At 68.9% G+C, this 56,685-nt stretch carries 51 protein-coding genes and 3 tRNA genes (2 of these 54 running past the window's edge); 14 read left to right on the top strand and 40 right to left on the bottom strand.

Features of this window, described 5'->3' with window-relative positions; all coding sequences use genetic code 11:
* Both DDF62_RS15585 and DDF62_RS15580 read left to right on the top strand, forming a co-directional pair.
* Positions 1-376, top strand: the 3' portion of a protein-coding gene (locus DDF62_RS15585; RefSeq protein WP_116489943.1) for a 2-hydroxychromene-2-carboxylate isomerase. It extends 236 nt beyond the left edge of the window; 376 of the gene's 612 nt are visible here — the last part of the coding sequence; its start codon lies off the left edge, out of view; its stop codon occupies positions 374-376.
* 1 nt (position 377) lies between these two features.
* Positions 378-1,511: an acyl-CoA dehydrogenase family protein gene (locus DDF62_RS15580; RefSeq protein WP_116489942.1), complete on the top strand. Its 1,134-nt coding sequence runs from the start codon at positions 378-380 to the stop codon at positions 1,509-1,511.
* 19 nt (positions 1,512-1,530) lie between these two features.
* On the opposite strand, the gene DDF62_RS15575 is transcribed toward DDF62_RS15580, so the two are convergent.
* On the bottom strand, positions 1,531-1,857 hold the full coding sequence (locus tag DDF62_RS15575) for a superinfection immunity protein (protein ID WP_116489941.1): 327 nt from the start codon (positions 1,855-1,857) through the stop codon (positions 1,531-1,533).
* 166 nt (positions 1,858-2,023) lie between these two features.
* Here DDF62_RS15575 and DDF62_RS15570 point away from each other — a divergent pair, with 166 nt between their 5' ends.
* Both DDF62_RS15570 and DDF62_RS15565 read left to right on the top strand, forming a co-directional pair.
* Entirely contained in the window at positions 2,024-2,527 is a 504-nt protein-coding gene (locus DDF62_RS15570) for a pyridoxamine 5'-phosphate oxidase family protein (RefSeq protein ID WP_116489940.1), read from the top strand.
* Between the two features lie 319 nt (positions 2,528-2,846).
* Positions 2,847-3,545: a Crp/Fnr family transcriptional regulator gene (locus DDF62_RS15565; protein WP_244286833.1), complete on the top strand. Its 699-nt coding sequence runs from the start codon at positions 2,847-2,849 to the stop codon at positions 3,543-3,545.
* A gap of 129 nt (positions 3,546-3,674) precedes the next feature.
* Here the strand turns inward: DDF62_RS15565 and pyk are convergent, their stop codons facing one another.
* The 10 genes from pyk to zwf all read right to left on the bottom strand — a co-directional run bounded on the left by pyk (position 3,675) and on the right by zwf (position 19,549).
* Positions 3,675-5,105: a pyruvate kinase gene (pyk, locus tag DDF62_RS15560; RefSeq protein ID WP_116489938.1), complete on the bottom strand. Its 1,431-nt coding sequence runs from the start codon at positions 5,103-5,105 to the stop codon at positions 3,675-3,677.
* A 28-nt stretch (positions 5,106-5,133) separates the two neighbouring features.
* Positions 5,134-7,617 (bottom strand): glycoside hydrolase family 3 protein, encoded by a 2,484-nt coding sequence (locus DDF62_RS15555; RefSeq protein WP_116489937.1) that lies wholly within the window; start codon positions 7,615-7,617, stop codon positions 5,134-5,136.
* Positions 7,618-8,002: 385 nt separating this feature from the next.
* Positions 8,003-9,520 carry a tryptophan halogenase family protein gene (locus tag DDF62_RS15550; RefSeq protein ID WP_116489936.1) on the bottom strand — a complete coding sequence of 506 codons (1,518 nt, stop codon included), beginning with the start codon at positions 9,518-9,520 and terminating at the stop codon, positions 8,003-8,005.
* Between the two features lie 96 nt (positions 9,521-9,616).
* On the bottom strand, positions 9,617-12,580 hold the full coding sequence (locus tag DDF62_RS15545; protein ID WP_116489975.1) for a TonB-dependent receptor: 2,964 nt from the start codon (positions 12,578-12,580) through the stop codon (positions 9,617-9,619).
* Positions 12,581-12,887: 307 nt separating this feature from the next.
* A complete protein-coding gene (locus DDF62_RS15540; protein WP_116489935.1) occupies positions 12,888-13,151 on the bottom strand; it encodes a hypothetical protein in 264 nt (87 codons plus the stop codon).
* Between the two features lie 137 nt (positions 13,152-13,288).
* On the bottom strand, positions 13,289-14,308 hold the full coding sequence (locus DDF62_RS15535) for a LacI family DNA-binding transcriptional regulator (protein ID WP_116489934.1): 1,020 nt from the start codon (positions 14,306-14,308) through the stop codon (positions 13,289-13,291).
* Positions 14,309-14,556: 248 nt separating this feature from the next.
* Positions 14,557-15,546: a glucokinase gene (gene glk, locus DDF62_RS15530; RefSeq protein ID WP_116489933.1), complete on the bottom strand. Its 990-nt coding sequence runs from the start codon at positions 15,544-15,546 to the stop codon at positions 14,557-14,559.
* 16 nt (positions 15,547-15,562) lie between these two features.
* Positions 15,563-17,374, bottom strand: a complete 1,812-nt coding sequence (edd, locus tag DDF62_RS15525; protein ID WP_116489932.1) for a phosphogluconate dehydratase — start codon at positions 17,372-17,374, stop codon at positions 15,563-15,565.
* Positions 17,375-17,380: 6 nt separating this feature from the next.
* On the bottom strand, positions 17,381-18,067 hold the full coding sequence (gene pgl, locus DDF62_RS15520; protein ID WP_116489931.1) for a 6-phosphogluconolactonase: 687 nt from the start codon (positions 18,065-18,067) through the stop codon (positions 17,381-17,383).
* Positions 18,068-18,082: 15 nt separating this feature from the next.
* Positions 18,083-19,549: a glucose-6-phosphate dehydrogenase gene (zwf, locus tag DDF62_RS15515; RefSeq protein ID WP_244286832.1), complete on the bottom strand. Its 1,467-nt coding sequence runs from the start codon at positions 19,547-19,549 to the stop codon at positions 18,083-18,085.
* Between the two features lie 210 nt (positions 19,550-19,759).
* Here zwf and DDF62_RS15510 point away from each other — a divergent pair, with 210 nt between their 5' ends.
* Positions 19,760-20,272, top strand: coding sequence for a GNAT family N-acetyltransferase (locus tag DDF62_RS15510; protein ID WP_116489929.1), 513 nt, complete (start codon positions 19,760-19,762; stop codon positions 20,270-20,272).
* A 186-nt stretch (positions 20,273-20,458) separates the two neighbouring features.
* On the opposite strand, the gene DDF62_RS25685 is transcribed toward DDF62_RS15510, so the two are convergent.
* The 3 genes from DDF62_RS25685 to DDF62_RS15500 form a co-directional block, all read right to left on the bottom strand.
* Positions 20,459-20,608: a hypothetical protein gene (locus DDF62_RS25685; protein ID WP_165832263.1), complete on the bottom strand. Its 150-nt coding sequence runs from the start codon at positions 20,606-20,608 to the stop codon at positions 20,459-20,461.
* Positions 20,609-20,673: 65 nt separating this feature from the next.
* Positions 20,674-21,552 (bottom strand): transglutaminase family protein, encoded by an 879-nt coding sequence (locus DDF62_RS15505; RefSeq protein WP_116489928.1) that lies wholly within the window; start codon positions 21,550-21,552, stop codon positions 20,674-20,676.
* A 427-nt stretch (positions 21,553-21,979) separates the two neighbouring features.
* Positions 21,980-22,648, bottom strand: coding sequence for a TetR/AcrR family transcriptional regulator (locus tag DDF62_RS15500; RefSeq protein WP_101719490.1), 669 nt, complete (start codon positions 22,646-22,648; stop codon positions 21,980-21,982).
* Between the two features lie 192 nt (positions 22,649-22,840).
* On the opposite strand from DDF62_RS15500, the gene DDF62_RS15495 reads away from it, so the two are divergent.
* From DDF62_RS15495 to DDF62_RS15485, 3 genes are read left to right on the top strand one after another with little or no spacing between them, the layout of a single operon-like run.
* Positions 22,841-24,535, top strand: a complete 1,695-nt coding sequence (locus DDF62_RS15495) for an MFS transporter (RefSeq protein ID WP_116489927.1) — start codon at positions 22,841-22,843, stop codon at positions 24,533-24,535.
* On the top strand, positions 24,532-25,686 hold the full coding sequence (locus DDF62_RS15490) for an HlyD family secretion protein (RefSeq protein ID WP_116489926.1): 1,155 nt from the start codon (positions 24,532-24,534) through the stop codon (positions 25,684-25,686). Before DDF62_RS15495 ends, DDF62_RS15490 begins: the two co-directional genes overlap by 4 nt.
* Positions 25,686-27,059 (top strand): efflux transporter outer membrane subunit, encoded by a 1,374-nt coding sequence (locus tag DDF62_RS15485; RefSeq protein ID WP_116489925.1) that lies wholly within the window; start codon positions 25,686-25,688, stop codon positions 27,057-27,059. Before DDF62_RS15490 ends, DDF62_RS15485 begins: the two co-directional genes overlap by 1 nt.
* 119 nt (positions 27,060-27,178) lie before the next feature.
* On the opposite strand, the gene DDF62_RS15480 is transcribed toward DDF62_RS15485, so the two are convergent.
* From DDF62_RS15480 to hisD, 13 genes are all read right to left on the bottom strand, one after another.
* Entirely contained in the window at positions 27,179-27,418 is a 240-nt protein-coding gene (locus tag DDF62_RS15480) for a hypothetical protein (protein ID WP_133244934.1), read from the bottom strand.
* 284 nt (positions 27,419-27,702) lie between these two features.
* Positions 27,703-27,779, bottom strand: a tRNA-His gene (locus tag DDF62_RS15475).
* 190 nt (positions 27,780-27,969) lie between these two features.
* Positions 27,970-28,710 (bottom strand): energy transducer TonB, encoded by a 741-nt coding sequence (locus DDF62_RS15470; RefSeq protein WP_116489923.1) that lies wholly within the window; start codon positions 28,708-28,710, stop codon positions 27,970-27,972.
* Positions 28,711-28,720: 10 nt separating this feature from the next.
* A complete protein-coding gene (locus tag DDF62_RS15465) occupies positions 28,721-29,155 on the bottom strand; it encodes a biopolymer transporter ExbD (RefSeq protein ID WP_058347885.1) in 435 nt (144 codons plus the stop codon).
* A 5-nt stretch (positions 29,156-29,160) separates the two neighbouring features.
* Positions 29,161-30,075, bottom strand: coding sequence for a MotA/TolQ/ExbB proton channel family protein (locus DDF62_RS15460; protein ID WP_116489922.1), 915 nt, complete (start codon positions 30,073-30,075; stop codon positions 29,161-29,163).
* Between the two features lie 645 nt (positions 30,076-30,720).
* Positions 30,721-30,796: transfer RNA gene (locus DDF62_RS15455), tRNA-Phe, on the bottom strand.
* 101 nt (positions 30,797-30,897) lie between these two features.
* Complete coding sequence (yacG, locus tag DDF62_RS15450; RefSeq protein WP_116489921.1) at positions 30,898-31,068, bottom strand: DNA gyrase inhibitor YacG; 171 nt, start codon at positions 31,066-31,068, stop codon at positions 30,898-30,900.
* The gene (locus tag DDF62_RS15445) at positions 31,065-32,105 is read right to left on the bottom strand and encodes a ribonuclease E/G (protein ID WP_116489920.1); all 1,041 of its coding nucleotides are present in this window, start codon (positions 32,103-32,105) and stop codon (positions 31,065-31,067) included. The genes yacG and DDF62_RS15445 overlap by 4 nt, the downstream gene beginning before the upstream one ends.
* On the bottom strand, positions 32,102-32,701 hold the full coding sequence (locus DDF62_RS15440; protein WP_116489919.1) for a Maf family nucleotide pyrophosphatase: 600 nt from the start codon (positions 32,699-32,701) through the stop codon (positions 32,102-32,104). The genes DDF62_RS15445 and DDF62_RS15440 overlap by 4 nt, the downstream gene beginning before the upstream one ends.
* 13 nt (positions 32,702-32,714) lie before the next feature.
* A complete protein-coding gene (infA, locus tag DDF62_RS15435; RefSeq protein ID WP_004617696.1) occupies positions 32,715-32,933 on the bottom strand; it encodes a translation initiation factor IF-1 in 219 nt (72 codons plus the stop codon).
* 98 nt (positions 32,934-33,031) lie between these two features.
* The gene (locus tag DDF62_RS15430) at positions 33,032-33,493 is read right to left on the bottom strand and encodes an arsenate-mycothiol transferase ArsC (protein WP_116489918.1); all 462 of its coding nucleotides are present in this window, start codon (positions 33,491-33,493) and stop codon (positions 33,032-33,034) included.
* Positions 33,493-33,966: a UPF0262 family protein gene (locus DDF62_RS15425; RefSeq protein ID WP_116489917.1), complete on the bottom strand. Its 474-nt coding sequence runs from the start codon at positions 33,964-33,966 to the stop codon at positions 33,493-33,495. Before DDF62_RS15425 ends, DDF62_RS15430 begins: the two co-directional genes overlap by 1 nt.
* A 20-nt stretch (positions 33,967-33,986) precedes the next feature.
* Entirely contained in the window at positions 33,987-35,273 is a 1,287-nt protein-coding gene (gene hisD, locus DDF62_RS15420; RefSeq protein ID WP_116489916.1) for a histidinol dehydrogenase, read from the bottom strand.
* 155 nt (positions 35,274-35,428) lie between these two features.
* On the opposite strand from hisD, the gene DDF62_RS15415 reads away from it, so the two are divergent.
* Both DDF62_RS15415 and DDF62_RS15410 read left to right on the top strand, forming a co-directional pair.
* Complete coding sequence (locus tag DDF62_RS15415) at positions 35,429-37,129, top strand: Hsp70 family protein (RefSeq protein WP_116489915.1); 1,701 nt, start codon at positions 35,429-35,431, stop codon at positions 37,127-37,129.
* Positions 37,126-38,856, top strand: a complete 1,731-nt coding sequence (locus DDF62_RS15410; protein ID WP_116489914.1) for a hypothetical protein — start codon at positions 37,126-37,128, stop codon at positions 38,854-38,856. Before DDF62_RS15415 ends, DDF62_RS15410 begins: the two co-directional genes overlap by 4 nt.
* A gap of 4 nt (positions 38,857-38,860) precedes the next feature.
* On the opposite strand, the gene DDF62_RS15405 is transcribed toward DDF62_RS15410, so the two are convergent.
* Positions 38,861-39,706 carry an enoyl-CoA hydratase-related protein gene (locus DDF62_RS15405; RefSeq protein ID WP_116489913.1) on the bottom strand — a complete coding sequence of 282 codons (846 nt, stop codon included), beginning with the start codon at positions 39,704-39,706 and terminating at the stop codon, positions 38,861-38,863.
* 183 nt (positions 39,707-39,889) lie between these two features.
* Entirely contained in the window at positions 39,890-41,482 is a 1,593-nt protein-coding gene (locus DDF62_RS15400; protein ID WP_116489912.1) for a carboxyl transferase domain-containing protein, read from the bottom strand.
* Between the two features lie 113 nt (positions 41,483-41,595).
* Here DDF62_RS15400 and DDF62_RS15395 point away from each other — a divergent pair, with 113 nt between their 5' ends.
* Positions 41,596-43,329 carry a patatin-like phospholipase family protein gene (locus tag DDF62_RS15395; protein ID WP_165832266.1) on the top strand — a complete coding sequence of 578 codons (1,734 nt, stop codon included), beginning with the start codon at positions 41,596-41,598 and terminating at the stop codon, positions 43,327-43,329.
* A 234-nt stretch (positions 43,330-43,563) separates the two neighbouring features.
* Here the strand turns inward: DDF62_RS15395 and DDF62_RS15390 are convergent, their stop codons facing one another.
* Entirely contained in the window at positions 43,564-44,337 is a 774-nt protein-coding gene (locus DDF62_RS15390) for a methyltransferase domain-containing protein (RefSeq protein ID WP_116489910.1), read from the bottom strand.
* Positions 44,338-44,482: 145 nt separating this feature from the next.
* On the opposite strand from DDF62_RS15390, the gene DDF62_RS25680 reads away from it, so the two are divergent.
* Positions 44,483-44,632, top strand: a complete 150-nt coding sequence (locus DDF62_RS25680) for a hypothetical protein (protein ID WP_165832262.1) — start codon at positions 44,483-44,485, stop codon at positions 44,630-44,632.
* Between the two features lie 1,420 nt (positions 44,633-46,052).
* On the top strand, positions 46,053-49,193 hold the full coding sequence (locus DDF62_RS15385; protein ID WP_116489909.1) for a TonB-dependent receptor: 3,141 nt from the start codon (positions 46,053-46,055) through the stop codon (positions 49,191-49,193).
* A gap of 396 nt (positions 49,194-49,589) precedes the next feature.
* Here the strand turns inward: DDF62_RS15385 and DDF62_RS15380 are convergent, their stop codons facing one another.
* From DDF62_RS15380 to DDF62_RS15335, 10 genes are all read right to left on the bottom strand, one after another.
* A complete protein-coding gene (locus DDF62_RS15380) occupies positions 49,590-50,015 on the bottom strand; it encodes a DUF1801 domain-containing protein (RefSeq protein ID WP_116489908.1) in 426 nt (141 codons plus the stop codon).
* Between the two features lie 13 nt (positions 50,016-50,028).
* Positions 50,029-50,463, bottom strand: coding sequence for a DUF1801 domain-containing protein (locus DDF62_RS15375; protein WP_116489907.1), 435 nt, complete (start codon positions 50,461-50,463; stop codon positions 50,029-50,031).
* Between the two features lie 3 nt (positions 50,464-50,466).
* Complete coding sequence (locus DDF62_RS15370; protein ID WP_116489906.1) at positions 50,467-50,673, bottom strand: hypothetical protein; 207 nt, start codon at positions 50,671-50,673, stop codon at positions 50,467-50,469.
* A 125-nt stretch (positions 50,674-50,798) separates the two neighbouring features.
* Positions 50,799-51,218 (bottom strand): SRPBCC family protein, encoded by a 420-nt coding sequence (locus DDF62_RS15365; protein WP_116489905.1) that lies wholly within the window; start codon positions 51,216-51,218, stop codon positions 50,799-50,801.
* Complete coding sequence (locus DDF62_RS15360; RefSeq protein ID WP_116489904.1) at positions 51,215-51,538, bottom strand: ArsR/SmtB family transcription factor; 324 nt, start codon at positions 51,536-51,538, stop codon at positions 51,215-51,217. The genes DDF62_RS15365 and DDF62_RS15360 overlap by 4 nt, the downstream gene beginning before the upstream one ends.
* 380 nt (positions 51,539-51,918) lie before the next feature.
* Positions 51,919-53,079 (bottom strand): isovaleryl-CoA dehydrogenase, encoded by a 1,161-nt coding sequence (locus tag DDF62_RS15355; protein ID WP_116489903.1) that lies wholly within the window; start codon positions 53,077-53,079, stop codon positions 51,919-51,921.
* A gap of 111 nt (positions 53,080-53,190) precedes the next feature.
* Positions 53,191-54,459 (bottom strand): lysozyme-family localization factor SpmX, encoded by a 1,269-nt coding sequence (spmX, locus tag DDF62_RS15350; RefSeq protein WP_116489902.1) that lies wholly within the window; start codon positions 54,457-54,459, stop codon positions 53,191-53,193.
* 111 nt (positions 54,460-54,570) lie between these two features.
* Entirely contained in the window at positions 54,571-56,013 is a 1,443-nt protein-coding gene (gene mgtE / locus DDF62_RS15345; RefSeq protein WP_116489901.1) for a magnesium transporter, read from the bottom strand.
* Positions 56,014-56,178: 165 nt separating this feature from the next.
* Positions 56,179-56,263, bottom strand: a tRNA-Leu gene (locus tag DDF62_RS15340).
* An 84-nt stretch (positions 56,264-56,347) separates the two neighbouring features.
* Positions 56,348-56,662, bottom strand: coding sequence for a FliM/FliN family flagellar motor switch protein (locus DDF62_RS15335; RefSeq protein ID WP_101719464.1), 315 nt, complete (start codon positions 56,660-56,662; stop codon positions 56,348-56,350).
* A gap of 12 nt (positions 56,663-56,674) precedes the next feature.
* On the opposite strand from DDF62_RS15335, the gene lipB reads away from it, so the two are divergent.
* Positions 56,675-56,685, top strand: partial view of a lipoyl(octanoyl) transferase LipB gene (gene lipB, locus DDF62_RS15330; RefSeq protein WP_116489900.1) — the start only. Its footprint extends 715 nt past the window's final position; 11 of the gene's 726 nt are visible here — the first part of the coding sequence; it begins with the start codon at positions 56,675-56,677; its stop codon lies beyond the right edge, outside the window.

Genomic DNA, 56,685 nt, shown 5'->3' with positions numbered 1-56,685 from the left:
CCATCCCAGCCAGTTCCCGCGCAACAGCCTGCTGGCCGCGCGGGTGGCGATCTGCGGACTGGAAGACGGCTGGACGCCGGCCTTCAGCCGCGCCGTCTATCAGGCCAATTTCGTCGACGACCTCGACATCAGCAGCCCTGAGGTCCTGGCCCCGCTGATCGCCAGTGTCGGCGCGGGCCCCGAGCACGTCCTGGCCGCGGCCGCCTCGGCGCCGATCAAGGACCAGCTGAAAGACCATGTGCGCCAGGCCCGCGAGCGCGGGCTGTTCGGCGCCCCTTCCTTCGTCACCGCCGACGGCGAGCTCTTCTGGGGCAACGACCGTCTCGAACAGGCCCTCGACTGGGCCGTCCGCCATCAAGACATGGAGAGCGCCTGACATGGCCGTCCTGACCGAAGAACAGACGATGCTGCGCGACGCCGCCAAGGCCTGGTCGCAAGAAAGCGCCCCGGTCTCGGCCTTGCGTCGCTTGCGCAACGAGGGCTCCAGGCAGACCTTCGATCCGGCCGCCTGGAGCGAGATGGGCCAGATGGGCTGGGCCGGCGTGGTCGTGCCCGAGGCCTATGAGGGCTCGGGCTTCGGCTATCTGGGCCTGGGCCTGATCCTGGAAGAGACCGGCAAGACCCTGGCCGCCTCTCCCCTCCTCTCCACCGCCCTGATCGCCGCCTCGGCGCTGGAACTGGGCGGCTCGGACGCCCAGAAGGCCGCCTGGCTGCCCAGGATCGCCACCGGCGAAGCGGTCGCCACCCTGGCGATCGACGAGCACGCCCACCACAATCCGACGCGGATCGCGCTTTCGGCCACCACGAGCGGCGACGGCTGGGCCCTGAACGGGACCAAGACCTTCGTCCTCGACGGCGAGGCCGCCGACCTGCTGATCGTCGCCGCCCGCACCGGCGGGGCCAGCGGCGACACCGACGGCGTCACCCTGTTCCTCGTGCCCGGCGACGCGCCCGGCATCGTTCGCACCCACCTGTCGCTGGCCGACAGCCGCGGCGCGGCCCAGATCGCCTTCGACGGCGTCGAGGTCGGCGCCGACGCCGTCCTGGGCGAGGTCGGCAAGGGTTGGACGATCCTCGAACCCGTGCTTGACCGCGCCTATGCGGGCCTGGCGGCCGAGATGCTGGGCACGGCCAGCGCAGCCTTCGAGATCACCCTCGACTACCTGAAGACCCGCACCCAGTTCGGCCAGGTCATCGGCACGTTCCAGGCCCTGCAGCACCGCGCCGCCAAGTGGTTCACGGATCTCGAGACCACCCGCTCCTGCGTCGAGGCCGCCCTGGAGGCCCTGGACGCCGGCGCCGACGCCCGCGCCCTGTCGTCCCTCGCCAAGGCCAAGGCCAGCGAGGTGCTGCACCTAGCCTCCAACGAGATGGTCCAGATGCACGGCGGCATCGGCATGACCGACGAGCACGACTCGGGCCTCTACATGAAGCGGGCCCGCGTGGCCGAGGCCCTGTTCGGCGGGGCCTCGTTCCACCGCGACCGCTACGCGCGGATCATGGGATTCTAGAAGGCCGCGGGAAGCCCGGTCAGGCCGGGCTTCCCAGGATCTGTTGCTTCTTGGCCAGGAACTCGGCCTCGGTGATCAGGCCCTGGTCGCGCAGGCCGGCGAAGCGCAGGATCTGCTCGTCCTCGGGCAACTCGCGCGGCGACGGCCGGGTCAGCGCCCAGATCAGCGCCGCCGCCCAGCCCACCATCGTCCAGCCCAGCAGCAGGTTCAGCGCCAGGATCGACATCTTGCGCGGATGGCCCCGGCTGGAAGCCGCCCAGAACGGGATCAGGTAGACGAGGCCCGCAAGCACGACCTGTACGATCGCCGCGCCATAGATCAGCGCCCAATAGCTGAGATCCTGCAATCGTCCCTCCAACCATCGCCAGCGCTGGAACACGCCGACGCTCGCTTAAGGCGAGTTCGTATTCGTCATTTATGCAAGCGAGAGCGCGGGGTCCAGACCTTCGCCCTAGGAACCGCCCCCTCCCCGGCCGGTTCTCCTGCCTTACCGCAAAGCGCAGGAGACCCCCATGAGCACCGACCCCCACGACAAGGCCGACGTCGAAAAGCGCCTCTGGAAGGAAGTCGAGCATGCCCGCTTCGGCATGTTGGGTCTCGTCCACAGCCACCAGCACTACCAGCCGATGACCGCCTTCGCCGAGCCGGAGACCGGCCAGATCTGGTTCTTCACCCGCGACGACACCGACTTGGCCCAGGCCGTGGCGGGCGACGGCGGCGACGCCATGTTCGTGGTCCAGGCCAAGGACGGCGACTTCCAGGCCTGCATCGGGGGCCGCCTGAGCCGCGATCACGACACCGCCCGCATCCAGCGCTGGTGGTCGCCGATCGTCGCCGCCTGGTATCCCGACGGCCAGGACGACCCGCGCCTGACCTTGCTGCGCCTGGACGCCCGCGACGCCGAGCTCTGGATCTCCAAGGGCGGCGCCGTCCGCTTCGCCTGGGAGATCGCCAAGGCCAACCTCACCGACAGCCAGCCCGACCTTGGAGATCGGGCCCATATCGGCATCGCCTGAGTCCGTTCACGGACTTAACCAACGACGAAGGCCGCGCCGCCGACGGCGCGGCCTTTTCCCTGGGGAAAGTCCTGATGGCTCGTTGATTTCTCTGTAGTTTCAGCCCCCGTCAAAACTCTTTGTCGGGAACCCGACATAGGCGAGATAGTCAGAGCTATTGCAGCCCATACGGCCACAATATAGCCCCATCTCGATTTAGGCCCGACAGCGCCTGCATTGCGTCGGCTACCTGACAGCGCCGCACCTCAGTCCTGCCTATAGCTTGCAACCCTTGCCGCAAGCCGGCGTTCGATTCGCCATGACAGGGCCTCTACATCCCTTGAAGAACCGTCTGCTCGCTTCCCTGCCCCCCGAGGATTTCGGCTACATCGCCGCCCAGCTGTCCCATCAGGACCTGGAGAAGGGGAAGCTGCTGTACGATCCCGGCGATCAGATCGACACGGTCTACTTCCCGCACGACTGCGTCATCTCGCTGATGACGCTGATGGAGAACGGCGCGGCCATCGAGTCGGCCACCATCGGCCGCGAGGGCGGCATGGGACTGATGGCGGCGATCTCGCCGCGCCAGTCGCTGTCGCGCGCCATCGTCCAGGCGCCGGGCGGGGTCTCCCGCATTTCGGCCTCGGCCCTGCGCGAAGGCGTCGAGCGCAGCGCGATCCTGCGTGACCTGATCGAGCGCCACAACGACGCGCTGTTCGGCCACGCCATCCAGTCGGTGGCCTGCAACGCCCTGCACGCGGTGGAGGCTCGCTTCTGCCGCTGGCTGCTGGGGTTCCGCGACCGCATAGACGTCGACACCATAAGCCTGACCCAGGAGTTCCTGGCCGACATGCTGGGCGTGCAGCGGACCACGGTCACCGCCGTGGCCGGCGCCCTGCAGGCCAAGGGCCTGATCCGCTATCGCCGCGGCGTGGTCGACATCCTCGACCGAGCGGGCCTCGAGGCCATCGCCTGCGAATGCTACGGCGCGGTGAGGAAAGGCTATGAGCGGCTGCTGCCCGAGCCGTTCGGGTCGTAAAGATCCTCCCCCTCTGGGGGAGGTGGCCCAGGGGGCCGGAGGGGGGACGTTTTCAGCCGCCGAGGCGCTGATCGTCCCTCCCCCCACCGATCGCAAGGCGATCGCCTCCCCCAGAGGGGGAGGTTCCTTCTACCGCTTCCGCACCGGGAACGGCGCGTGCGCCAGGCGCAGCAGGTTGGCCGCGCCGGGGGCGCCGAAGGGCGTGCCGGCGACGATCAGGATGCGCTCGCCGGGCTTGGCGAGATCCAGCTCCAGGGCCCGGGCGGCGGCGTCGGTGGTGACGACCTCCAGGCTGTCGGGCTGGGCGCTGACGCGCGGCTCGACGCCCCAGACCAGGGCCATGCGACGCACGGCCTCGATCTTCGGCGACAGGGCCAGCACCGGTTGCAGCGGCCGCTCACGGGCCAGGCGGCGAGCCGTGGCGCCCGTGGTGGTGAAGGCCACCAGGCACTTGGTCGAGCCCGACTTGGCCGCGCCGGCGGCGGCGACCACCAGCACGTCGGCGTCTTCGTCGACATGCGGCTGCTCGGCCTGCATCAGCTCGGGCCAGCGCGGGTCGCGTTCGACCCGCTCGATGATGCGGTTCATCATCGCCACCGACTCTTCGGGATAGTCGCCGGCGGCGCTTTCCGCCGACAGCATCACCGCGTCCGCGCCTTCGTAGACGGCGTTGGCCACGTCGGAGGCCTCGGCCCGGGTCGGGGTCGGCGAGCTGGTCATCGACTCCAGCATCTGGGTGGCGACGATCACGGGAATGCCGCGCTCGCGGGCGGCGCGCAGGATTTCCTTTTGCGCGACCGGCACCTCTTCGGGCGCCATTTCGACGCCCAGGTCGCCGCGGGCCACCATCACGCCGTCGCAGAGGTCCAGGATCGGACCCAGGGTCTGGAGCGCCTGCGGCTTTTCGATCTTGGCCAGCACGGCGGCGCGGCCTTCGACGATGCGACGCAGCTCGGCCATGTCTTCCGGCGCCTGCACGAACGACAGGGCGATCCAGTCGACGCCCAGGCGCAGGGCGAACGCCAGATCCTCGCGATCCTTCGGCGTCAGGGGCGACATCGGGATGATGACGTCCGGCACGGCCACGCCCTTGCGCTCCGACAGCTTGCCGCCGTTGACGACCGTCGTGTCGGCGTAGCCGGGGCCGGCTTCGGTCACGGTCATCCGCAGCTTGCCGTCGTCGAGCAGCAGGGTCGCGCCCGGCTTCATCGCGGTCAGGATTTCGGGATGGGGAAGATGAACCCGCGTTTCGTCGCCCGGGGTCGGATCGGAATCGAACCGGAAGGCCTGGCCGGGCTTCAGCTGAACCGGACCGTCGGCGAACTTGCCGACGCGCAGCTTGGGCCCTTGCAGGTCGGCCAGGATGCCCAGCGGACGCCCGACCACCGCTTCGGCCGCGCGGATGGCGGCGTAGACGGCGGCATGGGTCTCGTGGGCGCCGTGGCTGAAGTTCAGGCGGAAGACGTCAGCGCCGGCCTTGGCCAGCTTGACGATCATTTCCGGCGAACCCGAGGCCGGGCCGATGGTGGCGACGATGCGGGAACGACGCGCGCGGATCATGCGGCCGCTCCTTTGTCTGTTTGGGGGATTATTTGGGACAGAAAGCGTCGCCCTCGTTGGACGCCAGCTGGATTTCGGTGAGCGAAATCGCCAGCGGCCCCGAGGTGCTCAGGCCGAACGGAGTCGAAACGTGCGCCATCTGGGCGCCCGCCGCCTGGAAACAGGAAAGTTTGATCTTGGCTGAACGCCATTCGCCGATTTTCGAGCCTGACAACGTTGACGTTACGTCTAGCCTCCCACCGCAGGATTCGCCACAACCGACAGTCAGATAAACCGGCGCAACCGGCGCCTTGTCGACTCGCCACCGGACGAGCACCGCCATGTCGCCGGTCGTCTGGCGCGACAGGTCGACCGGCGGGCCCTGAACGGCCAGCAGGCCTTCGCCCTCGCCGCTCCAGGTCGCCTGGCGGCCGTTTTCCTGGGCCCCGGCGTCGATCGTCTTGACCGCCCCCGCGCCCGAGAAGCTCAGCATCCACGGGGCCGGCACACGGCCAGCCACGAAGTAGCGGTCGACGCTGGCGGCGGTTCCGAGGTCGCCGGCGCTCTCCGACAGCTGCGCCACCTTGGCGGGCTTGGCGTAGGACAGGCCGTAGCCATAGGCGAACTGCGGGTCATAGCCCGGCTGGCCGCGGTTCAGCGGGCCCTGGTCGGCGCGCCTTGGCCAGCTGAACGACAGCTTGCCGGTAAAGTCGCGCCTGGACTTGCCGTCCTTGCCGGCGACCAGCACGTCGGCGACGCCGCCGCCTTCCGAGCCCGGCAGCCAGGCGGCGACAAAGGCGTCCGAGGCGTTGATCTCGGGGTTCACCCACAGCGGGCGCCCCGACAGGAACACCGCCACCACCGGGATACCCTGGGCTTTCAGCGTCTTGAGGAGCTCCAGGTCGGTCTTGCCGTTGGGCTGATAGGCCAGGTTGGCCACGTCGCCCTGGAACTCGGCATAGGGGTCCTCGCCGAACACCACGATGGCGACATCGGGCTTTTCGCCCGCGAACTTGCCGTCCTTGGCCAGGGTCGCCTTGCCGCCGGCCGCTTCCACCGCCTCCTTCAGGCCGCCCCAGATCGACTGGCCGTTGGGGAAGTCGCTGTTCTTGTTGCCCGTGCCCTGCCAGGTCAGGGTCCAGCCGCCCGAGGCCTTGCCGATGTCGTCGGCGTCGCCGGCCACCAGCACCTTGGCGCCGGCCTTGATCGGCAGCACGCCGTCGTTCTTCAGCAGCACCAGCGACTTGGAGACCGCCTCGCGGGCGATGGCGCGGTGATCGGCCGAGCCCAGGCGGTCGAACTTGCCCTGCACCTGCGGCGCGAGGCGGTCGAACAGGCCCGACTTGACCTTCACCCGAAGGATCCGCCGCACGGCGTCGTCCAGCCGCGCCATCGGGATCTCGCCCGACTTCACCTGCTTGACCGTGTTCTCGTAGAGCCCCTTCCAGCTGTCGGGGGCCATGTACATGTCGAGCCCTGCGTTCATCGCCTGCGGGCACGACACGTTCGAGCAGCCCTGGAGCTGGCCGTGGGCGTTCCAGTCGCTGACCACGAAGCCTTCGAAGCCCATGCGGCCCTTCAGGACGTCGGTGATCAGGGTCTTGTTGCCGGTGATCTTCTGGCCGTTCCAGCTGGAGAACGAGGCCATCACCGTCAGGATGCCGGCGTCGATGCTGGGCGGATAGCCCTGGGCGTGGACGGCGACCAGCTCCTGCTCGGAGATCACCGCATTGCCCTGGTCGCGGCCGTCCTGGGTGCCGCCGTCGGCCAGAAAGTGCTTGGCGCTGCCGGCGATGCGGCCCGGCGCGATCGGCTTGCCGGGGACAAGCTTGCCTTGCAGGCCCAGGGTCATCGGGCCCGAATAGCTGGCGACGATCTCGGGATCCTCGCCATAACCCTCGTAGCTGCGGCCCCAGCGGTCGTCGCGGGGAACGGCCACGGTCGGACCAAAGGTCCAGTCGCCGCCGACCACCGCCACCTCTTCGCCGGTGGCCTGGCCGATGCGCTCGATCAGGGCCGGGTCGCGCATCGCGCCCAGGCCCACATTATGCGGAAAGATGGTGGCGCCGACGATGTTGTTGTGCCCGTGCACGGCGTCGATGCCGAACATCAGCGGAATGGGCGTGCGACCCGGGCGCTTGGCCAGGGCCTCCTTGCGATAGGCGTCGACCAGATCGGTCCAGGCCTTGGGCGTGGCGCGGTCGTTGCCGTCGGGCGCCGAGTTGCCGCCGGCCAGGATCGAGCCCAGCGGATAGGTCGCCAGGTCCGCCGGGGTCATCGAGGCGATGTCCCCCTGGATCGTCTGGCCGACCTTCTCCTCGACGCTCATCTTGCTCATCAGCTGGGTGATGAAGGCCTCGGTCTTGGCGTCGGTGATGCTGGCCGGGCTCCTGGCCGCCGGCCACAGCTCGGGATGGGCCGTGGTCTGCGGGGTCGTCGCGACCAGGCTCGGCTCGGCCGCCAGCGCCGGCAGGGCCAGGCCCACGGTCAAGGCCAGCGACGAGGCGCGAAGGAGCGGACGGCGAAGGTTCATGACGGGGCCCTTGAAAGCGAGAAATCGGAAAAGATCGGCGCGGCGAACCCGCCGCGCCGTAGTGGGAGCAACCCCTTGCAGGAGGGGCCTCCAGCCACCGCCGTCGGCCGGAGGGGGGACCGAACAGCCGAAGGCGGCATCCCGTCGACGAAACAGCGTCGACGCTGGAGCGGGATGAGTGGCGATGGGTGACGACAGGGCCCCGGCGCGGTCGCGCGCCGATCGGCCCGAAGCGGTTTCCTTCCCTGGTTTCGTTGCGCGGCCGCCTCGCCCGCCGCCCCTTCGAGGCGCGTCGCGATAGCGGTCACATCGATCAGACACCATTTCTTGACAGCGCTGTCTATCCTCTTTTTGTATCGTTGCGTTTCGCGGGACCGCCCTGCGCTCAGGCCGCCGGTCGCCGCCGGCCGGCCACCACGTCCAGCGCCGCGTCGTGCAGGGGAGAAGCCTGGACGATCTCGGCCACGCGCCGCCGCCAGCCGGCCAGCCCCTCGCGCACCTGCGAAAGGTTGGAGAGGTCCACCAGAGGATCATAGGCGTCCGGACGCACGCCCATGCCTTCCAGCACGTAGAACCACGACGGCTCGGTGAAGAGTTCGGTCGGCCGGTGCGGAATGCGCCCCGTGCCGCGATAGAGCGCCAGGCGTTCGGCCAGATCCGGCGGCAGCGCCGCGGCCGCCCGTTCGCGCCAGAACGGCTCGTCGCGCCGCGTGGGCTGGTAGTGCAGCACGATGAAGTCGCGCGCGGCCTCGTACTCGGCGATCAGCGCCTTGTTGTAGTCGGCGATGTTGGCGCCGTCGAAATCCTTGTCCGGGAAGTGGTCGAGCAGCTTCATCAGGCCGCTGGTCACGAAGTGGATGCTGGTCGACTCAAGCGGCTCGATGAAGCCCGAGGCCAGGCCCAGCGCCACGACGTTGCGGTTCCAGAACGCCTTGCGACGCCCCCCAGTGAACCTCAGCACGCGCGGTTCGGTCAGCAGCTTGCCGGCTTCGCGCTCCAGGTCGGCCAGGGCCTCGTCGTCGCTGACATGGGCGCTGGAATAGACATAGCCGTTGCCGGTGCGATGGCGCAGCGGGATCCGCCAGCGCCAGCCGGCCGGCCGCGCCGCGGCCTGGGTGAAGGGCGGCGGATTGGCGTCGCGCGCGGTCAGGCCCGCCACCGCCCGGTCGCAGGGCAGGAAGGCGCTCCAGTCCTCGTAGCCGGTCTTCAGCGCGCCCTCGATCAGCACGCCCCGAAAGCCCGAACAGTCGATGAAAAGGTCGGCCGCCAGCCGATCGCCGCCGTCCAGCACCAGCGCCTCGACGAAGCCGTCATCCTTCAGGGTCGCGCCCTCGACGCGCCGCTCCAGCCGGCGCACGCCGCGCTGTTCGGAATAGGTCCGCAGGAACCGGGCCACCAGGCCGGCGTCGAAATGCAGGGCGTGGCGCATGCCGCCCAGGGGTCCCTGCCCCCGCCCCTCGCCTTGTCCGTCGGCGAAGGCCATCCGGCCGGCGTCGCCCAGGGCCGTGGCCAGGCTGTAGGCCTCGACGCGGGGATCATCGCCCGCCGCCCGCAGGCGATGCCACATATGATGGAAGGGGCGGCGGTCGACCGACGGCCCGAAGGTTCCGAACGGATGCCAGTAGCGCTCGCCCACGACCCGCCAGTCGTCGAAGCGGATGCCCAGCTTGAAGCTGCCCTCGGTGGCGGCCATGAACTGGCCCTGGTCGATCTCGAGCAGCCGCAGGAAGTCGATGATCGGCGGGATGGTCGCCTCGCCCACCCCGACGGTGGGGATCTCGGCGCTCTCGACCAGGGTGATGGTCGTCTTCGTCCCGCGCAGCACCTGGGACAGCACGGCGGCGGCCATCCAGCCGGCTGTGCCGCCGCCGAGGATGGCGATGGAACCTATGGCGCGATCCATGGCGTTTCCTCCCCGTTCGCGCCCTCTGGCGGAGCGCGTGTCAGGAAAAGAGCCGGCGGCGGGCTCGCAAGACCCCCGCCGCCGACGTGAGAGGCCTTACATGCCCAGCTTGAACCGCGCGCCCAGCACGATCCGGCGATCGGCCGTGGCGTAGCGGAACGGCAGGTTCTCCCACTGGAGATAACGGCCGGTGGGCTCCTCGGTCAGGTTGATGCCCTCCAGCACGATCTTGATCGCCGGGGTCACCTGGTAGCCGACCTGGGCGTCGAGCTGGCCATAGGCCCGCTCCCACGTGCCCAGGCTGTGGCGATCCGCGCCCGAGCCGAACGAGAAGTCGCCCTGGTAGCTCTTGTCGCGCCAGGCGTAGGAGACCCGGGCCTCGAAGCCGTGGCCTTCATAGAAGCCTTGCAGGTTGAAGGCGTGCTTGGCCACCCCCGGGATCGGCAGGTTGTCGTCGTAGTCGTTCGACTTCGAGGTCTCGGAGTCCGAGAAGGTGTAGTTGGCGTTGAAGCCGAACCCGTTCTCGAAGGCGTACTGAGCCGCCAGTTCGACGCCCTTGATGCTGCCGCCGTCGCCGTTCACCGGCGCGGTGTAGACGCCCAGGGTCGCCCCCTCGACCGAGCCGTCGGCGACGGTGCGCGGCACGGTGTCGGTCTGGATGAACGAGTCGACGCTCTTGTAGAAGAACGCGCCCGAGATGATGCCGCTACGACCCAGGTAGCGCTCGTAGGCGATGTCGAACTGCGAGGCGCGGTACGGGTCGAGGTCCGGGTTGCCGCCGCTGCCGTTGGTATAGAGGAAGCGGTTGAGGTTCGGACCCGGCGTCGAGCTGCGGGTGAAGTTGAAGGCCGAGCCCTGGCCCAGCTGGAACAGGTCCTGACGCGACACGACCCGGGCCGCCGACACGCGCACCTTGTCGCTGTCGTTGACGTCGAACACCGCGCTCGCGCTGGGCAGGACGTCGGTATATTCGCGGGTGGTCTTGATGGCGTCCGGATTGCCGATCACGCCGTTCCAGCTGTCGGTGCCCCAATACCAGGGCGTGGTCGGGGTGCCGCTGGAGTCGATGGTCAGCTCGGTGCGGACCACGCGGACGCCGGCGTTGACGTGGTAGCGATCGTCCGAGCCGCCCAGGTCGACCATGCCGTAGCCGGTCGTGGTGCGCTCCTTGATGCGGAACGACTGGATCGGGTCGGCGAACTTCTTGAACGGCGTCGAGGAATAGAGGTTCGACAGCCAGGCGACCGGATTTTCCATCTGGCTGCGGTTCTGGAACAGCGCCGTGATGCCGCCGACCGTCAGGGTCTCGAACCGCTCGGGGTTCGACGCCGCCGTCTGGTAGGGCGTGATCAGGGCCGGCGAGGCGCCGAAGCGGCCGTCGTCGGTGGCGGTCTGGCCGCAGTTGGGGCGGCCCGGCGTGCCGGCCGGCAGGCCGCACGACTTGAAGCCGATAGCGCCGTCCTGGAAGTAGCCGTACGGCGTCCAGTCCTGGCCGAAGGACCGGCCGTTCAGCTCGCCCTTGCCGGAATAGTCGGCCAGCAGCTGCCAGAACTCCGAGTCGATCTTGCGCTCGGCGTAGCGGAGGCCGGCGCTGATCACCAGGTCGCCGCTCTCGCCGAACTCGGGCCGCCACTTCAGGTCGCCGCGGATCGAGGTGTTGTCGATCTGGGTGTCCTCGCCGAACACCCAGTGCGACTTGGCGAACACGCTGGACGGCGTGGTGAACTGGGCGGCGTTGGCCGGCGTGAAGCGCGGATTGTCGCCGTTGGCGTAGCTGTAGGTGAAGGTCGCCGGCGCGGTGGCGTTGGGCGTCAGGCCCGCGGCCGTGCCGTTGCGCACGGTGTATTGGGTGTAGCGCACGTCGTTGTTGGCGCTGGCGCTCTCATAGTCGGCGGTGGAGTAGGCCGCGCGCACGCTGCCGGTCACCCGCCCGCCGTTGTCCCAGTTCAAGGCGACCTGGAAGTTGTCGGTCTTGGCCTGCGAGTCCTGCAGGTAGGAGGTGCCCTCGGCCGAGTTGGCGGTGACCGTGCCGCTCTGCAGCACGCCGTTGCTGTCGACGCTGGCGCCGGCGGCATAGGTGGCGTTCTCGTTGGCGAACGGGAACTTGATCGAGGCTTCGCTGGTCTTGATCTTCAGGTCCGAATGGAACCAGTCGCCGGTCAGCTGCAGGGACTCGGTCAGGGCGAAGTCGAGGTTGATCGAGGCGCCCAGGCGCTTGCGCTCCTGGTCGCGATAGGTGGCGTAGCGGTACTCCGGCGACCACACGTCGAGGGTTCCGCCGCCGACCACCGGCCGGTCGTTGAACGCCCAGCCGCCGCGGTTCTCGCCGCCCAGCACGTCGGTGTGCAGCTCGGTCTTGTCGTAGGACAGCGTGCCCAGCACGGCGAAGCGGTCACTGAACTTGTAGCCCAGCACCAGCGAGCCGGTCGGGTTCCAGTCGGTCTCGCCGGCCTTGTTGCCGCGCAGATCGCCCGCGATCGTGACGTCGTCGCGCAGGGACCGGGCGTTGCGGGTCTTCAGGTTGATGATGCCGCCCAAGCCGCCTTCCAGCAGCGAGGCGTCCGGCGACTTGTAGACGTCGACGCCGCCGATCAGTTCGGACGGGATGCCTTCCAGCGAGTTGGTCTGGTTGATCTTGCCCTCGCCCAGGCGGAACAGCTCCATGCCCGAGACGAAGATGTCGTTGTTCAGGACGGTGACGTTCTGGTCGAGGCCGCGGATACGCACCCGGGTGCCCTGGCCGTTCTCGCGGTCGATCTGCACGCCGGGCAGGCGCTGCAGCGACTCGGCGATGTTCTGGTCGGGGAACTTGCCCATGTCCTCGGCGGTGACCGACTCGATGATCAGGTTCGAGTTCTTCTTGGCCGACAGCGCGCTCTGCAGCGAGGCGCGGAAGCCGGTGACGATCACCTCTTCAACCGCAGATGGTTCCTGGGCCGAGGCCGGAGCCGCCGCGTCGGTCGCGGCGGTCTGGGCCAGGGCCTGGCCCGCGCCCATCAGGACGACCGAGGACGCCGCCGCCATCAGCGCGTACCGGGTCGCGTAAGTCTTCGAAATCATGAGCATTCCCCTAGGTTACGGCCGCAGAGAGCCGATCTCCGCCGACGGTGTCGACGTGAGCAAGTTCGCCAGTTTTGCGGGATGCCTTGCGCATCCTCCCTTGTTCTCCGACCCTTCTCGGGGGTCGGCGGATGCAACCTAGGAGTAACGCGACAGCGCTGTCAATGGACAACGCTGTCAATCGCGTAACAAAATTCGATTTCGATATTTGTGTGATTTATCGGCTGAAAGCCGCGAAGCCTTGCGGGAAAAGGCTTCGCGGAAACAGCAGGGCGGCGCGGACAACGTCCGGCCGCGAAGGCCGTGATCAGCCGATCTGTTCGATGATGTGTTCGCGCAGTTCGGCGCGGGTGAGTCCCGGCCACGCCCACTCGGTGCGGGCAGGCGGCGTCACGGCGCGCGAATGCGGTTGGGTGCGGGGCTTGCGCTGAGCGGCGGCCGCACGGGCGGTATTGGTGTTCATATAATTCCAGACAGGGCTCGGCGTGTCGCCGAACCAAAAGTTCAACAGAGGGTGGAAGCCCGAAGGGCGGCGTTCGAAACGCCGCGCGAAATGGGCGATGGAGCACATCGCGCAACTTGCCTGACAGGCAGCGGGCGATCAACTCTGACGCTCATATGGTGAGCCGATCGCAATGTTCAACCCCGCCGCAAACGGCGGCGAGCAGATTTTTTCACCAAGACGCAACGGGGAGCGACAGTCTCCCCCTACCCCGCCGCCGGTCCGGTGCTCTCGCGCACCACCAGCTCGAAATCCAGCAGGCGCGAGGGGGCGACCCCGTCCTCGCCCTTCAGCGCGCCGCTCAGCAGCAGGTCGGCGGCGGCGGCGGCCATGGCCTGGATCGGCTGGCGTACGGTCGTCAGTTGCGGCCAGACGACCTTGGCGCCCGGCGTGTCGTCGAAGCCGGCCACCGACAGGGTGTCGGGCACGTTCAGCCGCAGGCGATTGGCCACGGCCATGACGCCGAGCGCCATGTCGTCGTTGGAGGCGAAGATCGCCGTCGGCCGGTCTTCGCCCGCCAGCAGGGTCTCGGCCGCCTCGAAGCCCGAGCGGAACGAGAACCAGCCCTGGGCGACACGATCCTCGCGCACAACCAGGCCGTGCTCGGCCATGGCCTTGGCGTAGCCTTCGTAGCGCAGGTGGGCCGCGCCGTGATCGGGGTGTCCCTTGATGAAGGCGATGTCCTTGTGGCCCAGCTTGATCAGGTGGGCGGTCATGTCATAGGCCGCGGCCACGTCGTCCATCCGCACATAGGCCGAGCGGTCCAGGTCCCTGTCCGGCGACAGGCGCACATACGGCACGCCCTCGGCGTCCAGCACGTCCAGCACGCGCACGTCGTCGCAGACCGGCGGGGTCAGGATCACCCCGTCCATCCGCAGGGTGGCCAGCATCGGCGCCACCTGCTCCTCGACGTCGCCTTCCGAATCGAGCGGCTCGACGATCAGGTGATAGCCCTCGGTCCGGCACCGGCCGATCGCCCCGAGTTGCACGTCGGTGACGTAGGCGGGGCTTGGGTTGTCGAAGAACACCCCGATCAGATAAGCCTTGGAGCCCGCCAGGCTGCGGGCGGAGATGTTGGGCCGGTAGTTCAGCGCCGCCACGGCCTCCTGCACCCGGTCGCGGGTGTCGGCCTTGACGTTGGGCTCGCGGTTCAGCACCCGCGACACGGTCTTGATCGAAACGCCCGACATGCGGGCGACGTCATGGATCGTAACCTTGGCGTTCAAGAAATGGCCTCGCGCGGCGTTGATTCAGCCTTCAAGCGAGACAACAAGCCATGACAACCTTGTCAAGGCGACCCCTTTTTGAACGAAGGGGCTGAAAGCGGAGGTCCTAGCGGCGACTTCCGCGGCGGAAACCTCGTCCTTCGACAGGCTCAGGATGAGGTTTCCATACGTCCGGAACGCCGGCCATGGTCCTCATCCTGAGCTCGTCGAAGGACGGGGACCACGCACCGGCGCCGGGAAAACCAGCCCTACGAAATCGACGCCTGGCCGTCCGGCGTCATAGCCACCGCAGCCCCGATCAGCGCCGTATGCGGGTGCAGGATCACGTGGGTCGGGATGTCGCGCACATAGTCGCTCAGCCGGCCCTTGGCCTCGAAGCGCTCGCGGAAGGCGCTGGCTTCCAGGAGGTCGATGATCCGGGGCGCGATGCCGCCAGCGATGAACACGCCGCCGCGCGCGCCGAGCGCCAGGGCCAGGTCGCCCGCCACCGAGCCGAGAATGGCGCAGAAGCGCTCGACCGTGGTCTTGCAGCATTCGCGGCCCGCCACGGCGCCTTCGGTGATGGCCTTGGCGGCCAGTTCCTCGACCGGGCGGCCCTCGATCTTGGCCAGCAGGACGTGCAGGTCCTCCATGCCGGGGCCAGCCAGGATGCGCTCGACCGACACGCGGCCGTACTTGGCCTGCAGGCCGCGCAGGATCTCGATCTCCAACTCGTCGACCGGGGCGAACGAGATGTGGCCGCCCTCGGTGGTCAGCGGGGTGTCGCAGCCGTGGCGGCGCACCATGCCCGCGGCGCCGAACCCGGTGCCCGGGCCGATGATCGCTAGGTCGCCCTCGCCCGAGGTCGGCAGCGGGCCGATCTGGCGCAGGTCCTTGGGGCTCAGGCGCGGCGCGGCCAGGGCCTGAGCCGTGAAGTCGTTGATCAGGCGGGCGCTCCGGAAGCCGCCCGCGCGGCGCAGGCTGTCTTCCGACAGGCGCCAGTCGATGTTGGTGAAGTGAACGGCGCCGTGCTCGATCGGGCCCGCCACCGCGACCACGGCCTGGTCGGGGTGCTTGACCCCCACCTTGGCCAGATAGTCCTCGATGGCGTCCTCGGCCGTGTCGTAGTCCTCGCCCCTGTAGGCGGTGGGCTCGATCAGCCGGGGATCCGGACCGTCGAAGTCGACCAGGGCGAAGCGCGCATTGGTGCCGCCGATGTCTCCGACGAGGCCCAGGCCGTGTGCAGTGGCGCCGTTCATGGGTTTCCCGTTCCCTTTAAGCAAACAGCACGGACGCGCCGGCGTCGGCGGCGCCGACCCCGTGTCGCATCCAGCTGAACAGTTCGCGCCCGAAGCCCGGCTTGGACGCCGGGACTGGTGCAGGCGTGCGGGCGAGGAGTTCCGCCTCGTCCACATGGATGAAGAGTTCGCCGGTGTCGGCGTTCATGGTGATCACGTCGCCGTCCTGCACGTAGGCCAGAGGCCCGCCCTTGGCGGCTTCCGGCGTCACGTGGATGGCGGCCGGCGTCTTGCCCGACGCGCCCGACATGCGGCCGTCGGTGACCAGGGCCACCTTGTGGCCGCGGTCCAGCAGCACCGAGATCGACGGCGACAGGTTGTGCAGTTCGGGCATGCCGTTGGCCGACGGACCCTGGAAGCGCACCACCACCACGACGTCGCGGTCGAGCTCGCCGCGCTTGAAGGCGGCGATGAAGTCTTCCTGCTCCTGGAACACGGCGGCGGGGGCGGTGATCACGTGGTGTTCGGGCTTCACGGCCGAGATCTTGATCACGCCGCGACCGAGATTCCCGGCCAGCAGCTTGAGGCCGCCTTCCTTGCTGAAGGGGTTCTCGACCGGGCGCAGGATGGCCTCGTCGAGCGAGGTCTCCGGGCCTTCGCGCCACTTCAGCTCGTCGCCGTCCAGGTAGGGTTCCTGGTGGTAGTTCGACAGGCCAGGACCGGCGATGGTCAGCACGTCCTCGTGGGCCATGCCGGCCTTCAGCAGCTCGCGCACCACGAAGGCCATGCCGCCGGCGGCCTGGAAGTGGTTCACGTCGGCCGAGCCGTTCGGATAGACCTTGGCCAGCAGCGGCACGGCCTTGGAGATGTCGTCCAGGTCTTCCAGCGTCAGGATGATCCCGGCCGCCCGGGCCATGGCCACGATGTGCAAAGCCAGGTTGGTCGAGCCGCCGGTAGCCATCAGGCCGACGACGCCGTTGACCACGGCCTTCTCGTCGATGACGCGGCCGACCGGGATCCACTCGTTGCCCTTGTGGGTGACGGCGGCGACGCGACGGGCGGCTTCCTTGACGAGAGCGCTGCGCAGAGGGGTGTTGGGATGCACGAAGGCCGAGCCCGGCAGGTGCAGGCCCATCAGCTCCATCAGCATCTGGTTGGTGTTGGCCGTGCCGTAGAAGGTGCAGGTGCCCGGGCCGTGATAGCTGGCGCTCTCGGCGGCCAGCAGCTCGTCGCGGCCGACCTTGCCCTCGGCGTAGAGGGCGCGGATGCGGGCCTTCTCCGAATTGGGCAGGCCCGAGGTCATCGGGCCGGCCGGCACGAACACCGCCGGCAGGTGGCTGAAGGCCAGGGCGCCGATGACCAGGCCCGGAACGATCTTGTCGCAGACGCCCAGGTACATGGCCGCGTCGAAGGCGTCGTGGGTCAGGGCGACGGCCGTGGCCATGGCGATGACGTCGCGCGAGAACAGCGACAGCTCCATGCCCGGACGGCCTTGCGTGACGCCGTCGCACATGGCCGGCACGCCGCCGGCGAACTGGGCCGTGGCGCCGGCCTCGCGGGCGGCCTCCTTGATCAGCGCCGGATACTCTTCCAGCGGCTGGTGGGCCGACAGCATGTCGTTATAGGCCGAGACGATGCCCAGGTTGGGCGCGTTCGGGTCGAGCGCGCGCACCTTGTCGGCGGCCGGCGAGGCGGCGAAGGCGTGGGCCCAGTTGGCGCAGGACAGCTTGGCGCGGCCCGGCTGGGCCAGGGACGCGGCCTCCATCTGGGCCAGATAGGCCTCGCGGGTCGGACGGCTGCGCTCGATGATCCGCTGGGTGATCTGCGCGATGACGGGATTGAGGGCCATCAGAACTTACTCCGCCCAGAGGATGCGGACCGGGGCGCGGTCCTGCTTCAGGATCCTGGCGATCGGCAGGTCGGGATCGACCTCGCCGGCCAGGAGCTCACGCTTGGCCTCGCCCGTGACCAGCAACACGATCAGCGACGCCTGAATCAACGCCTGGAAGGTCAGGCTGATCCGGGGCAGGTCGGGGGCCGGCTCGCCTTTCGGCACGGCCACGACCAGGCGGTCGGTGTCGGGATCCAGGCCCGCGGCCAGGGCCGGGTTGCCCGGGAACAGCGAGGCGAAATGGCCGTCGGCGCCGACGCCCAGCAGCACCACGCCGAACGGCAGGGCCTGGGCGACGCCTTCTTCGGCCTTCGCGGCCGAGGCTTCGTGGTCGACGCCGTCGAAATAGAGCGGCGCGAAGGCGGCCTTGGCCGCGTCGCCGGTCAGCATGTGACGGCGCACCAGGGCCTCGTTGCTGCCCGGATGGTCGAGCGGCACGAAGCGGTCGTCGCTGAGGGTGACGGTGACCTTGTCCCAGGGAACGGTCAGGGTCGCCAGGCGGTCGTAGACCGGCGCGGGCGTCGTGCCGCCGGTGGCGGCGAACCCGGCCTTGCCGTGGGTGGCCACGGCCGTGGTCAGGGCGCCAGCGATGGTCGAGGCGGCCGCGTCGTACAGGGCTTCGCGCGTCGGGAAGACTTCGATCTTGGGCATGTTGCGGATACCCTCTTACGACTTCCAGCCGCGGCCTTGCGGCGCGATCAGCGAGGCGGCGCTGGGCGGCCCCCAGGTGCCGGCGGCGTAGGTCGCCGGTTCGATGCCCGCATCGGCCCAGGCCTTGGCCACGCCGTCGACGAACCGCCACGCGGCCTCGACCTCGTCGCGACGGACGAACAGGGTGCGGTCGCCGCGGAACGCGTCCAGCAGCAGCTTCTCGTAGGCGATCCGGCGGCGCGCGCCCGGCGCGGCCATGTTCAGCGACAGCGGCAGCGACTGCAGGCGCATGCCCTCTTCCGACAGGCCCGGACGCTTGGTCATCACCGACAGCGAGATGTCTTCTTCCGGCTGCAGGTCGATGACCAGGCGGTTGGCCTGCATCTCGCCTTGCGTCACCTGGCCGAAGATGTTGTGCGGCACGGGCTTGAACTGCACGACGATCTGGGTGCGGCGGTCGGGCAGGTTCTTGCCGGTGCGCAGGAAGAACGGAACGCCGGCCCAGCGCCAGTTGTCGATGGCCACCTTCATGGCCACGAAGGTCTCGGTCCTGGACGGCTGGCCGACTTCCTCGGCATAGCCGGCGCGGGCCGTGCCCTCGACCACGCCCGCCACGTACTGGCCGCGGACGGTGTCGTGCGCCACGTTGTCCTTGGTGAAGGGGCGCAAGCTGCGCAGCACCTTGACCTTCTCGTCGCGCACGGCGTCGGGGTCGAAACCCGACGGGGCCTCCATGGCCACCAGGCAGAGCAGTTGCAGCAGGTGGTTCTGCAACATGTCGCGCAGGGCGCCGTACTCGTCGTAATAGGGCCAGCGGTCGCCGACCTTCTCGGTCTCGGCGATGGTGATCTGGACGTGGTCGATCGACTTGTTGTCCCACAGCGGCTCGAACAGCACGTTGGCGAACCGCAGGGCGGTGAGGTTCTGGACCGTCTCCTTGCCCAGATAGTGGTCGATGCGGAAGATCTGGCTCTCGTCGACCACGGCGCCGACGGCGGCGTTGGTGGCCTTGGAGCTTTCGAGGTCGCGGCCGATCGGCTTTTCCAGCACCAGGCGCGTCGACGGGCCGGTCAGGCCGGCGGCCTGCAGGGCCTGGCAGGCGGACGGATAGAGGCTGGGCGAAACCGCGAAGAACACCGTCAGCGAGTCGTGGCCGCCGATCTTGCCGGCCAGGGCCTTGGCGCCCTCTTCCTTGGTGATGTCGACCGAGAGGTAGTCGAGGCGGGCGGCCAGGCGCTCCCAGGCGGCTTCTTCGACATTGGCGCGCTTGCCCAGGTGCTCGCGCACCAGCTTGCGGTAGCCCGCGCCGTCCAGCTCGCCGCGCGCGACGCCGAAGATGCGCAGGTCGCGCGGCAGCAGCCGATCGACTTCCAGGAAATACAGCGACGGCAGAAGCATCCGCAGGGCCAGGTCGCCGGCGCCTCCGAGGAGCACCAGGACGTCGCGGCCCGTCTCACCGTTCTCGGCTTTTTTCTTGGTCAATTTCGTCCACCCTATGACAACGTTGTCATGACATGCCCGTGCGCGCTTGGCAAGCATGGGGGTCGGTCCGGCCCGAGGCCGACCCCAAAAACCGCGCTGTGGCGGCCCCTACCTAGGCCCTTTGTCGGCCGGTCGCCATAAGACCAATCGCATTTCAAGAACGCGTCACATGGCCTGTCCGCGCCGCCCTTTTTCAGGCATCAACTGCCCATGAGCACGACCCTGCGCCGCGCCGCCCCAGGCGACGCCGAGACCTTGTCCGCCCTGGGGGCGCGCACCTTCACCGAGACCTTCGCGCACCTCTATCCGCCCAAGGACCTGGCGACCTTCCTGGCCTATGCCTACGGCCTGGAGCGCACCTGCCGCGACCTTGCCGATCCCGAAAAGGCCAGCTGGATCCTCGAGCACGACGGCCAGGCGATCGGCTACGCCCTGGCCGGTCCCTGCGACCTGCCCCACCCGGACGTCGAGCCGGGTCACGGCGAGCTGAAGCGAATCTACGTGCTGAAGGATCACCAGGGCGGCGGCCGCGGCTCGCTGCTGCTGAACACCGCGCTGGAATGGCTGGAACAGGATGGTCCGCGCCCGCTGTGGATCGGCGTCTGGTCCGAGAACTTCGGCGCCCAGCGCCTCTACGGCCGCATGGGGTTCGAAAAAGCCGGCGAGTATTTCTTCCCGGTGGGCGAGATCCAGGACCTGGAGTTCATCCTGCGGCGGGGGTGAGCCTCGCCCACTCTCCTTACCCTCGTCATCCCGGCCGCAGCGCAGCGGAGAGCCGGGACCCAGGAGACGGGGCGCGGTGGGTGGATCAGGCGCGGTCGGCGGGAGCCGCTGCCGTGCATCGCCCCCTGGGTCCCGGGTCTACGGCGCGCAAGCGCGCCTCCGCCCGGGATGACGATATTGAAGGCCTCAATGCCCCGGACGCGGCTCGAACGAGCGCTTCTCGTCCTTCAGCTCGACGCAGTCCTTGTCGGGCTTCTGGCCGTGCTGGGCCTTGGGCTCCGATTTCGGGACCGCGTAGTTGGTCATCGGGTTCTGGTGTTGGAACGGCTTGGTCATCATGGCGGCGCCTCCCGTCTGAACATCACTCTACGCCCTCTGGCGGCGTTTTTCATTGATCGGCCTCAAGCCGCCTCGCACAGCGCATCGAGCTGCTGCACGTCGACGGCCACGCTGAGCTCCGACAGGCCCGGATCGCCGATCACCGTGCCCGAGACCGGCAGGGCCTCGGCGGGGGTGCGGGTGGCGGCCACCCGGATCAGGTCCTCGGACTCGGCCAGGCCGTTGGTCGGGTCGAACTCGGTCCAGCCCAGGTCGGGCAGGAAAACCTCGCACCAGGCATGGGTCGCGCCCGCGCCTCGAACGCCCCCATGCGCGGAGCTATAGATGTAGCCCGTGGCGAACATCGCCGCGTAGCCCAGCCGCCGCAGCGCCTCGACCATCAGCCAGGCGAAGTCGCGGCAGGTGCCCGCCCCGCGCGCCACGGTCAGGGCCGGGCTCTGGGTGCCTTCGGCGGCGCGGGCCTGGTATTCGAACTGGTCGTGGATCGTGGCGTTCAGGCGCAGCAGGAAATCGAGCGCCGGCTCGTCGGGCCGCTCCATCTGCTCGCGCAGCCAGCGCAGCAGCACCCGGTCGGCGTCCTCCGTGGCCGGGCGGATGAACGGATCGAGCACCGCCCGGTCCTCGCGACCGTAGACGATCGGCGAGACCGTGTGCGGGTCGTCGATCGCCTGGTCGCTCAGCGGCGCTGGAAAGCGGTCGATCACCAGGCTGCTGGTGATGGTCAGGAACTCGGCCTGCCCCTCCGGCTGGAAGGTGCAGACGCAGTTGCCGCTGGCGTCGTAGCTCCAGCGCGTCTGGCCGGGCAGCGAGGTGGCCAGCCTGGCCTCGACGATGCGGATGGCGTGGCTGTCGCGCGGCCGGATCAGCAGCCGGTGCGGCCCGAACGCCACCGGGCGCTCGTAAGCGTAACGGGTCTCGTGAGTGATGCCGAGCCGGGCCATGGGGCCACCTTAACCCTCAGGCCGGGCGATCGTTCCTCACATGCCGGTGATTCGTGCAGGTGATCGGAAGCTGAGTTGGTGCGCGCTGATTATAGCCCCTCTCTCTTTGAGAGAGGGAGGGGCCCGCCGCGAAGCGGTGGGAGGGTGAGAGGTTTCACCCCTGGCCGTGGATCCCAATTCTCGCCTTAAGCCGTCATCCCGGCCGCAGCGAAGCGGAGAGCCGGGACCCAGGGGCCGCCGCACTGCGTCGATATCCGCCGGGGCGCCCAAACTGGCTGCCGAGCCCAGTCCCCTGGGTCCCGGATAAGCCCTTTGGGCTTTCCGGGATGACGAAGTGGGGGCGCTTCATCGGCGAGAGCGTACCCTCTCACCCTCCCACGCCTGCGGCGCGGGCCCCTCCCTCTCTCCATGAGAGAGGGCTTCTACCTTAAGCCGCGAAGCCGGCCTCGGCGAAGGCCAGCATCCGCTCAAGCAGCGAGACCACATCGGCCTCGCTGGTCTGGCCTTCCGACAGCACGTTCAGGCGGTCGAACTCGGCGAAGCGGTTGTTGTGCAGCATGCCCAGGGTGAAGTGCAGCCGCCAGTAGACGTCTTCCGGTGACAGGTCCGGGCGGGCCTTCAGGAGGGCGTCGGAGAAGCGGCGCAGGTGCGAGACGTCGGTCTTGAGCACACTGCGGATCTCGTCGGTGCCCTCGCTGCGGGCGCGGATCAGGAACTGCAGCGAGATGCGGCGCTCGTGGTCGGGGGCCAGCCAGCGCAGCGGCGGGGTCAGCAGCGCGGCCAGGATCTCGCGCACCGGCGGGGCGCCCTCGTTCCTGTCGTTGGCCTCGTGCAGCATCCGGGCCCGCTCGCGGTTGAGCTCGGCCGTGCGGCGCTTGAAGATCTCGAACAGCAGGGCGTCCTTGGAGCCGAAGTGATAGTTCACCGACGCTAGGTTCACGCCCGCCGCGGCGGTGATGTCGCGCACCGACACGTTCTGGAAGCCGTGCAGGGCGAACAGCCGCTCGGCCGCCGTGAACACCAGGTTCTTGGTGACAGCTTCGGTTTCCTGCGCTTCGGCGTCCTGGCCGGCGGCGATCTCGGTGGTCGAACTCAAGACTTCAATCCCCTTTACCCCTAGGGAACCCTTACAAGCGTTCGAATTTGGCGCAAGCGTCAAGATGCGCCGAGGTCTGAGGAATTTCGTTCAAGACGCAGCCCGGCCACGCTCCCAAGCCTGCGTCATCGACGACATTTGACCGACGACGCGGCGCATCCCACAGTGACGCCGTCAGCACCAAGAGGCGCGATGCCCCGGCACGGCGAGACGATCGGCCAGACCCCGGATTGGCTGCCGCACGAGCGGCCGATGATGCCCGGCTCGCCCTCGACGCCGGACTTCCCCCTGCCCTTCCGCATCGTCCATGGCCTGATCAGCCTGCTGATCGGGGTCACCGGCTCGCTGGGCACGGCGCTGATCTCGGTCAACCTGCCGGCCATCCAGGGCTCGCTGGGCCTGACCCCCACCCAAGGGGCCTGGCTGACCACGATCTACATCATGACCAACATCTCGATGAACCTGCTGCTGGTGAAGTACCGCCAGCAGTTCGGCATCCGGCGGTTCACCCTGGTGTTCCTCAGCCTCTACACGGTGGCCGCCTTCGCCCACCTGTTCCTCGACAACTATCCGATGGCCCTGGCCCTGCGGGCGATCAGCGGCGTCGGCGCCGCCGCGCTCAGCGCCCTGGCCATGTTCTACATGCTGCAGGCCTTCCCCGCCTCGTTCCGCATGGGCGCGCTGGTGCTGGGGGTCGGCGTCTCGCAACTGGGCGCGCCGCTGGCCCGGGTGATCTCCACCGGCCTGCTCGACGCCGCCTACTGGCACGGCCTCTACGCCCTGGAAGCGTGCCTGGCCGCCGCCTGCCTGGCCGCCGTGCTGCTGTTTCGCCTGCCGCACGGGGTGCGCATCCACGTCTTCGAGAAGACCGACGTCCTGACCTTCGCCCTGCTGGGCGGCGGCCTTGGCCTGGTCGTCGCCGTCCTGGGCCTTGGCCGCATCGTCTGGTGGTTCGAGGCGCCGTGGCTCGGCTGGTGCCTTGCCGCCGCCGTGGTGATGATCGCCGTCGCCTCGCTGGTCGAGCACGGCCGCGTCCACCCGCTGATCGACACCCGCTGGGTGGCCACCGGCGCCTTCCTGCGCTTCTGCCTGAACATCGCCCTGGTGCGCCTGATCCTGTCCGAACAGAGCGTCGGCGCCGCTGGCCTGATGAACGCCCTGGGCCTGGCCGCCGAACAGCAGCGGCTGCTCTACGGCGTGGTCCTGCTGGCCACCATAGCCGGCGTCGTGGTCAGCGCCACGACCCTCAACCAGAAGACCCTGGCCCCGCAGTTCCTCGGCTCGATCCTGCTGATCGCCGTCGGCGCCTTCCTCGACGCCCGCGCCACGGTGCTGACCGCGCCGGTCAATCTCTATCTCAGCCAGGCCCTGCTGGCCTTCGCCGCCGCCATGTTCCTGGGACCAGCCTTCATGTTCGGCATCGGCCAGTTGCTGACCCGAGGCCTGGGCTCGATCATCACCTTCTCGGTGATGTTCGGCGTCGCCCAGAACCTGGGCGGCCTGTTCGGGGCCTCGCTGCTGGGCACGCTGCAGACCGTGCGGGCCCAGCATCACGCCGTCTATCTGGCCGAGCACCTGACCGGCTCCGATCCGGCCGTCGCCGCGACCTTGCAGGCCTATGGCGGCGCCTACGCCGCCACTCAAGGCGACCCGGCCTTCCGCGCCGCCGACGGCGTGGCCCTGCTGACCCAACAGTTGATCCAGCAGGCCAACATCCTGGCCTTCAACGACGTCTTCCGGGTGATCGGGATCATCGCCGTCGCCCAGTTCTTCTACGCCGCCCTGCTGTTCGTGCTGCTGGCCGTGCGCATGAAACGCCAGGGCGGCCAGGCGCCCGCGCCGCCGTCTCCCCCGACATCATCCAAGCCCGCCTCGGAACCCGCATGACCGACGCCGCCGCCCCGCCGCCGCCCGCCAATCCCTCACCTCAGCCGCAGCCGGAAGACCGCGCCGCCGCGGCCGCCCCGCCTCCGGCCCGGCCCAAGCCGCCGGGCGTGCGGGCCATCGTGCTGACGGCCGTCATCACCCTGGCCGTGGTGCTGCTGATCCTGTTCCTGTGGAAGCTGCCGCCCTTCGCCGGCTCGGTGCAGCGCACCGACAACGCCTATGTGCGCGGCCAGGTCACCGTCATCGCGCCCCAGCTCAGCGGCTATGTCACCAAGGTGCTGGTGCAGGACTTCCAGACCGTGCGCGCCGGCCAGCCCCTGGTCGAGATCGACCGCCGCATCTACGGCCAGCGCCTGGACCAGGCGCGCGCCACCCTGTCCGCTCGCGAGGCGGACCTGGCCAACTCGACCCAGGCCCAGGCCTCTCGCGAGGCCGCCCTGGCCGCCCGCCACGCCGACATCGGCTCGGCCCAGGCCCAGCTGGAGCGCGCCCGCGCCGACATGGCCCGCGTCGCCGACCTGGCCACCGACGGCTCGGTCTCGCTGCGCGAACGCGACCAGGCCCGCGCGGCCCTGCGCGCCGCCGAGGCCCAGGTGGTGGCCGCCCAGGTCGGCCGCGACATCGCCCGCCAGGACGTCCGCTCGGTCGGCGTCTCGCGGCAGGGCCTGGAGGCCGCCGTGGCCGCCGCCCGCGCCGCCCTGCGCCTCGCCGAGATCGACATGGACAACACGCTCGTCCTGGCCCCCACGGACGGCCAGCTGGGCCAGATCGGTGTGCGCCAGGGCCAGTTCGTCACCGCCGGGACCCAGCTCGTCTCGCTGGTGCCGCCCCAGCGCTGGATCATCGCCAACTTCAAGGAGCGCCAGGCCGGCCGCATGCGCCCTGGCCAGCCCGCCAGCGTCACGGTCGACGCCCTGGGCGACCGGCGCTTCCACGGCCGCATCGAGCAGATCTCGCCGGCCACCGGCTCGGAGTTCAGCATCCTGCCGGCCCAGAACGCCACCGGCAATTTCACCAAGATCGCTCAGCGCCTGCCCGTGCGCATCGTGCTCGAGGCCGGCCAGCCCGACCTTGCCCGCCTGCGCCCCGGCATGTCGGTCGAGGCCCAGGTCGACCTGGCCAAGGCGCCGCGCGAGAAGGAGCGCCGCTGATGCGCCATGCCTTCCCTCTGCTGGCCACGACGCTGCTGCTCGCCGCCTGCGCCACACCCGGCCCCAAGACCGCCCCGCCCAGCGAGGCCGCCGTCAGCCCTCCCGCCGGCTGGCGCGCCGGGTCGCCCGCCGGCCAGGAGGCCGTCGCCGCCGCCTGGTGGAAGGCCTTCGGCGATCCCCGGCTTTCCGACCTCGTGGCCGCCGCCTTCGTTCGCAACGCCGACCTCGGGATCGCCGAGGCCCGGGTGCGCGAGGCAGAGGGCCTGGCCGCCCAATCGCGCGCGGCCCTGCTTCCGACGCTGAACGCCGCGGGCGGGGTGCAGAAACAGCGCGAGCTGTCGGCCTTCGGCACGCCGGCCGAACCGCTGGCCGCCCAGGGCCAGCTCCAGGCCGCCTATGAGATCGACCTGTGGGGCCGGCTGCGGGCCGGCGACGCCGCCGCCCGCGCCAGCCTGCAATCCAGCCGCTACGGCCGCGACGCCGGCCGCCTCTCCGTCGCCGCCGCCGTGGCCCGCGCCTATATCTCCCTGACCTCGCTGGACGCCCAGCTGGCCACGGCGCGCGCCACCCTGGTCTCGCGCCAGGAGGCCGCCGGGCGCGCGCGGCGCCGGGCTCAACAGGGCCTGACCTCCAATCTCGAACTGCGCCAGGCCGAGGGCGAGCTGGAGGCCGCCGCCCAGCGCGTGCCGGCCCTGGAGCTGGCCGTCCGCCGCCAGGAGGCGGGCCTGGCCCTGCTGGCCGGCGACGATGGCGCCGGGCTGATCGCCCGAGGCGGCCTGGACGCCCTGGCCGTGCCGCAGCCGGCCGCTCCCCTGCCCTCCACTCTGCTGGAGCGCCGCCCCGACATCGCCCAGGCCGAGGCCAGCCTCGCGGCCGCCGACGCCAGCCTGGCCGCCGCCCGCGCCGCCTTCCTGCCGCAGGTCAGGCTGTCGGCCGCCGCCGGCGGCCTGAAGGTGCTGCACATCGATCCGCTGACCACCTGGAGCCTGGGCGGCAGCGTGCTGGCCCCGATCTTCGACGGCGAACGCCTGCGCGGCGCCTCGGGCGCCGCCGCCGCCCGCCGCGACCAGGCCGCCTTCGCCTATCGCAAGGCCGCGCTGACGGCCTTCAACGAGGTCGAGAACGCCCTGGAAGGCCAGGGCCGCTTGTCCGAGCAGGAGGACCACGCCCGCCTGCAGCGCGCCGCCGCGGCCCGCACGCTGGACCACGCCCGCAAGCGCTACCAGGCCGGCTACGTCGCCTATCTGGAGGAACTGGACGCCCAGCGTGGCCTCCTGGCCACGGAACTTGCCCTGTCGCAGGTGCGCGAAGCCCGCCTGCTGAACGCCGTGGCGCTCTACCAGGCCCTGGGCGGCGGCTGGACCGCGCCGTAGACGGCCGGCGCTCCGGGCTTCGCAGGAGCGCCAGCAATGCGGGCCACAAGGCCCGGAACTATGGATGCATGGGAAGGAAGGCGGAGGCCCGCGGTAGCGCCGCCGCCTCCAACGCGCCTCTAGTCCTGGCCTAGAAGCAACACCGACTCAGGGGCGATGCGGTCGCCGCCGGGCTCGACGCCAAGCACATCGGCGGCGATCACGCGCACGATGGCGCCCAGCACGTCCAGCTTCTCGCCGCCTTGCGCCGCGGCATAGGCCGGCAGCAGGTCGGCGAATCCCAGCAGCCCGGCCACGTCCAGCGCGGCGGCCGCCAATTGCTCTTCCGTCGGAACCTTTCCCATAGCGCCGTCCGCCATTGCTTCCTCCCCGATCTCGCTCCGCGACGCGCGCGGGCCCGCTCAAGCGGCGGTGTCGTGAGCGTCACCGTACGCACGTTCCACGCGACTTGGCTATGGTCCGTGCAAGTGCGCGACGATCCGTCTCACGAAACCCTGTCCGCGCCCGGTAGATCCCATGGACCGCCAGGCCTCGCCATGCGGCGCTCCGCCGCCGCGACGCAATGGCGCGGCCTTCAGGAGCGGCTGCCAGGGCGCGGAAAAGAAAAAGCCCGGCGTCGCCGCCGGGCCTGTTCGTCGTCTCGTGGTACCACCTCTCGGGCTCGAACCGAGGACCTCTAGATCCACAATCTAGCGCTCTAACCAACTGAGCTAAGGCGGCTCCGCGAGAGGCGTGTTCTTAGTCGGACCCGCCCCCGGGATCAAGCGGCGAAAAGGCGTCCGACGGGGAAATTTTCACGCCTCGAACAGGCCTTGATGCCGCCGCGCCTTCGCCCGGCGTTACGGGCAAAGAAAAACGCCCCGGAACCGGAGTTCCGAGGCGTCTTCTTGGGATCGTCCCAGGTCGGTCGCTATTGCGGGACCTGGAAGGTGATCGGCACCGTGATCTCGCCGCCGTCCACCGGAGCCCCGTCGAGGGTCTTCGGCTTCATGCGGAAGAGGCGCGACAGCTTCAGGGCCGCGTCGCCGAAACCGTAGTCGGCCGGAGATTCCGACACGACCGAGCAGTTCTCGAGCGAACCCTTGGCGTTCACCGAGCAACGGATCGTTGCACGGCCACCGACTTCCATCCGCTGCGCACGGTCCGGATAGTACCGGGCCATGTCGTCCGGGCTCGGGCGACGAGCCCAGTCCGGACGCGTCACGACCGAAGCGCGAGCCGGCGGAGCCGTCACCGGCGCCGGCGGAGCCGACGAGATGATCGGCGGCGCCGTCTGCTCGACCCGCTCCTTGACGGGCGGGATCGGAAGCGGCGGCGGCGGCGTCACGTCCGGCGGCGGCGCGATCGGCGGCCTCGGCTGCACCACCGCGGGAGGCGGAGGCGGAGCGTTGGTCGGCGGCGGCGGCGGCGGCGGCGGAGGCGGCGGCGGAGGCGGCGGAGGCGGAGGCAGCTCCACATCCACGGCTTCGTCGCTGTACTCCTTCAGCACTGCTTCGAACTTCTGCTTCGCCAGGTAGGCGAACAGAGCCGCGTGCAGGCCGATCACGATGATCGTCGCGACGCCGAAGGTGCCGATGCCCTTCTTCCGGCGCGGGCCTTCCGAAGTCAGCGGATCGTAGTGGCGATGCTCGGGCGTTTGTTGTTCAGCCATGCATCACCCCTCAGCTGTTCTCATCACGGCCCACGAGAGCCACGCTGTAGAACCCATTGTCCTGGAGGGTGTTCATCACCTCCATGAACGAGCCGTAGCGCGTCTTTTCGTCAGCACGGATGAAGATGCGCTCCTTCGAAGGGTCGCGTCTGCCGATGTTCTTCGTCAGGTCCTCACCCATCGTGTCAATCGAAGTGCGATCGTCGCCGATGTACAGCTGACCGTTTGACTTGATGGAGATGTAGACCGGTTTCGGCGGGTTAGGCGATGCTTTCGCTACCGCCGGCGGCAGGTTCACTTCGATCGACACGGAGGCCAGCGGGGCCGCCACCATGAAGATGATCAGGAGGACCAGCATGACGTCCACGAAGGGCGTGACGTTGATCTCGCTGTTCTGTTCGACGTTGAACCTGTCGCCGCCGCCGCCCGAAAGTTTGGCGGCCATCGGTCTTACGCCCCCTTGTCGAGCTGACGCGAGATAGCGTTCATCAGTTCAGCAACGAAGCCTTCCGAGCGGGTGCCGTAGGCCGAGATGCGGGTTTGGAAGTAGTTGTAGAAGATAACGGCCGGGATAGCGGCGAACAGACCGATACCGGTGGCGAGCAGGGCTTCAGCGATACCCGGGGCCACGACGGCGAGGTTGGTCGTGTTGGTGTTCGCGATGCTGATGAACGAGGTCATGATCCCGTACACCGTACCGAACAGACCGATGAACGGACCGCCCGAACCGACCGAAGCCAGGAACACCATGCCGCCCGACAGACGCTTGGCGAGCGAGGCTTGCACGGCGTTGATGGCGTAGGTGGCGCGGGCCAGGGTCGAGTCGCGGTGCTCGCCGCCGACTTGCAGGCCAGCTTGACGCGACAGTTCGACTTCTTGGGCGGCCGCGGCGGCCATGTCGGCCAGCGGGTTGCCTTCGAATTCTTCCGACGAGCCGATGCGGGCGATGTCCGAGATCGAACGGGCGCCGCGGAAGGCTTCCAGGAACTGGTCGGTCTGCTTGTTCAGGCTGGCGAACTCGAGGAGCTTCGTGATCAGCAGAACCCACGAGAAGATCGAGGCCAGGATCAGGCCGATCATCACGACCTTAACGACGATGCCGGCGGCCAGGAACATGCCGACCGGGGTCAGCGAGTGCGACTTCATCTTTTCGGTGGCGGCTTCACCAGCGTCCGCGCCTTCGGCGGGAGCGGCGTCAGCGGCCGGGGCCGGGGTTTCAGCAGCCGGGGTGGCGGCCGGAGCGGCGGCTTCGGTGGTGGCCGGCGCGGGAGCGGCGGCGTCCTGAGCGAAGGCCGGGGCGCTCGCCATCAGCGCCATGGCGCCGACGAGAGCGATGAGGGGGGTCTTCCGTTTAATGTCGAGCATCTGTCGCCAGTTCCTGATTGGTCTAGCACGTTTGGACCGAGGGTCGTCGCGCGAGAGCGTCTCCACCCTAACTTGAAAAGCCCGCTTTCCCATCCGATCTCTCGGAAGGTGGGCGAACCCGCTTCGCTGCGCTCGACCCGTTACGCCCGCCGCGGAAGGCTCATGCCCGCCGTGAAGGATCGTTTCGAAGCGCGAGTGACCGGAGCTCCTCTCGAAGCCCAGGCCTTACCGCAATGTTAGAATTGCGGCATGGGTCCTTTGGCAACCCCTTTTCGCACCGTCAAGGGGGCCGCTTGGGCATAAATTTACGACAGTCACCCCCGGTGAACGCCCTTTGCTGCACCGCACAAATGAGAAATCAGGAATTCGAGGCGGTTTTTCCCTATCAAAGGGAATATTGGCGCCGCAGCGCAGCATGCCGACAAAACAGCGATCTTCCGCTGAGTGCGCGCGAGGTGGTCAGATGTCCCTCAAACGAGGCGCCTCAGAATCTCTGAGCCCGCTCGCAAATGTCCTCATCGGACAAGAATCCGTCGCCCCGCCGACTTACCGGTAAGCTCGGGTGAAAGCCCCTACCCGCCGAAACGGCGACGCGAGAGATCGCCCGCCATTGCCGGCGTCGTTCTGAACAGTATGAAAGGAAGGTGGTGCCTGGGGCCGGAATCGAACCAGCGACACGCGGATTTTCAATCCGCTGCTCTACCAACTGAGCTACCCAGGCCCTTGGGCCTTCGAAGCGGTGAAGGCCGCTTCTGGCCTCGCCCGGCGGCGAGGAGGGGGTCTATAAGAGAGCCCGCTGGGCTTGTCCAGCGCCCTTTTCGACTAATTGTCGAAGTCTGTGGATGGAGGGTTTTCCTCGTCGTCCTGGGCGCCCGGCACGACATAGCGATCCGACAGCCAGCGCTGCAGGTCGACGTCCGCGCAGCGCTTGGAGCAGAACGGACGGGAGGCGTCCTGGGCGGCCTTGCCGCAGATGGGGCAGGCGCTGCTCATGCCGCGGACACCTCGATACGGTCGTTGCTCCAGCCGGGTTCGGCCGAAACGGTGAAACGGCGGCCCAGGCGCTCGGCAAGACCGGCGTCGAGCGCGGCGAAGGCCTCCAGCACCGCCGGGGCGCAGCGAGCGGCTAGGCGGCCGCCGGGGTCGGCCCTCCCCTCCCGCTCCAGGGCCCTGGCCAGGCGGCGAGCGGCGTAGGGCGCGGTCCAGCCGCCGCGAGCGTCCACCAGGCGCTCCATGACCGGCCGCGCGCGACGCGGCAGGGCCATCTCCAGCGCCCCGAACTTGCTGATCGCCCCGACCGCCACGCCCGGATTGTCGGGCGCGAAGGCGTTGCGGGCGGCCACGGTCAGGGCCTGGCCGTCATGGCCGCGCCCGACCAGGTCGAACACCACCAGCCCCCCAAGGCCCTTGAGGCGCAGCACCCGGGCCGAAACCCCGATCGCGGCCATGTTGGCCTGGCGGGCGGCGCGCTTGGCGTCGCCTTCCCGGCCGCCCAGGTCGACGTCGACCGAGGTCAGGGCGCGGGTCGTCTCGATGGCGACGTCGCCGCCGCCCGGCAGGGCGAAGACCGTTTCCAGAATGTCGGCCTCGGCGGCCTCCACCGCCTCGAGGGCGCGCTCGCCCGTCGTCGGCGAACCGGCCTTCACATAGTGGCGCAGCTGCTCCTCGAGCGTCGGAGCGGCGGCCAGCACGCGCGGCTCTCCCTCCCCTTCCCCGACGAAGCGGGCCACGGCGGCCTTGTCGGCGCGCGAGGCGGTGCGGATCTCGATCTCGACCAGGCCGCCCTGCACCAGCTTGGGCATGTCGGGCTTGATCGGCAGCAGCACGTCGGCGCCGCCCGGCAGGGCCACGAAGGCGGCCCCGAAGGCGCGTTCGATGGATTTCACCCGGGCCACGCCGCGCACGCCCTCGGCGTCCAGCGGATCATCCCCCGCCCACTGCACGATCAGGCGCTCGGGCCGGCCGTCCAGGGTGACGACGCCGACGGTCTCGCCGACGCCCTTGTAGAGGTATGCGCGACGCTCGCTCATGCGACGGCCTCGCGGCGGGTCCAGCCCTTGCCGTCCAGCATGCAAAGAGTCTCGTACAGCGGCAGGCCGACCACGCTGGGATAGGAGCCCTGCAGGTCGACGATGAAGCCGCCGGCCACGCCCTGCACGCCGTAGCCGCCGGCCTTGCCGCGCCACTCGCCGCTGGCGACGTAGGATTCGAATTCGGTGTCGGACAGGCGCTTGAACACCACCCGCGTCTCGATCACCCGCGAGCTGATCGTTCCGTCCGGCCCGATCAGCGCCACGCCGGTCAGCACCTTGTGGGCGCGGCCGGTCAGCAGCTTCAGGCAATAGCGGACGTCGGCCTCGGTCTCGGCCTTGGGCAGGATGCGGCGCCCCACGGCCACCACGGTGTCGGCGGCCAGCACGAAATCACCCGGCGAGCGCGCGGCCACGGCGCGCGCCTTCTCCTGCGCCAGGCGCAGGGCATGGCGGCGCGGAGCCTCGTCGCGCAGCGGCGACTCGTCGATGTCGGCGGGATCGACCCGGTCGGGGGTTACGCCGACCTGGGCCAACAGGTCCAAGCGCCTGGGGCTCGCACTGGCCAGGACCAGCGAAGGCTGGGCGACCGTCATGTGCGCGCCCGGCTTACTTGAAGCGGTAGGTGATACGGCCCTTGGTCAGGTCGTAGGGCGTCATTTCCACGAGCACCTTGTCGCCGGCCAGCACGCGGATGCGGTTCTTGCGCATCTTGCCAGCGGTGTGGGCGATGATCTCGTGATCGTTCTCGAGCTTCACGCGGAAGGTGGCGTTGGGCAGCAGTTCGCTGACCGTACCGGGAAACTCAAGCAGTTCTTCCTTAGCCATCAGGCCTCTCAACAGGGGTTCAATAGCAACGCGGCCCGCGCGACCCGTGGGCGAGTCGTGACGCGAGCCGCGGCTGCGAGGCGGGGCTTATAGCGCATTCACCCCCCGAACGTCGATGGTGTCCCGAAACGCGCGCGGATCGCGGCCGAAAGCGTGTCGCGAACCTCACGATAGGCGGCCAGCATCGCCTCGCGCGAGCCGTCGTTCACCAGGGTCGGATCGTGGGTCGGCCAATACTCGATCTCGACGGCGCGGTCGCGCGACAGCTCCACCGCCCGGTGCTGGGCTTCCGGCGTCAACGAGACGACGACGTCGAAGCTGTCGTCCTCCAGCTCGTCGAAGGTCTTGGGCCGATGGGTCGCGACGTCGACGCCCATCTCGTCCATCACCGCCACCACGAAGGGGTCGATCCCCTCCCCGGCCGGATCAGGCTTCAGGCCGCACGAGTCGACATAGGCCCGGGTTCCGTAGAACCGCTTGAACAGCGCCTCGGCCATCGGCGAGCGCACGCGGTTGTAGTTGCAGGTGAACAGCACCGCATCGGGCAGATCGACCACGATCAGCCCCGCCAGTGCAGCGCGCAGATCAGGGTGAAAAGGCGCCGGGCCGTGTCGAGATCGGTCTTCACCTTGCCGTCCAGCCGCTCGCGCAGCAGGGCCGAGCCCTCGTTGTGCAGGCCGCGCCGGCCCATGTCCAAGGCCTCGATCTGCTGCGGCGTCGAGTTGCGGATCGCCTGGTAGTAGCTGTCGCAGATCATGAAATAGTCGCGGATCACCCCGCGGAACGGCGACAGCGACAAGAGGTGCCGCTTCTCGTAGCCGCCGCCGACGATGTCGAGCGCCAGGCGGTTCTCGATCAGCGACAGCTTCAGGTCATAAGGCCCGCCCTGCGCCTCGGCCGGCTCGAAATAGTTCTCGTCCAGCAGGTCGAAGATCGCGACCTGGCGCTCCTGCTCCTGGTCGCGCGAGGCCGCCGCCAGCGAATCCTCGTCGATGGCGATCGTCTTCAGGAAGTGCTTGGGCGTGTCTGACATCGGATGGCGAGATTTGCCCGTCAGCTCTTCGAAGGCAACCTGATCGACGCCGACAAGGCGTGCGCCGGCAGGCCCTCGGCTTCCGCCAGCGCCGCCGTGTGCGGCCCCAGGATCCCGAACGAGGCCGCGTCGCACTTCACGATCGAGGTGCGCTTGATGAAGTCGTAGATCGACAGGCCCGACTGGAAGCGCGCCGCGCGACTGGTGGGCAGCACGTGGTTGGAGCCGGCCACGTAGTCGCCGATGGCTTCGGGCGTCAGGCGGCCCAGGAAGATCGCGCCGGCGTGGCGCACCCGGTCCGACAGGCGTTCGGGGTTCTCCATGGCGAACTCGACGTGCTCGGGCGCGATGGCGTCGACCAGGGCCGGGCTCTCGTCCAGCGGGGCGATGATCACCGCGCCGTGGTCGCGCCACGAGGCGGCGGCGTCCTGCCCGGTCGACAGGGTCTTCAGGCGTTCGGTCACGGCGGCCTCGACGGCGGCGGCGAAGCCTTCGTCGTCGGTGATCAGGATCGACTGGGCGGCCGGGTCGTGCTCGGCCTGGCTGAGCAGGTCGGCGGCGATCCAGTCGGGATTGTTGGCCGCGTCGGCCACGACGACGATCTCGGACGGACCGGCCAGGGCGTCGATGCCGACCACGCCGTACAGGCGGCGCTTGGCGGCGGTGACATAGGCGTTGCCCGGGCCCACGATCTTGTCGACCGGCTGGATTGGACCCGCGCCATAGGCCAGGGCGGCCACGGCCTGGGCCCCGCCCACGCGCCAGATCTCGGTGACGCCGGCTTCCTTGGCCGCCGCGAGCACCGCGGGTTGAAGCTTGCCGGGCGGAGTGACCATGGCGATGCGGTCCACCCCCGCCACCTGGGCCGGCACGGCGTTCATCAGCACGGTCGAGGGATAGGCCGCGCGGCCGCCGGGCACATAGACGCCCACGGCCTCCAGCGGCGTCCAGCGCCAGCCGAGCTCGACGCCGGCTTCGTCGGTCCAGGCCTGGTCGGCCGGACGCTGGCGGCTGTGATAGACGCGGATGCGTTCGGCGGCGAAGGCGATGGCCTCGCGGACTTCCTGCGAGCACTCGGCCGCGCCGGCCTCGATCTCGTCGGCGGTGACGCGCACGGTGTCGGGCGTCAGCTCCACCTTGTCGAAGCGGCGGGTGTAGTCGAGCACGGCGTCGAGACCGCCGTGTCGCACGGCCTCCAGCACATCCGCGGTCGCGGCGTCGACGTCCGCGGGCGAACCGCGGCGCTCGTCGAGGAAGGCCTTGAAGGCCTGGGCGAAGTCGGGGCTGGAAAAGTCGAACCGGCGCATGGGGCCTAGATGCGCGTTTTTGCGGCGGGAGCAAGGGAGAAATCCCCACGCCGCCGCCAGCGCCGCTGGCGATCGCGCCCACACAAGACGCCCCTTGGTTCCGGCCGAGCGGGCGTCTAAACCCAAGCTTGAGTTTGCGTACGGGGGAGCGTCGCGTGATCATCGGCATCGATCTGGGAACCACCAACAGCGCCGTGGGCGTCTGGCGGGATGGAAAGGTCGAGCTCGTGCCCAACAGCCTGGGCGCGGTGCTCACCCCTTCGGCGGTGGGCCTGGACAACGACGGCGCGCTGCTGGTCGGTCTGGCCGCCCGCGAGCGGCGCTCGACCCACCCGCACCTGACCGCCACGACCTTCAAACGCTACATGGGCACGACCCGCGCCACGCGGCTGGGCGACAAGTCCTACAGCCCCGAGGAGCTGTCGGCCCTGGTGCTGGCGCGGCTCAAGGCCGACGCCGAGGCCTATCTGGGCGAGCCCGTGCGCGAGGCCGTCATCACCGTGCCGGCCTATTTCAACGACAAGCAGCGCAAGGCCACCCGCCGGGCCGGCGAACTGGCCGGGCTGAAGGTCGAGCGGCTGCTCAACGAGCCCACCGCCGCCGCGCTGGCCTACGGCATCCACGAACTGGCCGACGAAACCCGCTTCCTGGTCTTCGACCTGGGCGGCGGCACCTTCGACGTGTCGGTGCTCGAGATCTTCGAGGGCGTCATCGAGGTGCGCTCTTCCACCGGCGACAACCGGCTGGGCGGCGAGGACTTCAACAAGGTGCTGGTCGACCGCATGCGGGCCGCCCACCGCGAGGCCTTCGCCGCCGACCTGCTCGGCGAGGCGCTCACCACCCGCCTGGACGCCGCCGCCGAGAAGGCCCGTCGCGCCCTGACCACCGCCGACCGCGCCGAGATGGCGGTCACCTGGAAGGACCAGGCCTACACGCTGGAAGTCACCGCCGAGGACTTCGAGGCCGCCGCGGCGCCGCTGCTGGCCAAGCTGAAGGAACCGGTCACCCGCGCCCTGCGCGACGGCGGCCTGCGCCCGGACGACCTGAAGGAGATCATCCTGGTCGGCGGCGCCACGCGCATGCCCGTCGTGCGCCGCGCCGTGACCCGCATGTTCGGCCGCTTCCCCTCCACCGCCGTCCACCCCGACGAGGCCGTGGTGATCGGCGCGGCGATCCAGGCGGGCCTGAAGAGCCGCGACGTCGCCCTCAAGGACGTGGTGATGACCGACGTCTGCCCCTACTCCCTGGGCGTCGACGTCGCCGAACAGGGGCCTGGCGGGGCGCTGCGCACCGGCATCTTCTCGCCGGTCATCGAGCGCAACACGGTGGTTCCGGCCAGCCGCTCGAAGATCTTCAGCACCATGCAGAACGGCCAGCGCAAGGTGCTGTTCGGCATCTATCAGGGCGAGGCGCGGATGGTCTCCGAGAACGTCCGCCTGGGCGAGGTCGAGATCCCCGTCCCGCCCGCCAAGGCCGGCGAAATCTCGCTGGAATGCCGCTTCAGCTACGACGTCAACGGCCTGATCGAGATCGACGTCCTGGTGCCCCAGACCAACGAGCGCCGGCAACTGGTCATCGTCGACGAGGACGACCGCAACGCTCCCGACCTGGAAACCCGCCGCGCCGCCCTGGCCGCGCTGAAGGTCAATCCGCGCGACACCGACGCCAACCGCGCCGCCATGGCCCGCGCCCAGCGCTGCTACGAGATGTTCCTGGGCGACGTGCGCGAGCATGTCGGCATGCTGCTGTCGCAGTTCGAAGGCGTGCTCGACGGCCAGGATCCGCGCCAGATCGACGCCGCGCGGCAGCAACTGCTGGCGGCCCTGGACGAACTCGAGGGCGAGAGCTTCCTGTGAGCCACGACATCTGGGACGTGCTCGGCATCGAGCCCACCCGCGACCGCGACACCATCCGCCGCGCCTACGCCCGCAAACTGCGCGTCACCAATCCCGAGGACGACGCCGAGGGCTTCATGCGCCTGCGCGAGGCCCACGACGAGGCGGTCGCGCGGATCGACTGGGACTGGATGTGGGAGGAGGACGAAGAGGGCGAAGACGCTGATGGCGGCCAGGCCGGCGATCCGCACGCCGCCTCGCCGACCCTCGCGCCTGTCGCCCTGGCGACGATGGAGCGCGCCCTTCCCGCCTCGCCCGCGCCGCCCACGCCCGAGGCCGAGGAGCTGCAGGCGCGGATCGAGCGTCTCGAACTCCTGCTGCGTGGCTACGAGATCGCGCCTGCCGCAGAGCTCGAAGCCGCCTTCCACGCCGTGCTGAACGCCGAGGCCCTGGAACAGATCGCGGTCGCCGACGAGGTCGAGGCCCGGCTGTCCCACCTGCTGCTGGAAACCGCGCCCCGATCGGACGCCCTGCTCGCGCCGGCGGTCGACGCCTTCCGCTGGCGGCGCGACGACCTGCATTTCGAACCCTCGGCCGCCGCCGAGGCGATCATCCAGCGCCGCGACTTCGTCGAGCGCCGCGATCGCCTGCTGCGCAACGACGATCAGGCCAGCGCGGTCGTGGCCGTGCTGCAGGGGCCGCCGACGGCCAAGGTCCCGCTGTGGCGACGCCTCAATCCGCGCTTCGAGATCGTCATGAAGACCTTGCTGGAGCGTCTCGGCGCCGGCGACGGGGTGCTGATGGCCGGCTTCGACGCCGAAACGGTCGCCCTCTGGCGCAGACGGTATGAGCGGCCCCGGCTGAGCTCGGGCATGATCTGGTTCACGCTGGGCGCGCCGCTGCTGGCCCCGCTGATCGCCGCCGTCAACAACCTGTCGCCCCCAACCCTGCTGGCGGTCTACCTCGCCACGGCGGGCGTCATCCTGGCCGGCCAGCTCTTCTATCTCCACGGCTACCTGCGCCTGAAGACCGCCTGGGAGATCCATCGCTCCTGGCGCGCCGGCGCGCTGGAACGGATCGGTTGGGCGCCGCTCAGCCTCGTGCTGCTGCCGGTGTCGGCGCTGCTGCCCGACACCCTGTGGAGCCCGCTCGCAGTGACCGGCCTGGGCGCCCTGCTGCTGGCCTGGACCTACATCACTACCGATGAGGCCTCGGGGCTGGCCCTTCCCCTGCACCAGCGCCTGCTGGGACAGGTTGTCCCGTTCGCGTGGGCGCTCAGCCTGCCGCTGTTCGACGTCGACGTGATCACCCCGTCGATGATCCTCGCCCTGGGCGTGGCGGCCGCCGTCGACTTCCGCGGCGGCACGCAGGTGATCCAGGCCTGGCATCTGGAGATGGCCAAGCCCCTGCGCCTCCTCGGCGCGTTGGCCTTCCTGGCCGCGGTGATCGTAGCCGGTCTGGCGGCGTGGCGAATGACCGGCGAGACCCTGCCGGCCTGGGCCCCGCTCTGCGTCGCCGTGGTCCTGGCCCTGGCGATCGGCCACCGGCTGCCCACCGCCGTGCTGGGCGAGCAGCTCGCCCAGGTCCGCTACTACGGCATGTTCGTGCTGTTCTGGCTCAGCCGGGGCCTCGACGTCATCGTCGGCTCCTGGCTGGTGATCAGCACCCTATGGATGCTGATCGGCATGGCCGTGGGCGTGATCCTGTCGCTGACCATCGAAGCACGCGACAGGACGTCGGCTCGCTAGGCGGCTAGCCCTCGGCCATCCAGCTGGGCTTGCGCTTGGCCAGGAACGCCCGCACGCCTTCCTGCCCCTCGTCGGAGACGCGGCGGCGGGCGATGCGGCGGGCGCTGTCGTCGATCAGGCCGCGGTCGATCTTCTCGAAGGCGAAGTCGTTGACCAAGGCCTTGGCGTCGCCGATCGCGCCAGGCGCGCAGACGACCACCTCCTCGATCAGGGCGTCCTGGGCGGCGACCAGCCCCTCGACGTCGTCGAACACCTCGTCGACCAGGCCGTAGCTCCAGGCCGCGTCGGCGTCGAACACCCGGCCGGTGGCGAACAGCAGCTTGGAGGTGCGCGGCCCCAGGGCGGCGATGACGTAGGGGCTGATGGTGGCCGGGGTCAGGCCCAGCTTCACCTCCGAGAAGGCGAACTTGGCGTCGGCCGTGGCCAGCGCATGGTCGCAGGCGGCCACCAGGCCGGCGCCGCCGCCGAAGGCCGCGCCCTCGACCAGGGCCACGGTCAGGGCCGGAATGTCGTGCAGGGCCTTGAGCATCCGCGCCAGTTCCAGCGCGTCGTCGCGGTTGTCGTCCTCGTCCCACTCGGCGGCGGCCGCCATCCATTCCAGGTCCGCGCCGGCGCAGAACGTGCCGCCCACGCCGCGCAGGAACACGATCCGCACGCCCTCGGCCCCGTGCAGGGTCTCGAAGGCCTGGGCCAGGGCGGCGATGGTCGCCTGATCGAAGGCGTTCTTCTTCTCCGGCCGGTTGATCCACACCGTCACCGCCCCTTCGGGCGTGGACTCCATGTGGACCAGCGGGCTCATGGCGTCGGTGTCCGGCACCTCGACGATCGGGTCGGCGATGGGGTTGGTCATGAGCACGCTCCTTGTTGAAGTCCGCCGTCACACACTGGGGCGAAAACCTCGTCCTTCGACAAGCTCAGGATGAGGTTTTTCTACGATCCGCGCCTTGGACCTCACCCTGAGCTCGTCGAAGGGCGGGGTCCATGCACGGCCCTCGTCAACGATACGCCCAAAGCAGAGGTTCCGCTTGAACCGTCACATCCTGAAGACGCCGAAGGTGGTCTCCGGAATCGGCGCGTTCAGGCTGGCCGATATGGCCAGGCCCAGCACGTCGCGGGTTTGAGCCGGATCAATGATGCCGTCGTCCCACAGCCGCGAGGTGGCGTGGTACGGGTTGCCCTCGTCCTCGTAGCGCTGGCGGATCGGGGCCTTGAAGGCCTCGGCCTCGTCCTCGCTCCAGGTCGCCGCGTCCCGGTGCACCGTGGCCAGCACGCTGGCGGCCTGCTCGCCGCCCATCACCGAGATCCGCGAATTGGGCCAGGTGAACAGGAAGCGCGGGCTGTAGGCCCGGCCGCACATGCCGTAGTTGCCGGCCCCGAAGCTGCCGCCGATCAACACCGTGAACTTCGGCACTTCCGCGCTCGCCACCGCCGTCACCAGCTTGGCGCCGTCCTTGGCGATGCCGCCGGCCTCGTACTTGCCGCCGACCATGAAGCCCGAGATGTTCTGCAGGAACACCAGCGGGATCTTGCGCTTGCAGGCCAGCTCGATGAAGTGCGCGCCCTTCAGCGCGCTTTCGGAAAACAGCACGCCGTTGTTGGCCAGGATCGCCACCGGCTGGCCCCAGATGCGGGCGAAGCCGCAGACCAGGGTCGTGCCGTACAGCGCCTTGAACTCGTCGAACTTCGAACCGTCGACGATGCGGGCGATCACCTCGCGCACATCGTAGGGCGCGCGCACGTCGGTCGGCACGACGCCGTAGATCTCTTCCGGGTCATAAAGCGGCGGCTCGGCGTCGGCGACCACCGCCTCGTGACGCTTCTCGGCGTTCAGGTTGGCGACGATCGAACGGACGATCTCCAGCGCGTGCTCGTCGTCGTCGGCCACGTGGTCGACCACGCCCGAGCGGCGGCCGTGGGTGTCGGCCCCGCCCAGTTCCTCGGCGCTGATCACCTCGCCGGTGGCGGCCTTCACCAGCGGCGGGCCGGCCAGGAAGATGGTGCCCTGCTCGCGCACGATGACGGTCTCGTCGCTCATCGCCGGCACATAGGCGCCGCCGGCCGTGCAAGACCCCATGACGCAGGCGATCTGGGCGATGCCACGGGCGCTCATCCGCGCCTGGTTGAAGAAGATCCGGCCGAAGTGGTCGCGGTCGGGGAACACCTCGGCCTGGTGGGGCAGGTTCGCGCCGCCGCTGTCGACCAGATAGACGCACGGCAGGCGGTTCTGCTCGGCGATCTCCTGGGCGCGCAGGTGCTTCTTCACCGTCATCGGGAAATAGGCGCCGCCCTTAACCGTGGCGTCGTTGGCGACGATCATCACCTCGCGGCCCGACATCCGGCCGATGCCGGCGATGATTCCCGCGCCCGGCGCCTCGCCCTTGTAGAGGTCGAAGGCGGCCAGCTGGCCGATCTCCAGGAACGGCGAGCCCGGGTCGAGCAGGCGCTCCACCCGCTCGCGGGGCAAGAGCTTGCCCCGGGCGGCGTGCTTGCTGCGGGCGCTCTCCGAGCCGCCCAGGGCCGCGGTCGCGACCCTTTCGCGCAGTTCCTCCACCAGGGCCGTGTTGTGGGCAGCGTTTTTCGCGAACGAAGCGCTGTTCTTGTCAATAAGCGTGTTCAGCTTCGGCATATACGAGGCATAGCCTTTTCCGTTTCCATCCGAAAGCGGCGATATTTCACCCTCATTGGCAAAGCTCGCCGGTTCCGTTTAGCGTCCGTCCCGTGGTCACCCTACCCGACTTCATGGCCGACTCGGCCCTGGCCCGGCTGTTCGCGCGCGAAGGGCGCGAGGGCGACGCCGCCTGGTTCTCCCTGCCCGGCGGCTCCCTACTCTATGCGCCGGGCGAGGCCTCCGACCACCTCTACTTCCTGCGCACCGGCCGCCTGGGCGCGTTCCGGCGGGAAGAAGGCCAGGAACCGCAGTTCCTGGGCGTGATCCGCCCGGGCGAGCCGGCCGGCGAGATGGCGATGATCGCCGGCGCGCCGCACTCGGCCCACATGGTCGCCTTGCGTGATTCCGAGGTCCTGGCCCTGCCCCGCACGGCCTTCTTCGAGGCGGTCGAGCGCGACCCCGACGTGATGATCGAGCTGTCGCGGCTGATGATCCGCCGCGCCCGCCAGGCCGGCGCCCACGCCTCGATCGGCGATCCGTCGGTCTACGGCTTCATCGCCGCCAGCGAGGGCCCGCCGATCCGTCCGATCGTCGAACGCATCGCCCGCTGCATCGCCTCGCTGGGCTACGCCGTCACCGTCGAGGGCGGCGAGAGCCTGCTGGCCCCCACCGAGTGGTTCAGCCGCGTCGAGCGCACCCACGACTTCGTGCTGTACGTCGCCGAGATGGGCGAGACGGCCTGGAAGCACGTGGTCGGCCGCCAGGTCGACCGCCTGTTCCGCGTCGGTCGCGGCGACCACCGCCCGCCGGGCGAGCTGCCGACCTACGCCTCGCGCCCCCTCCAGGCCCAGCGCCTGATCGACCTGATCCTGATCCAGCCGCCCAGCGCCAAGCGGCCGCAGGGCTCTCAGGCCTGGCTGGAGGCCACCGACGCCGCCCGCCTGTTCCACCTGCGCGAAAACGGCCTGGCCGACGTCGAGCGGCTGGCCCGGGTGCTCACCGGGCAATCGGTGGGGCTTGTCCTCTCCGGCGGCGGCGCGCGGGCCTACGCCCACGTCGGCGCCGTCCAGGCCCTGCGCGAGCGCGGCGTGCCCATCGACTTCGTCGGCGGCGCCTCGATGGGGGCGATTGTCGCGGCCGGCCTGGCCATGGGCTGGGACGACGGCGAGATGGAGACCCGCATCCGCCAGGCCTTCGTGGAGTCCAGCCCCCTGGACGACATCGCCTTTCCCCTGATCGCCATGACCCGGGGCGAGAAGGTCAAGGATCGACTGCACGAGCATTTCGGCGACATCGACATCGCCGACCTGTGGCTGCCGTTCTTCTGCGTCTCGTCCAACCTGACCTCGGGCGCCTATCACCTGCATCGCACGGGGCCCCTGCATCAGGCGCTGAGGGCCTCGATCTCGCTGCCCGGCGTGCTGCCGCCGGTGACCGACGGCGAGGCCGTGCTGGTCGACGGGGCGGTGATGAAGAACTTTCCCGCCGACGTCATGCGCGCCTTCCAGCTGGGGCCTATCATCGGTGTCGACGTCACCCGCGGCCGCAGCATCACCGCCGACGACATCGTCACCCCGCCCTCGTTCTGGCGCTGGCTGTTCTCGGGCGAATGGCGCAAGGGCCCGCCGATCGTCGCCCTGCTGATGCGCGCGGCCACCGTCTCCACCGGCCGAGACCTGGCCGCCAGCCGCGAGGCCAGCGACGTGCTGATCACGCCAAAGCTGGAAGGCGTCGACATCCGCGACTGGAAGGCCTTCGAACCGGCCGTGGCGGCGGGCTTCGAGGCGGCTGCCCTGGCCTTGGACAGCCTGGAGGTTCCGGTGACGGAGCTGCGGCGCAGGAAGAGCCTGGCGGAGATGGGGTAGTTTTTGATCCCTCTCTCTTGGAGAGAGGGAGGGGCCCGCCGCGAAGCGGTGGGAGGGTGAGAGGTTTCACCGTCAGCCGGCGAACCTCGGTTCCTTCAACTACGAGCGAAATCCCGCGACTACTGCCGAATACCCAACCAGGCGCGCTCCATTCGGAGAGAGGGTAACCTCTCACCCTCCCACGCCTTGCGGCGTGGGCCCCTCCCTCTCTCAAAGAGAGAGGGTCGACACCCTCTACCGCCGCGCCACCACGAACAGCCGCGTGAACGGCAGCAGCGTGATCCCGTCCGCGCGCCTCGGATAGTCCTCGGCCAACCGCGTGCGCCACGTCGCCAGGAACGCGGCCGTCTCCTCGCCGCGCTCCAGCCGCTCCAGATACGGCCGAAGGCTCGTGCCCGAGGTCCAGTCGACGATCGGGTCCTCCCCCTCCAGGGCGTGGACATAGGTCGTCACCCACACGTCGAGGTCCGAAGCCAGCGGCGAGAGCCAGTCGTGATAGGCGCGCGGATCGTGGCCCTGGCGCACGCCGTCCAGCGCCGCCAGCTTGCCGGCCCACGGACCGTCGGCGGCGACCTCTCGCAGGCTGCGCCGCCAGCCAGCGTCCTCGACCTGGGGGATCTGGCAGGCCAGCACCCCGCCGGGCGCCAGGCTGTCCAGCAGGCGCGGAAACAGCGTCTCGTGCCCGTCAAGCCACTGCAGGGCCGCGTTGGTGAAGATCAGGTCCGGCGCGACGGCCGGACGCCACGAACCGATGTCGCCCAGCACCCAGTCGACGTCCGCGCCCTGCCCCCGGGCGCGCTCCAGCATCTGCGGGCTGGAGTCCAGGCCGTGGACCACCGCCCCGGGATGCCGCGCGGCCAGCAGGGCGGCATGCTCGCCCGGCCCGCAGCCCAGATCCCAGATCTCCCTCGGATCAAGGTCGCGAGGGATCTTCAACATCAGGTCCAGGGCCGGCCGGTCGCGATAGGCGCGGTAGCGGGAATAGACGTCGGGATCCCAGGCGGGCATGGCGCGACTCTCTGCGACAATTCGCGCACGACCATGGAGCCCCGCGTCCGTTTTGTCGCATATGAAACCATCGGCCGGCTTCCTATCTTAGAAGGGTAAGAGCGACGCACGCAGCGTCGCCCCGTCATCCAGAGGAACCATCGCCGTGACCCGCACCGCCGCTACCGCCGCCCCGACCGCCCAGCGCCCCCGCGCCGTGGCCCTCGCCGCGCGCGTGAACGGCCCCCGCGTGGCGGCCCTGGCCCTCAACCTTGGTCTCTGGACCCTGATCCTCCTGGCCTGGCGCGCCCTCTAGCCAGTTCCCAGGAGCGCGGCCCCGGATCGCGCATCGCCCCCCTTTGCGCGACCCGGGGCTGCCCCCAACTCTGCTCGCCGAAACAGCTTCGACACGGCCCCGTCGCCCTGCGACGTCCCGCCTCTTGCCAACGGCGCGCCAGCACCCAACCTTAGTGTTGCGTCAGGTTGTGACGCGCAGCCGAAAGGAGGTGATCCAGTGTCTCATTTGTCGATCGCGAACGCGCTGGAACGCTCCGTGAAGACCATGGGTCAAATCTGACCTCCAGCGCCTTTTGCGGACAAATGCCGTCCTTCGGCCGCGCGCCCGAGCGCAGGCCGTGAACGGATCGGAAGCCTCGGACACGGTCCGGGGCTTCTTTCGTTTCGGAACGACGTTTTGCGAATAGAAAATCTCGGCGCCACGCGCCTCGCTCGCGCCTCCACGAAGCGCGGTCGACAGACTCGCCAGGCGCATTGACGCCCGGCGGAGCCCCCCAGAAAATGGAACTGGCCCCGCCCTCTGCAGGACGGAACGGTCAGAGCTTTCAGGCGCGCCCGCAACCCCTTGCGAGACCCGCCTTCCGGAAGCGTCGACCACGGCACGCACACACAACGCCGAGAAACGCGACCACAATCTGTAGTGACTAAAAGACCGCTATAGACACCGGTATCCTCGTCGCGCCTGAGCCGCCTTCCGATGGCTCCGGGCGCGCCGCCGAAGCGACCGGTGGGATGACTGTCCCTCCTTGCTGACTACCCCAGACGGCAGGCGGTTTCGGCGGGGCGTTTGGAGCTTGGGAAGGGCCGCTTGGGCGTCTCCTGTCGCTTCCTCTCAATCCCGATCTTGCCGTCGGCCGGGCGCGCGGACGCGCCGAATGTCGCCACACTGAGCAGGATGAGCGCCAAAATCAAGCACTAATCCCGATTGTTGCAAAAGCATTCCATCATATGGGAACAAAGTGCTTTAATTGTCACATGAATGGGGCTGCGGGCCTCACGGACGTAATTTTGTCTCCCGACCGTTGACTCGGCGCTTCGGTTTGGAAATGGATGGATACGTTCCGTACGCAGAGACCAAAGGTTCGCGGCGGAACGACAGACCGCCTTAGACAGTGCCGCGTGCCCGCAACACGCGCACGATCGCAGAAGATCGAGATACGGACCGGCGCAGCGTTTCGCCGCCGGCCGTCGAGGCGTCAGCTCCTTACCCCAGGCCCGCCGTCAGGACGATCGCCCGCCAGAGCGCACAGCGCCGCCGGGTCCGTCCTGTCCTCGACCTTCGCGCATCGCAACGGCCCAGGCCCGGGACTTCCGATTCGACTGCCGGTCTTCGTCGGACGCTTCCGCCGCCCAGGCTTCCATCTCACGACTTTAAAGCCAGCCGCCTCGAGAGACGCCGCTGGCCCGGGCGGTTCGCCGCCCACGCTTGGAGGAATACTATGAAGGTCAACACCAAGGTCCGACGCGATAACGGACTGCTGCGCACCACGGGCATGGCGGCTATCCTGCTGATGATCGGCGGCGGCTCGGCCCTCGCCCAAACGGCTCCGGCTCCCGCCCAGGACACCGGCGCCGCGACGGAAAACGCCGTCGAGGAAGTCATCGTCGTCGGCACCCGCGCCAGCCTGCAGTCGGCCATGGGCCGCAAGAAGCGCGCGAACACCGTCTCCGACTCGATCGTCGCCGAAGACATCGGCCAGTTCCCCGACAAGAACGTCGGCGAGGCCCTGGGCCGCATCACCGGCGTCCAGCTGGCGCGTGACTTCGGCGAAGGCAACGCGGTGTCGATCCGCGGCGTCGAGCCCGATCTGAACCGCGTCGAGATCAACGGCGTGGGCGCCCTGTCGACCGCCGGCAACCTCAGCGTCTACGGCGGCGGCGGCCGCTCGAACGACTTCCGCGAACTGCCCTCGGAACTGGTCAAGTCGATCGACGTGTTCAAGGGCTTCACCTCCGACATGACCGAAGGCGGCGTCGGCGGCACCGTTTCGGTGACCACCAACAAGCCGCTGGACTTCAAGAAGCCGACCTTCTCGATGACCGCCTCGGGCCAGAAGCTCGACACCCAGGGCGGCTGGAAGCCGCGCGGCAACCTGTTCGGCGCCACCCAGCTGTTCGAAGGCCGCCTGGGCCTGATGGGCAACCTGACCTACGACCGCGTCATCACCCGCGGCGACTACTACGACGGCAACTCGTGGGCCCGCCTGGCCGACTTCGACAACACGGCCGAGAAGACGGTCGAATACTACAACCCGGCCTACAACCAGACGGTCAACGACTACCTGCGCGGCTTCAACACCGAAGCCAGCTGCGCCAGCGTCGTCACCCCGGACTCGTCGGTGCTGTCGAACGCCCAGGCCCGCACCGCCTGCGAAAGCCAGTGGTACGACTACAGCCCGCGCGTGCCGCGCTACCGCGTCTGGGACCGTGACTCCAAGCGCTCGTCGGCCGAACTGACCGCCCAGTACAAGTTCACCGACGACCTGACGGCGTACGTCACCTATCAGCGCAACAAGCGCGAAGACGTGATGAACGACATCAACTACGGCACCGGCCTGACGTCGCTCGACGCCCTGAACTACGGCCCCGGCTGCGCCCGCGTGACGCCGGCCACGGCCCAGAACGTTCCCGGCGTGAAGGTCGACGCCAACCACAACGTCACCGAATTCGTCATCGGCGACTGCCTGGGCACGGCCAACCGCGGCGGCAACAACGCCTTCAGCATCTCGTCGCGCGACTTCACCTACGAGACGGACTCCGAGTACGTCACCTACGGCTTCAACTACCAGAACGACCGCTGGAAGATCGACTTCGTCGGTTCGAACGCCTCGACCGAGACCATCAGCGAGACCAACAACGCCTCGGTGTCGTTCAACACGCCGGGCCTGAAGGTCACCCTGGCCGACGGCACCTCGGCGCCGATCTTCACCTTCGCCCCGGGCTTCAGCCCGTCGGACGCGGCGGCGGTCAACCAGTACCAGATCCAGTACCGCCCCTCGCAGTCGGCCAACTCGGAAGACCAGTACAAGATCGACTTCGAGTACCGGACCGAACTGCCGATCATCAAGTCGATCAAGTTCGGCGGCCGCTACTCCAACGCGGCGATCTCGGGCTACGGCTACGGCGGTCGCGTCATCGACGGCGGCGCCAACCCGACCAGCGCCCTGGACGACATCGTCATCTACGCCAACTCGGTCAACTCGACCGCCACGGTGGTCAACGGCCAGGCGGCCGACCAGACCAACCCGGTGCTCGGCAACGCCTACCAGACCAGCTACTGGAACTCGACCGAGAACTGGTCGCGCGCCTTCTCGAACCAGGTCTTCGCCGCGGCGATGACCGACCTGCCGTCGAACTTCTACTATGCCGGCAACGGCCTGCCCTCGACCTGGAAGTACCCGACCTTCGCCGGCATCTCCCAGTACCTGGACACCAGCCACTTCAACCTGAACAACCTGTATCAGGGCGTCGGCAACGACGGTAAGACCTACGACCAGATCCCCTACAGCATCGACGAGAAGACCAACGCCCAGTACCTGCGACTGGACTACGGCTTCGACCTCGGCGGCCGTGAGGTGCTGGGCAACTTCGGCCTGCGCCGCGTCTACACCGAGACGTCGTCGACCGGTCAGGTGACCCGCAACGAAACCCGCCTGGTCAACGGCGTCGCCTCGACCAACACGGTGTCCAACACCCAGGCGACGTTCAAGCGCGACTACACGATCTGGCTGCCCAGCTTCAACATCCAGACCTGGCTGATCGACAACCGCCTGAGCGCGCGCGCCGGTTACGCCCAGCTGATGGCCCGCCCGCTGGGCAACTTCATCATCCCGAACGTCACCTGCACCATCAACTACACCAACGACGGCACGGCCGAAGACGGTCCCGACAGCTGCTCGGCCGGCAACCCGGGCCTCAAGCCCTATCGCGCCGACCAGTACGACCTGTCGTTCGAGTGGTATCCGGACACCGACACCCAGCTGTCGGCCGGCTTCTTCTACAAGGACATCAAGTCGTTCTACCTGTCGCAGCGGACCAACCTGGGCCAGCAGGACATCTTCGGCGACGGCACGCTGTACTACTACAACACCTACATCAACGGCGACGGTGCCAAGATCTCGGGCCTGGAACTGACGGCCAAGACCGCCTTCACCTGGCTGCCGGGCCTGCTGTCGGGCTTCGGCGTCGACCTGAACTACACCTACCAGAAGGCCAAGGACGTCGGCGTGTTCAGCTCGCTGGACGGCTCGTCCCTGCCCTATCCGGGCCTGTCGGAGCACAGCTACAACGCCACGCTCTGGTACGACAAGGGCCCGATCAACGCTCGCCTGGCCTACAACTACCGTTCGGAATACCTGGTCACCGCCGCGGACCAGTCGGGCAACCCGATCTTCCGCGACCCGACCGGCTACCTGGACGGCAAGATCACCTGGCGCACGCCGGTGAAGGGCCTTTCGTTCTTCGCCGAGGGCAAGAACCTCACGAAGGAAGACGAAACCAGCTGGGCCGGCGACATCCGCCTGATCAACACCGGCTACGCCGGCCGCCGCTTCTTCATGGGCGCCACCTTCAAGTACTAAGGCGCCGCGAAAGCGAAACGAGAAAGCCGTCCCGGGCGACCGGGGCGGCTTTTTTCTTGGCTTTTTGGTCCCTCCCTCTCTCATGGAGAGAGGGAGGGACCCGCGCCGCAGGCGTGGGAGGGTGAGTGGGTACGCTCTCAGCGGTAAGGACACCCAAAGATCGTCATCCCGGAAAGCCCGCAGGGCTTATCCGGGACCCAGGCGACCGGGCTCGAAGCTTGGCTCAAACACCCGATGGACGCCGCACGCATTGCGGCGGCCCCTGGGTCCCGGGTCTGCGCTGCGTTCCGCCCGGGATGACGGCCGTGAGGTGAAGGTGAAACCAGCGAACTTTGAAACCTCTCACCCTCCCACCGCTTCGCGGCGGGCCCCTCCCTCTCTCTAAGAGAGAGGGTTTTAAGAGAGAGGGTTTTTCGCCTTCCCCTTCTTGCTCAGGTTCAGCGCCACGCCGGCCAGGAACAGCGCCCTCAGCGCCGCCTCGTCGATCGCCGCGCCCTCGTGGATGTCGATCGCCCGGCGGGTGTTGCCGTCCAGGCTGGAGTTGAACAGACCCGCAGGATCGGGCAGCGACGCCCCCTTGGCGAAGGTCAGCTTGACGTAGGCCTTGTAGGTCTCGCCGGTGCAGACGATGCCGGCGTGCGACCACACCGGCGTGCCACGCCACTTCCACTCCTCCAGCACGTCGGGGTCGGCCGCGTGGATCAGGGCCCGCACCCTGGCCAGGGTCTCACCGCGCCAGTCGCCCAGCGAGGCGATGCGCTCGTCGATCAGCTTGCCGGCTTCAACGCCGCTTTGCGGCTCGCCGGTGGCTCCCGCCTTCATGCTCGATCCTCCCTCACAGTTTCTCGCCAGGCAGGGCCGCGGCCTGGCGCACCCAGTCGGCGAACCGGGCCTCGTCCCAGCCCCCGTCGCCCAGGCTGTCCTCGTAGACGTCGAGATAGCGGACATTGGCCTGCTTCGACGGCCCCGGCGGCGGCGGCTCCAGGGCCGCGCCCTTGAAGAACGCCACCTTCACGTAACGGGTCATGCAGTGGAGGCTGAGGAACCAGCCCTCGCCGTCCGGCGCGCCGTAGAACGGCGAGTTCCACTTCACCGCCTTGCGCACGCCGGGAACCTCGCGGGCGACCACGGCGTCGATCCGCTCGCCCACCTGGCGCTTCCAGCCCGGCATGGCGGCGATATAGGCCTGCACGGGCCCGTCGCCGTCGCCCTTGGGGATCTGCGGATTGCCGCCCGAAAGCAGCTTCACCGGCGCCGTATCGCCCGTCATGGCTCAGCCCTTCCTCCGCCAGCGCAGCACATGGGGCAGCGCGAACAGATAAAGCCCCGAGACCAGCAGCAGGATCAACGGGATCAGCGCCAGCAGGCCCACCCAGGCCGCCGGCTGGCCGCGCGTGCTCATCACGACGATGTAGGTCAGCACGCCCAGGGTGAAGGCGATGGAGAGCCAGCGATGGCCCTGGCGGATGAAGCCGCTCATGGTGTCCTCCCTTTGTTGTGGTTGCGTGGTCCTCGTCCTTCGACAAGCTCAGGATGAGGACCATGGCCGACTCGGCGGTTGAAAACCCTCACCCTGAGCCTGTCGAAGGGCGAGGGTTTCGCCCCCTACCCTTCCCCCGCCAGCAGCCCGTCCAGCTTGTCGAAGAAGGTCTTCCAGCCGGCGTGGGCGCCGCCATAGGCCTGCTTCTGGTCGGGGCGGAAACCGGCCTGCTCCATGCGCAGGTGCGTGCCGCTTTCCGTCGGCGTCAGCGTCAGGGTGACGATGCTCTTGAGGCCATAGGCCGGGTCCTCGTGCTCGAAGTCCCAGCGGTAGGCCAGCACCCGGCCCGGCTCCAGCGTCAGGACCTCGCAGTCCAGCACGCCGCCCCACTCGCCTTTCAGCTGGAAGCGGTGGCCGATCTTGGGGGCGAAGTCGTTCTTCATCAGCCACTCCTCGATCAGGTGCGGCTGGGTCAGGGCCCGCCACAGCTTTTCCGGGGGATGCGAGAATTCCCGCTCGACGACGGCGGTGCGCGTATCGGTCATTGGTCCATCCTGCTCAGCAGATCCTCGAGGGCGTCGAACCGCCCCTCCCAGAACCGCGCCATCTCTTTCGTCCAGTCCGCCAGCGGTCCCAGGGCCGCCGTATGCGGGCTGTAGTGGGTCTGCCGCCCCTCGTGCCGGTCGGCGACCAGTCCGGCCGCCTTGAGGGCCGCCAGGTGCTTGGACACCGCCGGCTGCGACACCCCCGCCGTCGCCGTCAACGCCCCCACCGTCTGCTCGCCCTCGCGGCACAGCCGCTCGAACAGGGCCCGGCGGGTGGGGTCGGCCAGGGCGCGGAACAGGAGGTCGGTCTGGGTTTCCATGGGCGGATATTGATAACTCACGGGTTATGCAATATCTATAACCGGAGAGTTATGATTTGGTCAATAGCGACCCGCCGGCCCGTTCATCAAGATGCTCCCCCTGAAGGGGGAGCTGTCGCGGAGCGACTGAGGGGGAAGGGATTATGGCGCGAGCAGACGCTCCAAACTCATCAGACACTTCCCCCTCCGGCCCTCCGGGCCACCTCCCCCTTCAGGGGGAGGATCTGGATAGCGAACCTCCCCCTGTGGGGGAGGCGATCGCGTTAGCGATCGGTGGGGGGAGTGGGTGTGAAATCGGTCGACGCCCCGGAAGCTGAAGCTGAAAACGCCCCCCTCCGTCGCCTTCGGCGACACCTCCCCCACAGGGGGAGGATCATTGTCTACGCCCCGATCAACTCGCGGCCGATCAGGTAGCGGCGGATTTCGTTGGTGCCGGCGCCGATGTCGTAGAGCTTGGCGTCGCGCAGCAGGCGCTCGACCGGCCATTCCCTGGTGTAGCCGGCGCCGCCCAGGGCCTGGATGGCTTCCAGCGACACCTTCACGGCGTTCTCGCTGGCCATCAGGATCGCGCCGGCGGCGTCGAAGCGGGTGGTCTTGCCCGCGTCGCAGGCGCGGGCCACGGCGTAGACATAGGCGCGGGCCGAGTTCAGGGCCACGTACATGTCGGCGACCTTGCCCTGCATCAGCTGGAACGAGCCGATCGCCTGGCCGAACTGCTTGCGGTCGCGCACATAGGGCAGAACGTAGTCGAGGCAGGCCTGCATGATGCCCAGGGGACCGGCCGAGAGCACGGCGCGCTCGTAGTCGAGGCCGCTCATCAGCACCCCGACGCCGCCGCCCACCGGCCCCATGACGTTCTCCTCGGGGATCTCGCAGTCCTCGAACACCAACTCGGCGGTGTCGGACCCGCGCATGCCCATCTTGTCGAGCTTCTTCGAGACGCTGAAGCCCTTCATGCCCTTCTCGACGAGGAAGGCGGTGATGCCGCGGCTGCCTTCGCCGGTCTTGGCGTAGACCACCAGCACGTCGGCGTGCGGGGCGTTGGTGATCCAGAACTTGGTCCCGTTCAACACGTAGCGATCGCCGACCTGCTCGGCGCGAAGCTTCATCGAGACGACGTCCGAGCCGGCGCCGGCCTCGCTCATCGCCAGGGAGCCGACGTGCTCGCCGCTGATCAGTTTCGGCAGATAGCGGGTCTTCTGTTCGGGGGTCGCCCAGCGGCGGATCTGGTTGACGCAGAGGTTGGAGTGGGCGCCGTACGACAGGCCCACCGAAGCCGAGGCGCGGGAGATCTCCTCCATCGCCACCACGTGCTCGAGATAGCCCAGGCCAAGGCCGCCGAACTCCTCCTCGACGGTGATGCCGTGCAGGCCAAGGTCGCCCATCGGGACCCACAGCTCGCGCGGGAAGGCGTTGGTCTCGTCGATCCGGGCCGCCAGCGGCGCGATCTTGTCGGCGGCGAAGCGGGCCGTGGTTTCACGAATCGCGTCGGCCGTCTCGCCGAGCGCGAAGTCCATCGAGGGTGCGGTTTGCAGCGTCATGCCCGCAGGCATAGCACAAACGCCCGCCGATCAACGAGACCGGCGGGCGTTCATGCTCTTTTCTTCGGCGATCAGGGGTCCGACCGGCCTTTCAGCCACGACGTTCGACGATCATTCCTCGTCGAGATCGGGGCCGCCCAGCTTGCGCAGCAGCAGATAGGCCGAGACCGCGAAGCAGATGACGCCGATGACGCTGGCGCCCCAGCCGAACATGCGCACGGCCGTCAGGCCCGGATCGGAGGCCACCGACAGGTTCCACAGCACGCCGCCGCCGAACAGGGCCAGGCCCAGCAGGCCCAGGCTGACCAGCAGGCTGCCGTTGCCGAACACCGGCTGCTCGGGCGGGTTCAGCGGCAGGTCCAGGGTCTGGATGTCGACCTCGGCGCCGCTGGTCGAGAAGCCGCCCAGATTGAAGGGCGAGCGGGTCGGCTCGCGGGCGGTCTCGAACAGGGTCGGCTCGACCTGGACCGGCGCGGCAGGCGCGGCCGGCGGATCGGGCACGAACAGCGGGGCCTGGGCCGGGACCGGCTCTTCCGGCGTCAGGCGGAAGGGCTCCAGGGTCGGCGCGGGCTCGACAGGCGCATGCAGCACGGGCGCGGGCGCGGCGGCCGCCACCGGAGCCGGCGGCTCCGGCATGGCCAGGTCCTGCACGGGCTTGTCGACCGGGCGAGCGACCGGCTCGTCGGCCAGTATGGCTTCCAGGCGGGCGCTGACGGCCGCGGCGGCCTGCTGGCTGGCGCTGGGGCCGTCCTCTTCCGGGACGGCCGGGGTCAGGGGCGCGGGGCCTTCCTCGCGCTCGGCGACGGCCTTGTCGCCCTCCAGCCGGGCCGAGACGGCGGCGGGGGTCTGTTTCGGAACGGCGCAACTGGCGTCGTAGTCGACCTTGGGCCGCAGCACGGGGCTGGGCGCGGGCACCCACTGGCCGTCGGGCGGGGTCAGGAACAGGGTCTTCTCGGCCGCGCGGCGGCGCACCAGGGCGTCGATGACGATCCGCTCGCCCTCGAAGTCGGCCTTGCGCCACATCTCCATGGCGCAGGCGGCCTGCAGCAGCGAGCCCTCGTTGATCCGGCGCAGCACGCCCGAGCGCATGAAGTTCTCGGTCCCGATGTTGAACGCGAAACAGGTCAGGGCGTCGAACTGGTTCTGGTTCAGCGGGGCGTAGGTGTGCTCGTTCACCGCGTGGGCCACGGTGATCAGGTCGTAGAGCAGCAGGGCCTCGGCGTCCTGTTCCGAGACGGTTGCGCCCCCCCGGGCGGTCAGGGTGTGCCCGTAGCCGATCGTCCAGCGGCCGTCGGGCAGCTGGGCGGCTTTCTGCCGATAGCCCTCGAACCTCTTGATGAGATCGACGGCGGCGCGGGAGACCTGATGACGCGGCTTCATCGCGAGAAACGACCCAATTTGAAACAGGGGCGGATGCCCTCGCCTCGTCCCGCGCAAGACTGGCGCCGCTCGGTGTCGTTTCTCCCGTCCCGGGGAAAGAATTCGGCAGGTCTAGTTGAACAGCAGCGCCGCGATCAGCAGCACCGAGAAGAAGCCCGCGAAGTCGGTCAGGAAGGTCACGAAGATCGACGACGACACGGCCGGATCGCGGCCCATCTTCTCCAGGGCCAGCGGGGCCAGGATGCCGCCGACGGCGGCGGTGAAGATGTTGACCACCAGGGCCAGGGCCACTGTCAGCGACAGCTTGGGATTGTCGTAGAAGACATAGACCGCCGCCCCCATGACGATGGCCAGGGTCAGGCCGTTCATGACGCCGACCAGCAGCTCGCGGGTGACGATGCGCGTGGCGTTGGCCGCGGTCAGCTCCTTGCTCGACAGCGCGCGCACGGCCACCGCCAGCGTCTGGGTGCCGGCGTTGCCGCCCAGCGACGAGACGATCGGCATCAACACCGCCAGGGCTACCAGCTTGGAGATCTCGGCCTGGAACAGCGCGATCCCCGAGACCGAGATGGTCGCGGTCAAGAGGTTGAGCAGCAGCCACGGCAGGCGCGAGCGCACGATCTCGACCACGCTGGCGTCGCGGCCGACGTCGGACACGTTGGCGAGGGCGAGAATGTCTTCCTGCGCCTCCTCGCGGATGACGCCGACGATGTCGTCGACGGTGATCTGCCCCACCAGCCGCCCGCCCGGCTCGACGACCGGGGCGCTGATCAGGTGATACTTGTCGAAGATGTAGGCCACCTCCTCCTGGTCCATGTCGACGGTGATCTCGGTCACCGGCTCCATGATCTCGGCCAGGGGGGTCTCAAGCTTGCTGGTCAGCAGCAGGCTGATCGGCAGGGCGCCGACGGGCGTGTACGACGGGTCGACCACATAGACGTCGAAGAACAGCTCCGGCAGGCTGTCGCCCGACTGGCGCACGTGCTCGATCGTGTGGCCCACGGTCCAGAACTGCGGCGCGGCCAGGAACTCGCGCTGCATCAGGCGGCCGGCGGTCTCGTCCTCGTAGGACAGCGTGGTCTCGATGGCCGCCCGGTCGGTCTCGCCCATCGCCGCCAGAACCTGGAAGCGCTTGGTGTCGTCCAGGTCGTCGATGACGTCGGCGGCGTCGTCGGTGTCCAGCTCCTCCAGCGCCCGGGCCAGGGTGACCGACGGAGTCGCCTCCAGCACCTCTTCGCGGATGTTGTCCTCGAGCTCGGCGATGATCTCGCCCAGGGCGTGGGGCGCCAGGACGGGGATGACCTCCTCGCGATAGGCGGCCGACAGAAAGCCCATCAGGTCGGCGACGTCGGCGGGATCGAGCGCGCCCACCAGCTCGGACAGGCGCGCGGTGTCGCCGCGATCGGCCGCGTCGACCACCATCTCCACATAGTCGGGCTTGAGGGCGTAGTCGTCGCCGAGCGCTAGGTCCTCGAGATCCTCGACGACTTCCGGCTCGGGAATGGACAGGGCGTGGCGCGCGTCTTCGCTCAGGTCGGCTGTTTCCCGGGTCATGGGGACCTCCTGAACTTTAGGCGAGACTTAAGCTGCGCGCGCGTGATCCGAATGATTGAAAGCCGAAGCTCGGCGGGCGGTTGCCCCAAACCTTGGCCGAAAAATGGTTAGAGCGCGGAAGGCGATTCGGAAACCGAAGCCTGCCGCGCTCTACGCAAGTTCACCTGGTGCGGTCGAGAAGACTCGAACTTCCACGGGTTGCCCCACAGCGACCTCAACGCTGCGCGTCTACCAATTCCGCCACGACCGCTCGTGGTGAGGCGCGGCAGGTAGCAAACTGAATCGGCTTTGGGAAGAGGAGAGTTGGATTATCTCGAAGAACCCACAGGGAACTTCAGGCGCCGCCGGCCATGTAGTCGTAGACGTCGGCCGGGCCGGTCACCTGGATGGCGATGCGATCGTCGTTGATCTGGATCTCGCCGCGGGCGATCGGGTGGTTGTTGGCCAGGATCCAGACCTCGTCGTTGGTCTTGGCGTCCAGCGGGATCACCGCGCCACGGCCCATGCGCAGCAGTTGCTGCATCGGCAGGATCGACCGGCCGAGCAGAACCGAGATCTCGACATTGACGGCGTTGACCTGGCTCACGAAGTAAGGCCCCTGGAACTGAAGTTGCCGAGCGGCGGGATGACCGCGCCCCGGCTCATGCAAGACTAAGGCCGCATGCTTGATCG

The sequence above is a fragment of the Caulobacter radicis genome (assembly GCF_003094615.1).
Lineage (GTDB): Bacteria > Pseudomonadota > Alphaproteobacteria > Caulobacterales > Caulobacteraceae > Caulobacter > Caulobacter radicis.
This window is presented reverse-complemented; position numbering and strand designations above follow the sequence as displayed.

Coding starts and splice junctions, on each gene's coding strand:
- DDF62_RS15580 (WP_116489942.1), top strand. CDS start 378: ATGGCCGTCCTGACCGAAGAACAGACGATGCTGCGCGACGCCGCCAAG.
- DDF62_RS15570 (WP_116489940.1), top strand. CDS start 2,024: ATGAGCACCGACCCCCACGACAAGGCCGACGTCGAAAAGCGCCTCTGG.
- pyk (WP_116489938.1), bottom strand. CDS start 5,105: ATGATCCGCGCGCGTCGTTCCCGCATCGTCGCCACCATCGGCCCGGCC.
- DDF62_RS15555 (WP_116489937.1), bottom strand. CDS start 7,617: ATGAACCTTCGCCGTCCGCTCCTTCGCGCCTCGTCGCTGGCCTTGACC.
- DDF62_RS15550 (WP_116489936.1), bottom strand. CDS start 9,520: ATGGATCGCGCCATAGGTTCCATCGCCATCCTCGGCGGCGGCACAGCC.
- DDF62_RS15545 (WP_116489975.1), bottom strand. CDS start 12,580: ATGATTTCGAAGACTTACGCGACCCGGTACGCGCTGATGGCGGCGGCG.
- DDF62_RS15540 (WP_116489935.1), bottom strand. CDS start 13,151: ATGTGCTCCATCGCCCATTTCGCGCGGCGTTTCGAACGCCGCCCTTCG.
- glk (WP_116489933.1), bottom strand. CDS start 15,546: ATGAACGGCGCCACTGCACACGGCCTGGGCCTCGTCGGAGACATCGGC.
- edd (WP_116489932.1), bottom strand. CDS start 17,374: ATGGCCCTCAATCCCGTCATCGCGCAGATCACCCAGCGGATCATCGAG.
- pgl (WP_116489931.1), bottom strand. CDS start 18,067: ATGCCCAAGATCGAAGTCTTCCCGACGCGCGAAGCCCTGTACGACGCG.
- DDF62_RS15510 (WP_116489929.1), top strand. CDS start 19,760: ATGAGCACGACCCTGCGCCGCGCCGCCCCAGGCGACGCCGAGACCTTG.
- DDF62_RS25685 (WP_165832263.1), bottom strand. CDS start 20,608: ATGACCAAGCCGTTCCAACACCAGAACCCGATGACCAACTACGCGGTC.
- DDF62_RS15505 (WP_116489928.1), bottom strand. CDS start 21,552: ATGGCCCGGCTCGGCATCACTCACGAGACCCGTTACGCTTACGAGCGC.
- DDF62_RS15495 (WP_116489927.1), top strand. CDS start 22,841: ATGCCCCGGCACGGCGAGACGATCGGCCAGACCCCGGATTGGCTGCCG.
- DDF62_RS15490 (WP_116489926.1), top strand. CDS start 24,532: ATGACCGACGCCGCCGCCCCGCCGCCGCCCGCCAATCCCTCACCTCAG.
- DDF62_RS15485 (WP_116489925.1), top strand. CDS start 25,686: ATGCGCCATGCCTTCCCTCTGCTGGCCACGACGCTGCTGCTCGCCGCC.
- DDF62_RS15480 (WP_133244934.1), bottom strand. CDS start 27,418: ATGGCGGACGGCGCTATGGGAAAGGTTCCGACGGAAGAGCAATTGGCG.
- DDF62_RS15470 (WP_116489923.1), bottom strand. CDS start 28,710: ATGGCTGAACAACAAACGCCCGAGCATCGCCACTACGATCCGCTGACT.
- DDF62_RS15465 (WP_058347885.1), bottom strand. CDS start 29,155: ATGGCCGCCAAACTTTCGGGCGGCGGCGGCGACAGGTTCAACGTCGAA.
- DDF62_RS15460 (WP_116489922.1), bottom strand. CDS start 30,075: ATGCTCGACATTAAACGGAAGACCCCCCTCATCGCTCTCGTCGGCGCC.
- yacG (WP_116489921.1), bottom strand. CDS start 31,068: ATGAGCAGCGCCTGCCCCATCTGCGGCAAGGCCGCCCAGGACGCCTCC.
- DDF62_RS15445 (WP_116489920.1), bottom strand. CDS start 32,105: ATGAGCGAGCGTCGCGCATACCTCTACAAGGGCGTCGGCGAGACCGTC.
- DDF62_RS15440 (WP_116489919.1), bottom strand. CDS start 32,701: ATGACGGTCGCCCAGCCTTCGCTGGTCCTGGCCAGTGCGAGCCCCAGG.
- infA (WP_004617696.1), bottom strand. CDS start 32,933: ATGGCTAAGGAAGAACTGCTTGAGTTTCCCGGTACGGTCAGCGAACTG.
- DDF62_RS15425 (WP_116489917.1), bottom strand. CDS start 33,966: ATGTCAGACACGCCCAAGCACTTCCTGAAGACGATCGCCATCGACGAG.
- hisD (WP_116489916.1), bottom strand. CDS start 35,273: ATGCGCCGGTTCGACTTTTCCAGCCCCGACTTCGCCCAGGCCTTCAAG.
- DDF62_RS15405 (WP_116489913.1), bottom strand. CDS start 39,706: ATGACCAACCCCATCGCCGACCCGATCGTCGAGGTGCCGGACACCGAC.
- DDF62_RS15400 (WP_116489912.1), bottom strand. CDS start 41,482: ATGCCGAAGCTGAACACGCTTATTGACAAGAACAGCGCTTCGTTCGCG.
- DDF62_RS15395 (WP_165832266.1), top strand. CDS start 41,596: ATGGCCGACTCGGCCCTGGCCCGGCTGTTCGCGCGCGAAGGGCGCGAG.
- DDF62_RS15390 (WP_116489910.1), bottom strand. CDS start 44,337: ATGCCCGCCTGGGATCCCGACGTCTATTCCCGCTACCGCGCCTATCGC.
- DDF62_RS15385 (WP_116489909.1), top strand. CDS start 46,053: ATGAAGGTCAACACCAAGGTCCGACGCGATAACGGACTGCTGCGCACC.
- DDF62_RS15380 (WP_116489908.1), bottom strand. CDS start 50,015: ATGAAGGCGGGAGCCACCGGCGAGCCGCAAAGCGGCGTTGAAGCCGGC.
- DDF62_RS15375 (WP_116489907.1), bottom strand. CDS start 50,463: ATGACGGGCGATACGGCGCCGGTGAAGCTGCTTTCGGGCGGCAATCCG.
- DDF62_RS15370 (WP_116489906.1), bottom strand. CDS start 50,673: ATGAGCGGCTTCATCCGCCAGGGCCATCGCTGGCTCTCCATCGCCTTC.
- DDF62_RS15365 (WP_116489905.1), bottom strand. CDS start 51,218: ATGACCGATACGCGCACCGCCGTCGTCGAGCGGGAATTCTCGCATCCC.
- DDF62_RS15360 (WP_116489904.1), bottom strand. CDS start 51,538: ATGGAAACCCAGACCGACCTCCTGTTCCGCGCCCTGGCCGACCCCACC.
- DDF62_RS15355 (WP_116489903.1), bottom strand. CDS start 53,079: ATGACGCTGCAAACCGCACCCTCGATGGACTTCGCGCTCGGCGAGACG.
- spmX (WP_116489902.1), bottom strand. CDS start 54,459: ATGAAGCCGCGTCATCAGGTCTCCCGCGCCGCCGTCGATCTCATCAAG.
- mgtE (WP_116489901.1), bottom strand. CDS start 56,013: ATGACCCGGGAAACAGCCGACCTGAGCGAAGACGCGCGCCACGCCCTG.